We start from the raw sequence: 57,671 nt of genomic DNA, 5'->3' as shown, positions 1-57,671 counted from the left end.
TGACCTGGCCCGGCGCTTCGGCGTCAAGGCCGCGTCGACCGAGGCGCCGATCACCTCGCTGTCCGGCGGCAACCAGCAGAAGGTGCTGCTCGCCCGCGCGCTGGCCGCCAGGCCGAAGGTGCTGATCCTCGACGAGCCGACCCGCGGCGTCGATGTCGGCACCAAGGCCGAGATCTACGCGACGCTGCGCGAACTCGCCCACGGCGAGGGCCTCGCCGTCTGGTTCATCTCCTCCGAACTGGAGGAGGTCGTCGAACTCGCCGACCGCGTCGTCGTCATCCGGCAGGGCCGGGTGACCCGCGACGCCCCGAACAACTCCGGACCCAACCCCATCGTCGCCGCGGCGATGGGTGCTACCGAAGGATAAAGATGTCAGCCACCACCGTTGCGAAGCAGCCGGGGCGGTCCTGGAAGGACGGCGCGCTGTCGATCGTCAAGCGCCAGGAGACCGGCCTGCTCGGCGTCATCATCGTGCTCGGCCTGCTGGTGAGCCTGGCCAACGAGAACTTCCTGACCCGGGACAACCTCTACAACGTCCTGCAGACGGTCGTGGTCATCGGCATCATCGCCATCGGGCAGACCTTCATTCTCATCGGCAAGGAGATCGACCTCTCCGTCGGCTCCGTGCTCGCCCTGTCGGCGGTCTCCGCCGGAGCGGCGTTCGGCAGCGGGGTGAACCCGTGGCTGGCGATGCTCATCGGCATCGGCGTCGGTGCCCTGTCCGGTCTCGCCGTCGGCACCGTCGTCGTCCTCGGCCGGGTCAGCTCGTTCATCGTGACCCTCGGCATGCTCTCCATCGCCCGTGGCCTCACCCAACTCCTCACCGGCGGCCTGCCGCAGGCGATGCCGCGCGAGCTGTCCTTCATCGGCCAGGGCCGGGTGTTCGGCGGCATCCCGGTCAGCGTGATCATCTTCCTGGTCCTGGTGATCCTCGGTCAGCTCCTGCTCACCCGTACCGTCTTCGGCCTGCGGGTCACCGCGGTCGGTGACAACGACACCGCCGCCCGCACCGGCGGCATCCCGGTCGGCCGGACCCGCATCCTCACCTTCATGCTGATCGGCACCCTCGCCGGTGTCGCCGGCATCGTCTTCGCCACCCAGGTCGGCGTCGCCGAGGCGCAGGCCGGCATGGGGTACGAGCTGGACGTCATCGCCGCCGCCGTCATCGGTGGCGCCAGCCTCTCCGGCGGCCGTGGCTCGATCATCGGCGCCTTCCTCGGCGCCTGCCTGCTCGGCGTGCTGCGCAACGCGTTCATCCTGCTCGCCCTGTCGCCGTTCCTGCAGCAGCTGTCGATCGGTCTGGTCATCGTCCTCGCCGCCCTGTTCGACCAGTGGCGCCAGGGCAACCTCCGGCACCTGCACCCCAAGGCACTGACCCGCCGCTTCGCCGGCCGCAAGGCCTGATCCCCGCGTTTCGAAAGGACACGAGCACCATGAAGCCGCAACCATTCCGCGTCCACGACCAGCGGGTCGTGCGGGCCTTCGTCGAGGCCCGGCGCAACCACACCGCCGACGAGTCCCGGCTGAAGTTCGGCTGGAGCAACTGGGGCTTCGGCGCCGAAGACCTCGCCGTGTCCGCGGCCCGCCTGGCGAAGAACGGCGTGCGGTACATCGAACTGCACGGCAACCTCTACTCCGAGGACCTCGGTTACAAGCCCGACGAGACCCTGCGGATCCTCGGCGACCACGGCCTCACCGTCTCCGGCATCTGCGGCATGGTGACCCCGAACCAGGAGTTCGCCCACAACCTGCCGCACGTGCGGGCCCGGGCCATCGAGTACTTCCGTCGCCAGGCCAAGTTCGCCCAGGCGGTCGGCGGCTCGTACCTGCTCTTCGGCGCCGCCTCGGTCGGCCGGCCCACCGCCTTCGACTCGTACGAGGTGGAGCGGTCGGCGCAGACGATGAAGCTGGTCGCCGACGACTTCGCCGCCGCCGGCATCCGCGGTGCCGTCGAGCCGATCCGGCCCGAGGAGACCAGCATCGTGCACACCTTCGAGCAGGCGCTGCGGCTGCTCGACCTCGTCGACCACCCGGCGATCTCGCACCTCAACGGCGACCTCTACCACATGCTCAGCGGCGAGCTGCACATCGGCGCCACGATCCTCGACCACGGCCACCGCATGCTCAACCTGCACATGGCGGACTCGAACCGCCGCGCGCTCGGCCACGGCCTGCTCGACCTCGACGTGACCATCATGGCCCTCTATGCCATCGGCTACCAGCGCGGCGACAACTACTGCTCCGCCGAGCCGCTCGGTGCCGGCGGCAACCCGTACGCTGCGATGAACCTGCCGCCGCAGACCGACAAGCTCGACGAACTCGTCCGCGTCTCGGCGGAGACGTTCCGCGAGCGCGAGGAAGAGGTACTCGGTGCCAGCGACGAGGAACTTTTCGCCCTCTACCAGATCGACTCCGAGTAGCGCGGTGTCCGGCTTCACGCTGCACGTCGTCTGCCCCAACCCGGCACTCGACCGGCTCCAGGTGGTCGACCGGTTCCACCCGTACGAGGTCAACCGGGTCACGACCGTACGCAGCCTTCCCGGCGGCAAGGGCATGATCGTCTGTCGGGGGGCGCGGCGGCTCGACGCCACGGTCAGCGCGCACGGCTTCGTCGGCGGGTTCACCGGCCAGGTGATCCGGCGCGGCTGCGCCGACCTGGGCGTACTCGACCGGCACATCGAGGTCGAGGGCGACACCCGGGTGACCCCGGTCGTCATCGAGGAGAGCACCGGACGCTCGACGGTGCTCAACGAACGCGGCCCCGACATCGCACCCGGCGAGCCGGAGAAGCTGCTCGCCGGCCTGGCCGCCGACGTCGTACCCGGCGACGTGGTCGTGTCGACGGGCAGCCTGCCACCGGGCTGCCCGCCGGACCTGCACGCCCGGATCGCCCGGCTCGCCCTGGCCGCCGGCGCGACCGTGATCGTCGACGCGCACGGCGAGCCGCTCGCCCGGGTCATCGACGACGTCCGGTCGGCGCCGCCGGCCGGCCGGCTCGTCGTCAAACCCAACGTCCACGAACTGGCCGGCGTGCTCGGCCGTGACCTGCCCGACCTCGCCACCGCCACCGCCGCCATGCGTGACCTGCACGCCGAGACCGGGGCGACGTTCGTCGTCACCCTCGGCACCGACGGCGCACTGTGGATCGACGGGGCCGAGCGGCTGGCGGTCGACACGCCGAAGGTCGAGACCCGCAACGCCACCGGCTCCGGCGACTCGTTCCTCGCCGGTCTCGCGGTCGCGCTCGGGCGTGGCGCGAGCCCGGCCGCCGCGCTCGTGCTCGCGTCGGCGATGGGCGCCGCGAACGCCGCCTCGCTCACCCCGGACGTCGACCCGGACCTGGTCACGAAGCTCCGCGACCAGGTGACCGTCACCACCACCCCGGTGACACCGGTGACACCGTGACCCAGTTCCTCGGGGTCGACATCGGCACCACCCGGACGAAGGTCGGCTGCTACGACACGGCGGCCGGCCGCCTCGTCGCGCTGCGGCACGCCCCGACCGTCGTCGAGGACGACGCGTGGGGTGGCCGGCGCGACGCCGGCCGGCTCGCCGCCTCGGTCGAGGACCTGCTCGCAGGGTTGCTCGCCGACCCGGCCGTACGCGTCGGCGAACTCGCCGGCGTCGGTGTCGGCTCGGTCGGCGAGGAGGTCGTCCTGCTGGCCGCCGACGGCACCGTCACCGCCCCGGTCCTGGCCTGGTACGCCACCCACGGCCGGGAGGCGAAGGCGGAACTGACCGGCACCGTTTGGTCTGATGTGGACGAGACGTTCTCCGTCTTCAAGCTCCGCTGGCTGGCCCGGCACCTGCCGGACGCGTTCGCCGCCGCCCGCGGCTTCACCTGCCTCGCCGACTTCGTCGCCCGCGATCTGCTCGCCGACCGGGCCGCCCCGGTCTTCCTCAACGTCTCGCACGCTTCGCGGACCGGGCTGCTCGACGTACGCCGGGGGGTGCTGCGCGACGACGCGCTGCCCGACCTCGGCCTGACCACCCTCGCCCTGCCGGAACTGGTCGGCAGCGCCACCGTCGTCGGCCGGACGACCGGCGCGGGCGTGCTGCCGGCCGGCGTACCCGTCGTCACCGGCGGCCACGACCACATGTGCGGCGCGTTCGGTGCCGGCGTACGCAATCCCGGCGACGTCTACGTCTCCGCCGGCACCTCCGAGGCGCAGCTGCTGCTGCTGGACGAACTGCCGGACACCCTCGAACCCGGCATCGACGAGGGCGTCTTCGTCGCCGGCGGGCTGCGGTTCGTGCACCGGGCCACCCCGTCCGGCCGCTACTACCAGGCGTGGCACAACATGCTCTACGCCGGTGTGGACGACGCGGTCATGTGGGACGAGATCGCCGCGGTGGTCCACGACGTCGAACCGGCCGTGATCGACGCCGACCGGCGGCTGATCCGGCTCGCCGACCTGCCGATGGACGCCACCCGCGCCCACGCGATGGCCAGCCTGCTCAAAGGGCTCGCCGTCGAGGCGGAGGCGACCACGGTCCGGCTCGGTCACCTCGGCCGCACCGAGATCGCCGACGTGACCATCGCCGGGGTCGCCGCCGGCTCGCCGGTGTGGCGCCGGATGCGCCAGGAGGCGACGAACCGCCGGTTGCGGTTCGTCGTCGAACCCGAGGCGACGGTGCTCGGGGTCGCCGTACTCGCCCAGCTCGGTGTGACCGGGACGGCGGACGTACCCGCGCACCTCAGCCAGGATTGATCGTCTGCTGCTCAGACATTCGACACGCCGTGCCGTGACTGTCTGAGCAGCAGACGATCATCGGGAGCCGCGTCGAGTGCTCAGCCGCGTGGGGAGTGGTCAACCCGCGTCCCGGCGCCGGAACGTGACGCCCGTGAGCAGCAGGAGTGCCACGCACCAGCCGAGCAGCACGAGGATCCCCGTACCGGGTGACAACGCCCCGGGCGGAAGCGACCCGAGGTGGAACGCCTGCTTCCCGGCGATGTCGGGCAGGAACCTGGCGGCCCCGCCGAAGCGGGCCAGGTACGGCGACACGAGCAGGACGAGGGTGAGCGTCGTCGCCACCGTCGCGACCGCGTTTCGCAGCAGGAACGCGGTCGCGTAGGCGAGCAGGCCGATCAGCACGAGGTAGCCGACGGCCCCCGCGTGCGCCCGGACGACCTCGCCGCCGTCCCTGGCCGGTGCCCCGTCGAGGCGCACCACGAGGTACGCGGCCCCGTACGACGTCGCGACGCCGAGCAGTGCGGTGCCGAGTGCCGCACCGAGCCAGGCGACCGTCTTCCCGATCAGGAACAGCATCCGGTCCGGGACGCTGGCGAGGCTGGTGGCGATCTGCCCGTCGGCGTACTCGCTGCTGACGGCGAGGATGCCGAGCAGGACCAGCCCGATCTGGACAAGTCCGACGGATTGCAGCGCGGCAGCGGCGACATCCACCGCGCCCGCCGCACCCGTTTCCGCCGCACCCGCTTCCGTCATGCCGGACCGGCCGAGGGCCGCGTTCGTGACCGCCGCCGACAGCAGGGCCGAGGCGCCGACGGTGCCCGCCACCGTCCACCGGACGGCCGGCAGGGTGCCGAGTTTGCCGAGTTCCGCGCCCGCGACACGACCGAGCGCCCGCAACCCCATCAGGCGTCCCGGCGGACGAAGACGGTGCCGGCGACGGCGAGCAGCGCGACGGCCCACGCCGCCATGACGAGGCCGCCGGTGACCGGGTCGAGCATGTCCGGCGCATGGTATTCGCGGGCGAACATCTGGGCACCGGCCACGTCCGGCAGGAACCGCGCGGCGGGAACCGACCGGGCGAGCAGGTAGGTGACCGACACGAGGGAGGCGTTGGCGACGATCACGACCAGGGGAACGATCCCGCTCCTGGTGAGCAGCGTGATCCCGAACGCGAGCCAGGCGGTGAGGAGCCAGTACAGGCCGGCGCCGACGGCCCGGGCCGGGTGGTCGCCGTACGGCTGGGCGTGGTCGCCGAGCAGGAACCCGCTGACCGCCAGGGTGAGCGGGACGGCGACCGCCGCCAGCACGACGACGAGAGCGGTGAGAACGGCGAGCTTGGCGGCCAGCACCCGCAGCCGGTGCGGCATCGCCGTGAGGGTGGTGCTGACCTGGCGGCCGCCGCCGGCCTTGACCCGGTTGGCGGTGTATTCGCTGCTGACGATGACGACGCCGAGGATCGCCGCCCCGACGACCCCCAGGCCCAGCTCACCGAACCCGCTGTCGACAGTCGACGGATCGGCGAGGGTGGCGGCCCGGCCGCTGTCGAGCGCGCTACGCAGCGAGAACGCCGAGAGCGCGGCGATACCGACCGGTACCACGACGGCCAGGGCCGCGCCGACGACGACGCCGGGCAGGCCGAGCGCCTTCCTGAGTTCCGCGCCGAGAGTGCCGACCACCGTCAGCCTCCCTGGCCGGACCGGTGCGCCGCACCGGCGTCGGTGAGCGCGAAGAAGGCGTCCTCCAGGCTGGCGTGCCCGGCGGTCACCGTCTCCAGTGGACCCCGCGTCACGATCCGCCCGGCGCTGATGACGACGAGGTCGTCGGCGGTGTCGGCCATCTCGCCCATGAGGTGACTGGAGAGCAGTACGGTGCGGCCATCGGCCGCGTACCGCCGCAGGAAGGTCCGGACCCACCGGATGCCGTCGGGGTCGAGTCCGTTCACCGGTTCGTCCAGCACCAGCACCTCGGGCTCGCCGAGCAGGGCGGTGGCCAGGCCGAGCCGCTGCCCCATGCCGAGGGAGAAGAGCCCCACCGGCCGGCGGGCCGCCTCCGCCAGGCCGGCCGTCTCGAGCACCTCGTCGACCCGGCGTTTCGGGATGCCGTTGCTGCGGGCGACCCACGACAGGTGCGCCCGGGCCGTACGGGACCGGTGCGCCCCGCTGCCGTCCAGCATCGACCCGACCGTACGCAGCGGGTTTCTGAGCCGGCGGTATTCGACGCCGTCGAACAGGGCCCGGCCGGCGTCGGCGCGGTCGAGGCCGAGCAGGATGCGTAGCGTCGACGACTTGCCGGCCCCGTTCGGGCCGAGGAACCCGGTGACCCTTCCGGGCTCGGCGGTGAAACTCACGTCGCGGATCGCGTACTTCCCGCGATGTCGCTTGGTCAGGTTGTCGACCTGGATTCTCATCGAACGGCTCCCGGAACGCTGTGGACCGCCAGCGTCACAGGAGCGGCCGCGTCCGGTGTCCCCCGAAAGTTGACACCTACGGACGGAGCAGGCCCGCCTCCACCGCCAGCACGGCGAGCTGGGTGCGATCCCGCACGCCGAGCTTCGCCAGCATCCGGCTGACGTACGTCTTCACCGTCTCCGGGCTCAGGAACAACTCGCGGGCGATCTCGGCGTTCGAGAGCCCGCGCGCCACCAGGCCGGCGACCTCGATCTCCCGCTCGGAGAGCACGACGCCGGGCGGCATCAGCCGGCGCGCCGTGGCCGGGGCCGGGCGGGTGGCGAACACCCGGATCAGCCGGCTGGTCACCTCGGGCGCCAGCATGGAGTGGCCGGCGTGCACGACCCGGACGCCGCGCAGGATCTCCTCCGGCGGAGCGTTCTTCAACAGGAACCCGGACACCCCGATCCGCAGCGCCTCGTACACGTACTCGTCGGTGTCGAACGTCGTCAGCACCAGCACCCGGGTGGCAGCGGTCCCGTCGAGGATGGCGCGGGCCGCCGCCAGCCCGTCGGTGCCGGGCATCTGGATGTCCATCAGCACCACGTCGGGGCGCAGGTCGCGGGCCAGCCGTACGGCGTCGGAACCGGTCGGCGCGTCGGCGACCAGCCGCAGGCCGGGGTCGCTGCGCACCAGCGTGCACAGCGCGGCCCGGATCCGCGGTACGTCCTCGGCGACGAGGACCCGTACCGGTTCGTCGTCAGCCATCCGGCTCCTCCCTCGGCAGACTGACCCGCACCTGGAAACCACCGTCGGGATGGTTGCCCAGGGCGACGGTGCCACCGGCCAGGGCCGCGCGTTCCCGGAGGCCGGCGAGGCCGTTGCCGTCGGTGCTGCCGGCCGGTCGGCCCGGCCCGGTGTCGCGGACCGTGACGACCGTGGCGCCGGCATCGGCGCGTACCTCGACCCGGCAGGCCGCGCCGGGGGCGTGCCGGACGCTGTTGGTGACCGCCTCCTGCACGATCCGGTACACGGCCAGCTCGGCGTCCGCGTCCAGGCCGGGCGTTCCGGCGACCGTGACGGTGGTCGGTGACCCGGCCCGCGTCGCCCGCTCGGCGAGGCCGGGCAGGTCGGTCAGCCCCGGGGTCGGTGTCCGGTCGATCTCCTCGTCGTCGCGCAGCGTGCGCAGCAGGCTTTGGATCTGCCCCAGCGCCTGCCGGGCCGACGACTCGATGGACGCCAGCGTGCGACGCATCTCCTCCGGGGGCGTCGAGGCGACGTGCCGGGCCACTCCCGCCTCGATGCCGATCGTGCCCAGCGTGTGCGCGACGACGTCGTGCACCTCGCGGGCGACCCGCAGCCGGTGTTCCGCCGCCCGCCGGTCCGCCTGTGCCCGGGCCGCCTCCGCCGCCGCCCGCGCCTGGCGGCCGACCAGGCTGCCCACGATCCACGACCCGGCCAGCAGGGCGACAGCCGCCGTCACGTAACGCACCGTCTCGAGCGCGGCGGTGGTGGCGGGCGCGCCCACCACCGTCGCGCCGGCCACGACCGCCACGAACAGTGCCGCCGGAAACCACGGCGAGCGCGAACCCCACCGCACGGCCGCCGGATACAGCGCCCACGCGGCGGCCACGAACGGATCGCCCGTCACACCGAGCACGGCGGCGAGCCCGGTCGCGGCGAAGACCGCGACGGGGCTGGCGAGCGGCAGCCGCCACCGGGCCGCCGTACCGGCGACGACCACGGCCGCCAGCCCGACCCCGGCCCACCGTGCCGCCGGCCCGGCCGAAGCCAGCGCAGGCAGCCACAGCACGACGACGACGGCCAGCGCGAGCCCGATGTCACCGAACGGGCGCAGCACCCGCCCGCGCCGGCCGCCGTTCACCCCGCGAGCAGTTCCAGGATCGACCCGCCGTACTTGGCCAGCTTGTTCTCCCCGACCCCGCTGACCCGGCCGAGTTCGGCCAGCGACGTCGGCGCGTCGGCCGCGATCTGGCGCAACGTCGCGTCGTGGAAGACGACGTACGCCGGCACCCCCTGCTCCTTCGCGGTCGCGGCCCGCCAGGACCGCAACCGTTCGAACAACTTCGTCGCCTCGGGGTCCAGGTCCTGTGCCGGGCTCCGGTCGGCCTTCTGCTTCGGGGTACGGCCGGCCGCCGGCCGCTCCGGTTCCCGGCGCATCATCACCGTCCGCCGCCTGCCGAGCACCTCGGCGCTGGCGTCGGTCAGCACCAGCGTCCCGTAGTCGCCCTCGACGGCGAGCAGCCCCTGCGCCAGCAGTTGCCGGACCACGCCCCGCCACTGCGGCTCGCTCAACTCGGTGCCGATGCCGAAGACCGTCAGCGAGTCGTGGCCGTGCTGGACGACCTTCTCGGTCTGCCGGCCGAGCAGGATGTCGATCGACTGGCCGGCGCCGAACTTCTGGTTGCGTTCCCGCTTCAGCCGCAGCACCGTCGACAGCAGCTTCTGCGCCGCGATCGTGCCGTCCCACGACTCCGGCGGCTCCAGGCAGGTGTCGCAGTTTCCGCACTTCTCCGCCTGGGCCTGGCCGAAGTAGGCGAGCAGTTGCCCGCGCCGGCACTCGACCGTCTCGCACAGCGCCAGCATCGCGTCGAGATGCGCGGCCAGGTTGCGGCGGTGCGCCTGATCGCCCTCCGACCCGTCGATCAGCTTCCGCTGCTGCACCACGTCCTGGAGCCCGTACGCCAGCCACGCCGTCGACGGCAACCCGTCCCGGCCGGCCCGCCCCGTCTCCTGGTAGTAGCCCTCGACCGACTTCGGCAGGTCCAGGTGGGCGACGAACCGTACGTCGGGCTTGTCGATCCCCATCCCGAACGCGATCGTCGCCACCATGATCAGGCCGTCCTCGCGCAGGAACCGCTTCTGGTTCTCGGCGCGGGTCGCCGCCTCCAACCCCGCGTGGTACGGCAACGCGGCGATCCCGTTCTGCACCAGGAACTCGGCCGTCTTCTCCACCGACGCCCGCGACAGGCAGTAGACGATCCCGGCATCCCCGGCGTGCTCGTTGCGCAGCAGGTCGAGCAGTTGCCGGCGCGGCTCCCGCTTCGACACGATCCGGTACTGGATGTTCGGCCGGTCGAAGCTGGCGACGAAGTGCCGGGCGTCCTTCAGATCGAGCCGGGTCGCGATCTCGTCGTGCGTCGCCGTCGTCGCGGTCGCGGTCAGCGCGATCCGGGGTACGTCCGGCCACCGCTCGTGCAGCATCGACAGTGCCAGATAGTCGGGGCGGAAGTCGTGCCCCCACTGCGCCACACAGTGCGCCTCGTCGATCGCGAACAGCGCGATCTTCCCGCTCTCGAGCAGCCGGACCGTGCCGGGGGAGCCGAGCGCCTCCGGCGCCAGGTACAGCAGGTCGATCTCGCCGGCCCGGAACTCCGCCTCGACCATCCGCCGGGTGTCGAAGTCCAGCGTCGAGTTGAGGAAACCGGCGCGTACGCCGACCGCGTGCAACGCGTCGACCTGGTCCTGCATCAGCGCGATCAGCGGCGAGACGACGACCGCGACACCGTCACGGATCAGCGCCGGGATCTGGTAGCAGAGTGACTTGCCGCCACCGGTCGGCATCAACACCAGCGCGTCACCGCCACCGACCACCTGGTCGATGATCTCCCGCTGGTTGCCCCGGAACTCGTCGTAGCCGAACACCCTGCGGAGGATCTCCAACGGGTTCTTGCCGTGCGTTTCGACGGGGGAAGCCATCCGCGCAGTCTACGAGTCACCGCTCTCCGCCGGGTGCGGCGTCGTACCCGACGGGCCGACGAGGCGGGAGGGCACCGTCGTCGGCGCTGCCCTCCCTTCCCGGTTCAGTCGTCGGTGACCGTTATTTCCAGTGGCCCGCCCGGAAGCGGCTGGCCGTTCACCCCGTACGACGAGCGCAGCCCGCTCGCGTCGTGGAGGGTGAAGCCGTACGAGTAGGTGCCGGCCGCGATTCCGTAGGGCAGGTGGGCGTACAGGCGCAAGGTTCCGTCCGGTGCAGTCCCGGCACCACCGCCGTAGTTGGCAACCAAGCTGCCGGCACTGTCGTAGAAGTTGAGGTCATATCCGGTGAGCGGGGCGACCGGGGCGGTCACCTGCATGGTGAGGGTCGGCGTGGTGTGGGCCGCCTGACTCCGGGAGACGGTCGTGGGAGTGAGGACCACCGCACTTGCCGTCGGTGGAGTGGTGTTCGGCAAGCGGTTGATGATCAGTAAGGGGTCGGTGCCCCATTGGTAACCGTAGACGGCGGCGTTGCCGGCGCCACCCACCACCAGCACACCGTTCACGATGCATTCCTGTGCATGTCGGCGGACGATGACGCCGACCGAGACCGCGCCATCAGGATCGATGGTCGGGCCGCTGCCGTCCAGTTGGCACCAGGGCATCTCGAAGTCGACCCGAACCGTGCTGATGCCGTTCTGGGCCCCTTCGACGTCCAGGCGGATCCGTGTGGTCGCGTCCTGGCTCCAGTTGTCGACCGGGTTCGGGGTGGCCGAGAAGTCGCTCACGCTCACCACCTCGTTGGAGGTGAGCGTGACCGGGGCCGTGCCCGGCGGGACAATTGTCGTCTCGTTGCCGACGTTGTCGAACAGCGTCAGATCGGCGATCTGCCAGACACCGGAGACCGTGCCGGCTGGTACGTCGACCAGGATTGGGCAGTCCGTGATGTCACCGCCGAAACTCGGAGGTCGACAATCCTGCTCCCACGATGACGACTTCGCTTCGAAGTCCCCGGTGAGGATCTGCCCGTCGGGGCCGACCACCCGGAGGGTTCCCTTCCAGAATCCGGCCTGAGAGTCCTGTAGCCGGGCGTCGTACCCGAGGCCAGCGGGCGGGGAGCCGACGTACACATAGGAGAGCTTGCTTTGAGATTCGATCGAAGCGATCGTCGGAGGGGTCGAGTCGACCAACGTGCGGGCCTTCAGCCACGGTCGGTGCCCAGCCAGTTGCGCGCCCTCCAGGGTCAGCGTCGCGCCCTTGTCGTCCGAGGCGTTGAAGCCGGCGACCACCCACAGCGCCGATGTGGTCTTGCCGTAGCGCGGGACCACGAAGTCGTATTCGTACGTCGATTCCTGGGCGTCACCCGATACGTGGCGGACGCCTTCCCAACTGCTGTAGAGCCAGAAGTTGATGTCCCGCGTCGTCCCGACGTACGTGCCGGGCGTGCTGCCCGCCATCCGCAACCGGACCGAGCCCGACAGGTATTCGGCTTCGGGATTCGTGTTGCGGACCGTCCAGGTGAGGGTGACGGCGACGCTCTGTTCGCGGACGTCGACCCGCTTCGACGCGAAGCTGAGGGACTTGAGGGTCAGCCCGGACGGCTGGGCGGTGGCCGGTGGTGCGGCCACGGTGGAGGCGGCGACGCACGTGGCCATGATCAGAGCCACGCGCGTCAGCCACCGCGAGAGGGGGGTTGGTCGCATGCGAGGTGTATAGCAGCGGCTACCGACAGTCTCGATGGCATTTATTCGCGACCGGATATCCGCTCTGCCGAGGGCGTCGCTTCCGGGTACGCTTCGGCCATGTCCAGCACCGGTCTGTGCGTCCCGTCGGCTCTGCGCGAGCGACGGGCGGCTCGCCTGCGAGCCCTGCCAGACCGCCTGCACTGACCTTTTCCGTGTCCGGCGGATCGATCCGCCGGATGCATCTCACCGTCGACCGGTCCGCCCCGTCGGGCCCGTGGCCGCACCGTGGCCGGGCCGAGATTGGCGTACCGATGAATCTCGAAAAGCTGCTCGCCGACCGGCTGGCACCGGCGTTTGCGGCGGTGACCGCCGCCGGCGGCGAGGCCGGCTCCGGTGAGCCGGTCGGCCCGGCCGTACGGCGGTCGCAGCACGCGGACTTCCAGTCCGACGCCGCCCTGTCGCTGGCCCGCCGGCTGCACCGGGCACCACGGGACGTGGCCGCCGAGGTGGTGCGCCGGGCCGACCTCTCCGGCCTGTGCGCGTCCGTCGAGGTGTCCGGGCCCGGCTTCGTCAACCTGACCGTCGCCGACGGCGCGCTCGGTTCGCTGCTGTCCGAGATGGCCGCCGACGACCGGCTGGGTGTCCCGGCCAGCAGCACGCCGCAGACCGTGGTCGTCGACTATTCGGGGCCGAACGTCGCCAAGGAGATGCACGTCGGCCACCTGCGGTCGACGGTCATCGGCGACGCCGCCGTACGGCTCTCGCAGTGGCTCGGGCACACCGTCCTCCGGGCGAACCACCTGGGTGACTGGGGCACGCCGTTCGGGATGCTGATCGAGCACCTGCTCGACCTGGGGGAGGCGACGGCGGCGCACGAGCTGTCGGTCGGTGACCTCGACTCGTTCTACCGGGCGGCGCGGGTGAAGTTCGACGCCGACGACGCGTTCCGGGAACGGGCCCGGCGCCGGGTGGTGGCGTTGCAGGGCGGCGACGAGCTGACGTCGCGGTTGTGGCGGCTGCTGGTCGCCGAGTCGGAGCGGTACTTCCTGTCCGTCTACGGCCGGCTCGACGTCACCCTGACCGCCGCCGACTTCCAGGGGGAGAGCCGCTACAACGACCGGCTCGCCCCGGTGGTCGCCGAACTGGACCGGGCCGGACTGCTGCGCGACAGCGGCGACGCCGCCTGCGTGTTCCCGGCCGGCTTCACCGGCCGGGACGGCGAGCCGTTGCCGGTCATCGTCCGCAAGCGGGACGGCGGGTACGGGTACGGCACCACCGATCTCGCGGCGATCCGGCACCGGGTAGTGGACCTGGGCGCGACCCGGCTGCTCTACGTCGTCGGGACACCGCAGCGGCAGCACTTCGAGATGGTGTTCGCGGTCGCCCGGGAGGCGGGCTGGCTGCGGCCGCCGGTCACCGCCGAACACGTCGGCTTCGGTTCGGTTCTCGGGCCGGACGGCCGGATGCTGCGCAGCCGGGCCGGCGGCACGGTGAAGCTCGTCGACCTGCTCGACGAGGCCGTCCAACGGGCCGCCGAACTGGCCCGGCGGAAGAACCCCGACCTGGACGGGGCGGCCGTCGCCGAGGTGGCACGGGCGGTCGGGATCGGGGCGGTGAAGTACGCCGACCTGTCCACCGACCGGATCAAGGACTACGTCTTCGACTGGCAGCGGATGCTGTCGCTGGACGGCAACACCGCCCCCTATCTCCAGTACGCCCACGCCCGGATCCGGTCCATCTTCCGGCGGGCCGGGACCGGCGTACCGGCCGGCGCCCCCGTCGTCATCGGTGATCCGGCGGAACGGGCCCTGGCGCTGGAACTGCTCGGCTTCGAGCCGGTCGTCACCGAGGTCGGGCAGAGCCTGGAGTTCCACCGGCTAGCCGGCTACCTGCACACGGTGGCGGCGACCTTCAGCGGCTTCTACGAGCGGTGCCCGGTCCTGCGCGCCGACGGCCCGGTCCGCGACAGCCGGCTCGTGTTGTGCGACCTCACCGCCCGGGTGCTGCGTCAGGGGCTGTACCTGCTCGGGATCGGCACGCCGGACCGGATGTGAGGCCCGGGCGGGCGTCCCCGGACCGAAGCGGAGACGCCCGCCCCGGCCAACCTGTCTCCGGATCGTCGCGCAGTGTTACCCCGTGCGATAATCGACCGCCATGCGAGGTCTACCCGAGCGGGCAATGCAGTGACCACTGTCGATGGCGATCGTCCGGCCGGCCGGCGGCGCCGGGTCACCAGCGCCGACGTCGCCCGCGCCGCCGGGGTGTCCAGGGCGACGGTCAGCTACGTGCTCAACGACGTATCGAACCGCAACATCTCCCAGGCGACCAGAGAACTGGTCCGGTCGACAGCGAAACGGCTCGGGCACATGCCGTACGCGCCGGCGCGGGCCCTGCGGTCGGGTCGCACCAACCTCGTCCTCGCCCTGGTGCCCGGCTTCGGGATCGGCTTCCTGTTCGACAAGGCACTCGACGCGCTGAACACCGCCCTGGCCGCCCGCGGATACGCCCTGCTGGTGCACCACCACGCCGAGGCGCTGCGGTCGATCACCGACCTGTGGGGGCTGGTGTCGCCGGCCCTGGTCGTCACCACCGGTGGCCTCAGCGCCGACGAGCGGGCCGCCGTCGAATACGCCGAGGCCCGGCTCGTCGACGTCGACGGCATCGTCTCCTTCCCACGGATCGGCCGGATGCAGGCCGAATACCTGCTGTCGAAGGGCCACCGCCGGCTCGGGTTCGCCATGCCCGGCGACCCGCACCTCCAGGTCTTCGCCGACAGCCGGCTCAGCGGCGTACGCCAGGTGTGTGCCGAAGCGGGGCTGCCGGAACCGGTCGTCGAGGTGGTCGACTTCGAGCGCGCCGGCGTACGGCCCGCCGTCGCGTCGTGGCGGGACCGGCCCGAGCCGGTCACCGCCGTCTGCGCCCACAACGACGACGTCGCGCTGGTGCTGATGGCCGGGCTGGAGACGATGGGGTTGCGGGCCGGCGTCGACCTGGACGTGATCGGGGTGGACAACGTGCCGATCGCCGCGATCGGGGTGACCACCGTCGCCATCGACATCGACGCGCTGGCCGGGGTGGTGGTCGACTCGGTGCTGGCCGAACTGGACGACCGGCCGGCGCCGGACCGCGACGGCGAGTTCCTGCACCTGGTCGTACGCCGTTCGGCCTAGTTGGTTCAGAGCGATCTTGAAGGTCTTCCGGGGCTGTTCGATGCCTCCATGACCTCCTCGCCGGCGATGGCCGGTCCCTCGCGGTCGATCCAGGTCTGCCGGCTCTCGCCGCTGATCAGCGAGACGAAGGCGCGGGCGGCCCGGTCGGCGGCGGCGCGGCCGACGGACTGCTCGTCCCAGCGCGACCGGACGAAGTCGGCGTGGCAGTGCCATTCGTGGCTGCGGTCGGTCTTGGTGCGCTCGCCGGTCTGGAAGTTGAACCGGTCGGGCAGGTTGCCGGGCACGCCGTCCCACACGTTGATCGCGTTGACGTAGCGGCGGCGCGGGTCGGTCGGGTCGAGCCAGACCCGGTAGACCCGGCCGTGTGACTTGACCATGTCGGCCCGGCTGACCGACATGTCGATCGCGGCGGCGGCCTTCAGGTTCACCACCGCCGGCGGCCGGCCGAGCGGGTCCGGGGTGCTGTAGTCGGGATAGTTGCCGTGCAGCCGCAGGTCCTCGATCGACACGTGCGGGCCGCCGCGGGCAAGGTGCGCGGCGTCGGGAACGATTCCGGACAGCACCGCCGACGGGTAGCCGGCCTCGTCCTCCCATTTCTGGGCGGCGTACCGCAGTTGCCGGGTGGTCTCGGTGGTCATCGTCCGGTCACCCGCCCGGCCGCCGGGCGCCGCCGTCGAACGGCGCCTCCGTTTCGACCCAGGGTGCGGCGAGTACGTCGTATCGGCCCTCCTCGGCCGCCCGGTGCCGGCCGCGCGGCCCGGTGGTCAGCACCGGCATCCCGTCCGGGGCCCGGACCTCGAAGCCGGCGTCCGCCCGGTAGTCGTAGATCCAGCACTGCCCGGCCGGCCGGTCGACGAGGAGGAACCCCGCCGGGCGCCGGCTGATGGCGTGCTGGCCGTCGAGCGGTCCGCCGTGGCAGATGGCTTCGTACACCGACCGAGTATCCGTCCGGACGCGTGATCAATGTCGGGCATGTAAAAGATCGATCCCGGGGGATCGGTGGCTCCGGTACGGGCCCGGGGGCGCGTACGCTTTGCGGGCGACGAGCGACCGTCCGGTCGTCGGGGAGAGTGGTCATGAGCGGGCGGGGCCGGTTGGCCCGGGCCGGCGCATGGCGACTGCGAGCGAAGCGAGTGGGTGTCATGGGCAAGGGTGTACGGGTGCAGGAGCTGCCGGGCATCGGCAAGCGTTACGACTTCGACCTGGGTGGCAGCACCGACCGGGTCTCGGTGGTGACCCGCCGGGACGGGGTGCGTGACCTCTACGTCTTCACCGCCAAGTCGGACGAGCCGGTCGCGGTGATCGAGCTGACCGAGGAACAGGCCCGCAAGGTCGGGGCCGTGCTCGCCGGCACATTCTTCGACTGAGGCTGCGGGACCCACACGTGCACGCTGACCTGATCGGCTTCGGCGCCCTGGTTCTGATCGCGGGCCTGCTGGCCCGCGCCGGCCGGCGGTTCGGGCTGCCGACCGTACCGTTCTTCATGCTGGCCGGGATGCTGCTCGGCCCCGGCACGCCCGGCCCGGTGCTGATCCCGCACCCGGAGGACCTGTCGCTGCTGGCGTCGCTGGGCCTGGTGCTGCTGCTGTTCCATCTCGGGGTCGAGTTCCCGGTCGAGCAGGTGCTCGGCAGCGGGAAGCGGCTGTTCATCGCGGCCGGCTGCTACATCGGCCTGAACGTCGGCGCCGGCCTGGTCCTGGGGTTCGCGCTGGGCTGGGGCACCTCGGAGGCGTTCGTGATCGCCGGGGCGCTCGGCATCTCGTCGTCGGCGATCGCCACCAAGCTGCTCATCGAGTTGCGCCGGCTGACCAACGCCGAGACGCCGGTGATCCTCGGCATCATCGTGATCGAGGACCTGTTCCTCGCCTTCTACCTGGCCCTGCTGTCGCCGATCCTGTCCGGCGCCGGTTCGCCGGGGCAGTTGGCGCTGCGGATCGGCATCAGCTTCGGCTACCTGGCGCTGCTGTTCGCCCTGGCCCGGTTCGGGGCCCGCGTGATCGGCAAGATCATCGACAGCCACGAGGACGAGCTGCTGGCGATCCTGATGGTCGGCCTGGTGGTCCTCGTCGCCGGGTTGTCGGCCGAGGTCGGCGTCTCCGACGCGATCGGCGCGCTGATGATCGGCCTGGTGGTGGCCCGTACGTCGGTCCGGGAGCGGGTCGAGCGGCTGGTCCTGCCGCTGCGCGACGTCTTCGCCGCGGTGTTCTTCGTGGCGTTCGGCCTGAGCATCGACATCGGTGCGATCGGCACGGTCGCGGTGCCGGTGCTGATCGCGGTGCTGGTGACGATCGTGGTCAACGTGATCGCCGGCATGATCGCCGGGAGCCTCTTCGGCTTCAACCAGCGCGGGGCCGCCAACGTCGGCCTGACCGTTCTGGGCCGTGGCGAGTTCTCGCTGATCCTGGCCACGATGGCGCTCGCCGCCGGCCTCGACGCGCGGATCGGCCCGTTCGTCGCCCTCTACGTACTCGTGCTCGCCGTCCTCAGCCCGCTGCTCGCGTCGCAGTCGCGCTACCTGGCCCGGGTGATGCCGGACCGGCTGATCAAGTCCAACTGGCGCTACGTCCGCGAGGAGACGACGAGCACCGCCTGCACCCACCTCGACCGGATCCAGATCACCGAGAGCGACGCCGACGAGTGCCCGCAGTGCGCCGAGACCGGCGACGACTGGGTGCAGTTGCGGATGTGTCTGACCTGCGGCGCGGTCGGCTGTTGCAGCGACTCGGTCAACAACCACGCCGAGGCGCACTTCCGGGAGACCGGGCATCCGCTGATGCGGTCGCTGGAGCCGGGCGAGAACTGGCAGTACTGCTTCATCGACCAGTCCCTGGTCCGCGAACCGATGGGGGCCGCCCGGTCCACGGAGTGAACCGTCCGGCGCCGGCCGGGTGAAGATGTCTCGTCCGCAAGGGGTGAACCCCGCCGAGGTGGGTAACCGCCGACCGCACGGGAGGCCGTCACGGCTCCCGCAGTTGGCAGCCATCGATTCGTCTCCGCGGGGGTGGGACGGATGCGCGAGGACCGCGAAGTCACCGGGGATCTTCCCCTGCTGGCGTCGAAGCTGGCCGTGCCGCCGGCACCGGCGGTGTCGGTACGGCGTACGCGGCTTCTCGGGCTGCTCGACTCCGGTGCCGCCGGTCCGGTCACGATCGTGACCGGACCGGCGGGCTGGGGCAAGACGACCCTGCTCGCCGCCTGGGCGCGCGAGCGGCCCGACGGCCCGCCGGGCTGGCTGTCCGTCGACGCCGGCGACGGCGCCGACCGCTTCTGGGCGTACGTCCGCGCCGCACTCGACACCACCGCCGGGTCCGACACCACCGCCGGCTCCGACGGGCCGCTACGACTGGCCGACGCGCTCGCCCGGCGGCCGGAGCCCGTCACCCTGATCGTCGACGACTTCCACCTGCTCGACGACGCCGACGTGCTGGCCGGCGTCGACCTGCTGCTGCGGCACGCGGGGCAGCGGCTGCGGCTGGTCGTCGGCACCCGGCGGGAGCCGGCCCTGCCGCTGCACCGGTTCCGGCTCGCCGACGAGCTGACCGAGATCCGGGCCGCCGACCTGACCTTCGGCCCGGACGAGGCCGCCGAACTGCTCGCCGGGCACGGGGTCGCGCTGCCGGCCGGACTCGTCGACGACCTGCACGACCGCACCGAGGGCTGGCCGGCCGGGTTGCGGTTGGCGGCGGACGCGCTGAAGGGCCACCCCGAGCCGGCGGGCCTGGTCGACGGGTTCACCGGCGACCATCCGGTCATCGCCGGCTACCTGGCCGAGGAGGTTCTCGCCGGGCTGCCCGCCGACCTGCGCGACGTGCTGCGGCGGGGCTGCGTCGCCGACCGGCTCACCGGCGAACTGGTCGAGACGCTGACCGGCCGCCCGGACGGCGAACGGCTGCTCGGCGAACTGGAACGGCACACCGGGCTGGTCCGCGCGGCCGGCGGCCGGCCGCCGGCCTGGCGGTGCCACCGGATGCTCGGCGAACTGCTGCGTGCCGAGCTGCACCGGCACGATCCGGGTGCGACCGCCGACCTGCACCGCCGCGCCGCGGCGTGGCATGCCGGGCAGGCCCGGCCCGCCGAGGCGCTGCGGCACGCACTCGCCGCCCGCGACTGGGCCGGCGCCACCGGCGTCCTGGCCGGGCACTGGCCGGAGCTGCTCCCGTACGTCCCGGCCGGGCCGGCCACCGACCCGGCTCCGCCGCCGCCGGACGACGCGGTCCGGGCCGGGCCGGAGCTGGCGCTCGCCTACGCGCTGGACCGGCTCGGCGACGACCCGGCGACGGCCGAGAGCTGGTTGCGGCTCGGCGACGAACTCGCGCGGCGGCTGACCGGCGGGCGGCGGGACCGGTTCGTGGTGCTGGCCGCCGCCGTCCACCTGGTGTTCGCGCAACTCGGCGGTGACGACGGCACGGTGCGGTCGGCCGCCAGCCGGCTGCTCGCCCTGGTCGAACCGAACGGCGACGGGCGGGAGCGGGCGGCGGCTCAGGCGGCGCTCGGGGCCGCCCGGCTGACCGCCGGTGACCTCGACGGCGCACAGGTCGTACTGGTCGACGGGCTCGCCGACGCGGAGGCGGCCGGGCCGGACCGGGCCGTGCTGTCCTGCGGCAGCCGGCTGGCGCTGATCCGCGCGCTCCGCGGCGAGCTGGACGCCGCGCAACGGATCGCCCGGCAGGTGCTCGCCCTGCCCCGGTGCCAGGACCCGGTCCGCCCGCCCGACTGCGCGTACGCCCACCTGGCCCTGGCCGTCGTCGCGGCGGAGCGGGGCCGGCCCGACGAGGCCGAGGCGGAGATCACCGCCGCCGGGCGGGCCGAGGAGCCCCAGCTCGCCGCGCTGGTCGACGTCGTCACCGCCGAGCTGCGCCAGGACCGGGGCGACCTGACCGGTGGCTACCAGGCGTTGCGTGCCGGTCGTTCGGCGCTGTCCGGCCGGCCGACCGCCCGGTTCGTCGCGCTCTGGTTCGCCGTCGCGGAGGCGGAGCTGCGTACGGCGCACGGCGACGTGGACACCGCCCGGACGGTGCTGCGACCGCTGGTCGACCGATTCCGGCCCGGTCGGGGACCGAACGGCTCCGCCCCGGCGGACGGGGCGACGGCGCTGCCGGCACCGGTCGCGGTGGCGCTGTCCCGTACCCACCTGCGCGGCGGCGACCCGCGGACCGCCGCGCGGCTGCTGCCCACCTGGGAGGACGGCCGGCCCGGAGACCGGCTCGCGGTACGGCTCGACGCCGGCCTGCTGGACGCGCTGACCGCCAGCCGGCTCGGCGACCGGCGGCGGGCGACCCGGGCCCTGGAGCGGGTGCTCGCGCTCGCCGAGCCGGAAGGGTTCCGGCGGGTGTTCGTCCGGTACGGCCCGCCACTGCGCGACCTGCTGGCCGCGCACCTCGACTCGGGAACCGCGTACTGGCCGCTGGTCAACGAGCTGATCGACGCGACCGGCGCGGCGGCCGGGCCGGTGCCGGGCGCGCCGCCACCGGCGCCGCCGACGGGGGAGGAGTTGACCGAGCGGGAACTGACCGTGCTGCGCTACCTCCAGAGCATCCTGTCCAATGTGGAAATAGCTGCCGAGATGTCGCTTTCGGTCAACACGGTGAAGACGCACGTGCGCAACATCTACCGGAAGCTGGACGCCACGAGGCGCCGCGAGGCGGTCCGCCGGGCCCGCGAACTGCGCCTGCTCTGATCGTTGTATCCACTGTGGACCGGAGCCGGCGGCCGGCGCCGCCCGCTCAGTGGTGGGCGGCGCCGTCGACCGCGGTCAGCAGGTCGGACAGGGCGTACGTCCCCTCGTGCCGCATCCCGTTGACGAAGATGCTCGGCGTGCCGTCCACCCCGCTGCGCACCCCGCTGACGAAGTCGCGCCGGATCCGGTCGAGGTGCACGTGGTCGTTGACCTCGGCGGCGACCTCCTCGACCGGGAGGCCGACGTGCTGCGTACCCAGCGCCAGGTGCACCGGGTCGAGTTGGTCCTGGTGGGTGAAGAGCCAGTCGTGCATGGCCCAGAACTGCCCCCGTACGCCGGCCGCCTCGGCGGTCTCCGCGGCGATCTCGGCGTACGGGTGCACGTTGGCGAGCGGGAAGTGCCGGAACACCAGCCGTACGGTGCCCGGCCGCTGCCGTCGCAGCTCCCGCAGGTTCGGGTACGCCGCCGCGCAGTGCGGGCACTGGAAGTCGCCGTACACGACCACGGTGGCCGGCGCGTCCATCGGCCCCTGGGTGTGATCCTCGTCGGTCACCGCGGCGCGCAGCCGGCTGACGGTCACCTGCAGCGGTGTGATCCCGGCCGCGGTCACAGGCTGACCTTGATCCGGTTGTCGACCGACGAGACGCCCGGTGCCGACCAGGCGACCCGCTCGGCCTCCTCGCGTTCGAGCCAGGAGCGCACACTCCCGTTGAGCACCACCCGGTCGCCCTGTACGGCGATGGTCAGCCGGTCGACGTCGGTCTCGACGCTGCGGACCAGGGCCTCGCCGATCAGTTGCCGCAGGTCGTCGGGGGAGATCCCGGCCCGGGGCCGTACGGTCATGCCGTTGGTGACGCCGCGTACGCCGGCGAGGCGGCGTACCGTCCGTTCGGCGGCCCGGCGCTGGTATTCCCACTCGACTTCGCCCCGCACCATCACCCAACCCGCGGAGACGGTCACGTCGATGTTGTCGACCGGCACGAACGCGTCCCATTCCAGGGCCCGGGTCGCGGCGTCGGCGATGTCCGAGTCGGTGCGTTCGGCCGCGGGGGACAACTGCACCTCGATGTCGTTGGCGACCGCCCGGACCCCGCGTACGCGGTGGGCGGTGCGTTCCGCCGACCACTTCCGCGCGTAGTTGTCGACCTTTCCGCTCAGGGTCACGACCCCGTTGCGGGCGATGACCCCGATCTCGTTGGGCTGCACCCGGGCGTCCCATTTCAGCTCGTCCAGAACGTCGCGCTGGAGTTCCTCGTCGGTGCGCGTCATCCCTGCCGTCGCCATGGTCACCTTCCCCTCCGGTCGGCCTGCCCTACCAGGATCGATGTTGCGCCGTGGGCGGGTGAGGCGGCGTCGTCCGGGGCGGGTGATACCGGTTCCATAACACCGGGGGTATGACCCCAACGTTATGTAGCCACAGATCTCGATCAATGGTTAATCTGCGTTCAGTCCTTTCGGGTGATGAGGCAATCATCCGTCCGGACGTTGACCGCTACCTATTGGCTGCTCAAGTTCAGCCACGTCGGTATGGCAGTTGATTCGTGCCCGGGGCCTTCCCGCCGATTTCCCCCATTAACCGCTGGTAGCGGGGCGTCCGGGATCCCCCACACGAAGGAGACGAGAATGCGCCGTACCCTCGCCACCGCCGTCGCGCTCACCGTCGCGACGGGGGGCCTGACCACCGTGCTCGCCATCGGCGGGCCGGCCTCGGCGGCCCCGACCCCCGCGGCCGACGTACCGGCCGGAATGCTCGCCGCGATGGAACGCGACCTCGGGCTCACCGAGTCGCAGGCCCGCCAGCGCATCGCCGACGAGGCGGTCGCCGCGAAGACCGAGCAGCAACTGCGCAAGCAACTCGGTGCCGGCTTCGCCGGTGCCTGGGTGGACAACTCCGCCCTGGTCGTCGCCGTCACCAGCGAGCGCGACGCGGCGGCCGTACGCGCCACCGGCGCCACCGCGAAGGTCGTCGACCGCAGCGCCGCCGACCTCGACTCGACCAAGTCCAAGTTGGACGCCAAGTCGGGTGCCGCCGGTGCCGCCATCAGCGGCTGGCATGTCGACGCGAAGTCCAACCGGGTCGTCCTGCTCGCCGACCCGGGCGCGGCCACCGCCGCCGCCGAGTTCATCAAGGCCGCCGGGGTCGACGCCGCGACCGTCGACGTCGTCACGGTGGACGAGTCCCCGCGTCCGCTGTACGACGTGGTCGGTGGCGACGCCTACTACATGGGCGGCCGCTGCTCCGTCGGGTTCTCGGTCGTCGGCGGCTTCGTGACCGCCGGCCACTGCGGCACGGTGGGAACCCCGACCCAGGGCCACAACAACGTCACCCAGGGCACCTTCCAGGGCTCGTCGTTCCCCGGCGACGACATGGGTTGGGTGGCCACCAACTCGAGCTGGAACCCGGCCCCGCTGGTCAACAACTACGCCAGCGGCACGGTCACGGTGACCGGTTCCGCCGAGGCGTCCGAGGGCTCCGCGATCTGCCGCTCCGGCTCCACCACCGGATGGCACTGCGGCACCCTCCAGGTCAAGAACTCCACCGTCAACTACCCGCAGGGCACCGTCTACGGCCTGACCCGTACCAACGTCTGCGCCGAGCCCGGCGACTCCGGCGGCTCCTGGCTGACCGGCACCGAGGCCCAGGGCGTCACCTCCGGTGGCTCCGGCAACTGCAGCTTCGGCGGCACCACCTACTACCAGCCGGTGAACCCGATCCTCAGCACCTACGGCCTGAGCCTGGTCACCGGGTAACCCCCCGGTCCCGTTTCCCAGCCTGCCGGTGCCGGCGCCCCTCCTCCCCGGGGCGCCGGCACCGGCACGTCCGGCTTCGATCGGCGTCGATCGTAGGACGGGGTCGACAGCGGCCGGCGCCATAGTGGAGGATCTGTCACCACCCGGACGCCTCCCGCGCCCCGCCCCCGGCAAGGACGTCGCTATGACCGAGCGTAGTGAGGGAATCGGCCTGCTCAGGGCCCAGTCATGCGATCGCCGAGCGGAGCGAGGTGGCGCATGACCGTAGAAGGTAAATCGGTCCTGCCCCGCCTCGCCGCAGCGCTGCGGAGGGTGGCCGGCCACGAATGGACCATCGCCGCCGCCGGCAGCCTGCTGCTCGCCGCGCTGTTCACGTGGCCGACGCTGCGGGACATCACCGGCACCATCCCGCAGGACACCGGCGACCCCACCCTGCAAGCCTGGCAGATCGCCTGGGGCGGGCACGCGCTGAAGACCGACCCGACCAGCCTGTGGCACTCCAACACCTTCTATCCCGAGCTGTTCACCTACGCCTACTCCGACACCCTGCTCGGATACGCGCCGCTCGGCATGATCGGCGAGGGGCCGGTGGCCGCCGTCGCCCGCTACAACATCCTGTACGTCCTGGTGCACGCGCTCGCGTTCTTCGGGACGTACGCGCTGGGCCGCCAGCTCGGCGCGACCCGGATCGGCGCCGCGGTGGCCGGCGTCGCGTTCGCGTACGCGCCGTGGAAGCTCGCCCAGGCCGGACACCTGCACGTGCTGTCCACCGGCGGGATCACCCTCGCCCTGGCGATGCTGGCCCGCGGCCACGGCTGGTCGCTGCGGCACGGCTACCGGCCCGAGTCGCGCCGCCCCGGCTGGGCGGTCGCCGGCTGGCTGGTGGCGGCCTGGCAGATGTCCCTCGGCTTCGGCGTCGGCCTGCCGTTCGGCTACCTCCTGGCCGCCGCCGTGCTGGTGGCCGCGGCCGGCTACGGCTGGGCCTGGTGGCGCCGTGGGCGGCCGGTCTTCGGCCGCCGGCTGCTGATCGCCGACCTGACCGGCGGCACGGTCTTCGCCGCCGTCACCGTGTTCATGGCACTGCCCTACCTCAAGGTGGTCGAGCTGCACCCGGACAGCCGGCGGACGGTCGCGCACATCGACCAGTTCTCGCCGCCGCTGCGCGGCTTCTTCACCGCGCCGGGGGAGTCGTGGCTCTGGGGCGAGCGGCACGCGGCCGCCCGGGAGACGCTGTCGTTCGCCGGGGAGATGACGCTGCTGCCCGGGGTCACCCTGATCGGCCTCGCCGTCACCGGCCTGTTCTTCTCCGTGTGGCGGCTGCGGCACCGGATCGCGCTCGGGGTCGGGGTGCTGGTCAGCGCGATCCTGGCCACCGGAAGCTCGTTCCTCGGCGACGGCGATCCCGGCTACGTCACGTTGATGAACCTGCTGCCGGGCTGGGACGCGATGCGTACGCCCGGCCGGCTGGTGCTGTGGACCACCCTGCTGCTCGGCCTCCTCGCGGCCGGCGCGGTGAGCATGGCCGGCACCGCATCGTCCGATGTGGAGGAGGACGTCGACGGCAGGGACCGGCCGGCCGGCGGGGAAGCACCGCTGCCCGCCGTGACCGCCGCTCCGGCCGGCGTCAAGGACGCGGCCGAGGCGGTCACCGCCGGGGACGGGCCGGCCACGACCGTGCCGGCCGCCGCCCGGGCCGACCACGACACGGTGGTCGCCGGCGTCCCCCGGCTGCGACCGGCGGCACCGCCGGCCGCCGACGTGCCGGTGATCGAGGCCGGGCCGGGCCGCGGGATACCCGCGCCACGCCGGGCGGACACCCTCGCCCGGGCGGCTTCCGGCGGGCCGGCGGACCACCCGGTCGTCCCGACGCCGGCCGCGCGCCGGCGGCGCGACCGGATGGCTATGGCCCTCGCCCTGGTCCCGCTCGCCCTCGTGCTGCTGGAAGGGGTCAACCGCACCCCGCATCCGCCGGCCCCGCCCGCCCCGCTCGCCCTGCGCGATGTCGCCGAACCGCTGCTGATCCTGCCGCCCGAGGGCATCGCCGAACTGCACTACATGCTCTGGTCGACCGACGGCTTCCCGCGCATCGCCAACGGCCTCGCCGCCCACGTGCCGCAGACCCAGGCGCAGACCCGGACGATGACCGTCTCCTTCCCCGACGCCACCAGCATCGACTACCTGCGGGGACTGGGCGTGCGTACGGTCGTCGTGCTGCCCGGCTACCTGCCCGGCACCGGCTGGCAGGACATGCTCGACCGGCCGATCGACGGGCTTCCGGTCACCCGGGAGGAGGTCGACGGCGCGGTGCTCTTCCGGCTCGGGGACAGGTGACGCACCGGTCACCAAAACGTCATCCGACCGTTGCCGTCCAGTGCCGGCGCGCGGCCTCGCCGCCGGGTGCCGGCGTGATGGTATTGGCGCCGTGAGTGCCCGGGTGGACAGGCATGTGGCGATGTTCTTCGCCGGGATCGTGGCGGTGGGAATCGGTCCGGCGGTGTGGCTGGGCGGCACCCTGCTGCGCGGCGGACCCGCGCCCGTGCCGCCGCCGGCCGTCGCCCCGTCGGCGACCGCCGGGCCGAGCCCGCGGGTGATCCCTTCGCCCACGCCGGCCGAGCTGCCCGGCCGGCCGGTCGACCCCGGTCCCGGCACCGGCTACGGCACGCCGGCGCCGACCGGCAGCCTGGTGACCATCCCGGCGGCGACCGTGCCACCCCGGCCGCCGACCACCGGGCCGCCGTCACCGTCGCCGTCGACCCCGTCGCCGACCACCCCACCGGCCACCATCGCACCGGTCACGCCGACCACCGAACCGGCCACGGAGACCGGCGCCTGAGCGGTCGCCCACGGCAGGCGCAGATGTTTGACAGCGTCGATATCTGTGTGTGAATGTTTGGGTGAGGCCGGTGCGGGAGCCACCAACCGGTGCGGGAGCCCAGGGCAGCTCCGCCACCTCCGCGTCCCTGCCTGCCGCAGGGCGCGCGTTCCCGTCTCCGGCACGCCGCAGGGCGCGTTCGCACTCTCCGTACCCCCGCGCCCCCACACCTCTCGACGTGCCGGTGGGAGAACCGTCTGCTCAGCGCACCCATGAGAGGTAGCCCTACATGCGCAGAAGTCTTGCCGGTGTGCTCGCGGCCGTGCTGGCCGCCGGCACGGTGGCGGTGGCGGCGCACGTCGTCGTCAGCACCGCGTCACCCGCACTGGCCGCCGCCTCGGAGCCGTACTCCTGGAAGAACGTCCGGATCGACGGCGGCGGCTACGTACCCGGGATCGTGTTCAATCCGACCGAGAAGAACCTGATCTACGCCCGCACCGACATCGGCGGCGCCTACCGCTGGGACCAGGCCGGCCAGTCCTGGACTCCGCTGCTCGACCACATCGGCTGGGACCGGTGGGGCTGGAACGGTGTCGTCAGCCTCGCCACCGACCCGGTGCAGACCAACCGGGTGTACGTCGCCGCCGGCATGTACACCAACAGTTGGGACCCGAACAACGGGGCGATCCTGCGGTCGACCGACAAGGGCGCGACCTGGCAGGCGACCGAGCTGCCGTTCAAGCTCGGCGGCAACATGCCCGGCCGGGGCATGGGCGAGCGGCTCGCCGTCGACCCCAACCGCAACAGCATCCTCTACCTGGGCGCGCCGAACGGCAACGGCCTGTGGCGCAGCACCGACCACGGCGCCACCTGGGCCAAGGTCGCGAGCTTCCCCAACCCGGGCAACTACGCCCAGGACCCGAACGACCCGAACGACTACCTGAACCACCGGCCGGGCGTGGTGTGGGTGACCTTCGACAAGCGCACCGGTACGGCCGGCAACACCACCCAGACCATCTACGTCGGGGTGGCCGACAAGGAGAACACCGTCTACCGCAGCACCGACGGCGGCACCACCTGGTCGCGGCTGGCCGGGCAGCCGACCGGATTCCTGGCCCACAAGGGCGTGCTCGACACCGTCGGTGGCTACCTCTACATCGCCACCAGCGACAACGGCGGCCCGTACGAGGGTGGCAAGGGCGACGTGTGGAAGTACGCCACCGCGACCGGCGCCTGGACGCAGATCAGCCCGGTGCCGTCGAGCAGCACCGACCTCTACTACGGCTACAGCGGCCTGACCATCGACCGGCAGAACCCGAACACGCTGATGGTCGCCACCCAGATCTCCTGGTGGCCGGACGCGATCATCTTCCGCAGCACCGACGGCGGCGCGACCTGGACCCGGGCCTGGGACTTCACCAGCTATCCCAACCGCAGCAAGCGGTACACCATGGACATCTCCTCGGTGCCGTGGCTGAGCTGGGGCGCCAACCCGTCACCCCCGGAGGAGACGCCGAAACTCGGCTGGATGAACGACTCGGTCGAGATCGACCCGCACGACTCCAACCGCTTCATGTACGGCACCGGCGCCACCATCTACGGCTCCACCGACCTGAAGAAGTGGGACACCGGTGGCCAGATCACCATCCGGCCGATGGTCAAGGGCCTGGAGGAGACGAACGTACTCGACCTGATCAGCCCGCCGACCGGCTCGGCACCGCTGATCAGCGCGCTGGGCGACCTCGGCGGCTTCCGGCACACCAACCTCGACGCGGTGCCGCCGATGCTGTTCACCCAGCCCGGCTTCACCAGCGGCACCAGCCTCGACTACGCCGAGACCAACCCGAGCGTGATGGTGCGGGCCGGCAACTTCAACGACGCCGACCGACCCAACGACAGCCACGTGGCGTTCTCCACCGACGGCGGTGCCAACTGGTTCCAGGGCAGCGAGCCGGGCGGGATCAACGAGGGCGGTACGGTCGCCGCGGCGGCCGACGGCAGCCGGTTCGTCTGGGCGCCCAAGGGCGTCGGGGTGCACTACTCGGTCGGCTTCGGCAACTCCTGGACCCAGTCGACCGGCCTGCCCACCGGATCTACAGTGGAGTCCGACCGGGTCAACCCGAACAAGTTCTACGGCTTCAGCGCCGGCAGGTTCTACGTCAGCACCAACGGCGGGGCGAGCTTCACCGCGACCGCCGCCACCGGACTGCCGGGCACCGGCAACGTGAAGTTCAAGGCGGTCGCCGGCCGCGAGGGCGACATCTGGCTCGCCGGTGAGACCGGCCTGTACCGGTCGACGAACTCGGGCACGTCGTTCACCCGTCTGTCCAACGTGGAGGACGCGGTGAACATCGGGTTCGGCCGGGCCGCGCCCGGGCAGACGTACCCGGCGCTGTTCGCCGTCGGCACCATCGACGGCGTGACCGGCGTCTACCGCTCCGACAACACCGGTGCCGCCTGGGTGCGGATCAACGACGACAAGCACCAGTACGGCAACGCGGGCGAGGCGCTGACCGGTGACCCGAGGGTCTACGGCCGGGTCTACCTGGGCACCAACGGCCGGGGCATCCTGGTGGCCGACCGGCTCGGCGGGCCCACGTCGCCGCCGCCGACCACGCCTCCGCCGACCACGCCTCCGCCGACGACGCCTCCGCCCACGACTCCGCCGCCGACCACCACGCCTCCGCCCACGACTCCGCCGCCGACCACGCCGCCGCCGGGCGGTGCCTGCACGGCGACGTACCAGGTGACCAACTCCTGGCCGGGCGGGTTCCAGGGCGAGGTGACCGTACGCAACACCGGCACGTCGCCGCTGAGCGGATGGGTGGTCGGCTGGACGTTCCCGAACGGGCAGACCATCTCCCAGCTCTGGAGTGCCAGCCACACCCAGACCGGTTCCGCTGTCACGGTCCGCAACGCCGCCTGGAACGGCAACCTCGCGGCCGGGGCGTCGACGACGTTCGGCTTCACCGCCAGTTGGACCGGCACCAACGGGGTGCCGGCGCCGATCACCTGCGCCCGGGGCTGACCGGCTGAGCAGCGTACGCGGGGTTCGGCCCGCGTACGCTGCGCCACCCGTGAAGGCGGCCCGGCGCGCCCGCCGCCGGGGTGACCGTCCGGGCGGCCGGGGTGCGGTTCAGGCGACCCCGCGTGATCCGGATCGTCTCCGCGCTCTTCGGATCGACTCTCCGCGATGGCCGGCCTACATTCCGTTGCAGTGTGGTCGCTGACGGTTCGGTGCGGATCGTCCGCCGCCACACCGGGCAGTGGAACGAACATGCCGACCCGTTCGAGCGGGACGGCTTGCCCACGCCACGGCCCTGCCCGCCCCGCCCGACGCTGGGTGGTGCCGGTGCCGCAGAGAGGCGGGGGTGGCATGGAGGGCCAGGCGGAGCTGGAACGTGATCTGACTCGGGCGGCCGACGCGTTGCGGGACGCGCTCACCTTCCTGGTCCGATACGACCAGCTCGTGGCACTGTCGCGCGGCGAGCCGGACGGGACCGGCGGGTCGGTGCTCGCCGACCGGGTCCACGAGGGCCTGGCGGCGGCCAACCGGGCGCTGGCCGGGCTGCGCGCCGGGCGAGGGCCGACCGCGTGCCACCCGGACGCCGACGCCGCGTACCCGTACCGGCTCGACGCGCGGGATCCGGGGACAGCCGCGCGGCCTGGTGACCCGGGGGTGGGCACGCCGTCCGGCGATCCGGCCGGCCCCGGGTCGCCGCCGCCTCGGATCGGTCACGAACCGGGGGAGTGACCGCAGCCCATTCGCAGCGTCGTCGACGGGGGTACGTCGTACTTCGCCCGGTAGGCCGCCGCGAACCGGCCCAGGTGCCCCCAGCCCCAGCGGTGTGCCACGTCCGCCACCGTGGCCTCGCCGGGGCCGGCGCGCCGCAGGTCCTCGTGGGCCTGGGCCAGCCGGACGCTCTGTAGATAGGCCATCGGTGACTGGCCGAGGTGCCTGCGGAACCCCTCCTGGAGGCTGCGGACGCTCGCCCCGGCGATCTCCGCGAGTTCGCCGCAGGTGAACCCGTGGGCGGGGTTGGCGTCGATCGCCTCCATCGCCCGCTTGACCGTACGGGGCCGGCTGGGCGGCGCCGGCTGGTCCAGTTCGTCGCGGTACCGGTGCTCGGTGGCGAGCAGCAATCCCCTGATCATGCCCTGTGTGAACTGTCCGGCGATCAGCGGATGACCGACCACGCTGCCGCCGTTGTGGAACTCGTCGCGGACCAGGATCGCCAGTCGGGCCCAGCTCTGCCCGGCTCCGGTGGCCAGGTCGATGTGGTTGCCCATGTTCAGCGACCCGCGGAGCGGGCGGTCGAGCAGGGCGGCCAGTTGCGCCTCCACGGCCGACCGGTCGATCTTCACCGCGAGCAGCCGGCCGTTGTTGTCCCACGAATGGATGCGGGTGGACCCTTCCGGCCGGTAGACGCAGGCCCGCCGAGGGTGGGCGACGAAGCGTTTGCCGCGGTGCTCGTTGTCGAACCGCCCGGACAGCGGCATGTTGACGTGATAAGCGAGCAGGTCGCCGGCCATGATCGTGGTTTCGGCGCTGTACCGCAGCTCGCCCACGGTGATCGGACCGAGTCGCATGACGTCGACCGAGGCCGCGAAGTCCGCGCCCATGGGGGCGGTGACCCGGACCGGGTAGTAGAACTCGTCGCAGAGCTCGCGGAACCGGTCCAGTCTGGTTGTGGCGAAGGACAACCGGTCACCCCAACCGGTCGCATTCATATCTGTTGCTATTTGCATACTCTGAGTATTGCGTAGGGGGCGGTGCGGTCGATCGGGCCAGCCTTCGGAGAATCGACGGCCTACGAATCGGTGGGCTGTTGCCCGGGTTGCGGCGGGGCGGTCCGCAGGCTGCGGAGCAGTTCGCGCATCGCGGCGAGCGACGCGCGAGCCTCGGCCGCCACCTCGTCGAGCCGGTTGCCCTCGGCGGCGGCCAGCACCCCCTGCGCGTGTTCGAGCACGGCTGCCCGCAGGCCGGCGGAGATCCGTGCCCGCTCGGCCCGCGACGCCGCCACCGCCCGTGCCGTCACCTCGGCGACCGCATCCCGCTCCTGGGCGACGGTGCGGTCCCGCCGGACCCGTACCGTGAAACCCGCCGTCCACGCCGCACCCAGCACCGGAACCAGCAGCATCGCGAGCGTGGCCGCCATGGTCGCGGCCGCCGCCAGCGTCGCCGGAGCACCCCCCAGCCGCCCGTCGGTGGCGGCGGTCGCCACCAGCGCGGTGCCGAAGCCCGCCGCGGCCGCCGGCACCGCCAGGCAGGTCGCCCACCTCGGCCGCCCGTACGCCGCCACCGAGTAGACCGCCGCCAGCTCCGCACCCACGGTCGCCACCAGCAGCCACACCGCGTCACCGGGCAGCCGGGCGTAGAGCGCCGCCGCCGGCCACAACACCGCCGAACCGACCACCGCCAGCAGGACCAGCCAGGGCCGGTCCCGACGCCAGAGCAGCGGTACGGCATGCAGGACCATCAACAGCGCCAGCAGCACCGTCGTCGCCGGCGCCAGCACCGGCGGCCCCTCCCAACCCGCCAGCAGCCCGCCGGCCAGCGGCACGACGGTGGCCAGCGCGACCACGCCGTCCATCGCGCGGGGCCCCCGCCACCAGCCGGCCGGCGCCGACCCGGCCCCGGGTGGCGGCGTGCCGGCGGCGGCGCCGTCGAACGGCAGCACCGCCCGGACCCGCCAGCCGTCGCCCCGGGCACCCGCCTCGCAGGTACCGCCGAGCGTGGCGGCCCGCTCCCGCATCCCGATGATCCCGCGCCCCGAACCCAGCCCACCCGCGCTCGGCCGCATCGTGCCGCCCTCGTCGTCGACGACCAGCACGAGCGCGTCGTCGGCCAGCGTCAGGCAGACCCGTACGGCGCCGCCCGGGGCATGCCGCAGCGTGTTCGTCAACGCCTCCCGGGCGATCCCGTACGCCGCCTCGCCCACCGCCGGCCCGACGTCGACCGGATCGGCCTCCAGGGTCACCGGCTGGCCCAGCCGCCGGAAGCCGTCGGCCAGCTCACCGAGCCGCTCGTCCAAGCCGCCCGGCCCCGCCTCGTCGGTCGTACGCATGACCGCCACCAGCCGGTGCAACGCCGCCAACGTCTCCCGGGCCGTACGCGCCGAGAACTCCAGCGCCTTGGCCGCCAGCTCCGGCCGGCGGTCGGCCAGCCGCTCGGCGGCGGTCACCGTCACCACGATCGACGTCAGATGGTGCGCGCTCACGTCGTGGAGTTCGCGGGCCAGCCGCTCCCGCTCCAGGCCGGCCGCCCGCCGCTGCTCGGCCTCGGCCCAGGCCAGCAGCTCGGCCGCGTCCGCCCGGGCCGCGTACCACCGCCGGCGGCCCCGCCCGAGACCGACGGCGAGCAGATAGAGGGTGAGGCTGAAGAGCAGGCCACCGACGTACCCGCGGCCGGTGTCGTACAGCCCGGCGGTGAGCGCCGCCTCCATGACGACGACGGCGGCGGTCGCAACGAGCGCCACCCGGGCCGACCGCCGGGCGGCGACCGTGTAGAGCGCGACCATCTCGGCGATGGCCAGGCCGACCAGTGCCTCGGGCGAGGTGGCGAGGTAGCCGAGCTTCGCCACCGTCGACACGATGGCCAGCACCGTGACCGGCGCCCGGTGCCGCCAGCCGAGCGCGACGGCGACGAACGCGGTCGCGACCAGGCCGGCCGCGACCGACACCCGGTCCGGCCGGTGGCCGGCGAGCAGGGCCGCACCGGGCCAGACCACCAACTGCGCCGCCACCAGCAGCAGGGGGGTGAGCCAGCTCCGCGAGACCCTCATGACGGGTACGACGATAGAAAAGGCGCGCGACCCGGGGTGGCCGAGTGCGGCTGGTCGTGTCCTCGGTCGCAGTACGCGCCGGTCGGGTCCGGGCTGTCGGGCGGTGCCCGCACCGGGGATGCTTGCGGGGTGACCATGCCCCCGCCTGGAATCGCCTACCACCGGCTGGCCCGCACCGCCCGGCACCGCTGGTGGCGCCCCGTACTCGGCACGCTGCTCGTGCTCGGCGGCCTGCTGGCGCTCAACTGCCTGCTGTTCGCCGTCGCCGAGGCGGTCAGCCTGCTCACCGACGCGCCCCGCGACGCCGACGGCTGGTACGACTTCGGCCCGATCCCCGACACCGCGCTGCTGGTGCTCAGCATCGCCGTCGCACTGCCGGTGGTGTACTTCGCCGCGTGGGCGGTGCAGCGCCGCCGCCCGGGAACGGTGTCGTCGGTCACCGGACGGCTGCGGTGGCGCTGGCTCGGCGTGTGCGTGCTGGTCGCCGTACCGGCGGTCGGTGCCCTGCTGCTCGGCGCCTCGGCCCTGGCCGCGGCGACCGGCGCCGGCGACGACTTCGAGCTGACCCTCGGCGGCTGGGTGGGATGGCCGGTCTTCCTGGCCGGAATGGCGATGGTGCTGCTCCTGGTGCCGTTCCAGGCGGCGGCCGAGGAGTACGTCTTCCGCGGCTGGCTGATCCAGGCGATCGGCGCGTTCCTGCGCAACCCGTGGCCGGCGATCGGGGTGCAGGCGGTGCTCTTCGCCGCCGCCCACGGCTGGGGCACCACGTGGGGGTTCGCGAGCCTGACGGTCATGGGAGTGGTGACCGGCTGGCTGACCGTACGCACCGGCGGCCTGGAGGCCGCGGTCGCGCTGCACGTGGTCAACAACGTGGTCGCGTTCGGGTTCTCGGCCGCGACCGGAACCCTGGAGGCCGACGAGACGCTGGCCGACGCGCCGTGGCAGCTCGCCGTCGTCGACTCGGTGGTCAGTGTCGGGTTCGCGCTGGTGGTGCTGTGGCTCGCCGGCCGGCGCGGGCTCGTGACGCTGGCCTCGCCGGCCCTGCTGGCCGTCCCCGCGCCCGCCGACGCACCGCCCGTTCCGGCCTTCGGGCCCGGATATGCGCCGGCCTTCGGGCCGGGGTATCCGCCGGCGGGCGGAGGGTATGCGCCGGTGTTCGGGCCGGGGTATCCGCCGGCCTCCGGAGCCGGGTATCCGCCGGCCTCCGGAGCCGGGTATCCGCCGGCTGCCGGGGGTGGGTATCCGCCGGTGCCGGGGCAGCCGTACCCCTGGCCGGCCGGGCAGCAGGGTGCCCCGGTTGGGCCGCCGCCACTGCCCGGGCAGCACTATCCGTGGCCGGTGCAGGGCTCGGGCTGGCCGCCGGGGCCGGGCTGGCCACCACCCGGATCAGTTCCGTCCGGTCAGGTGCCGCCCGCCCTGGTGCCGCCCGGACCGGTGCCGCCCGGTCCTGTGCTGTCCGGTCCGGTGTCACCGGATCTGATGCCACCCGGTCCGGTGTCGCCGGCGCCAATGCCACCCGGTCCAGTGCCGCCGGGTCCGGTGCCGTCCGGTCCGGTGCCGCCGGTCGACGGGCCGGCGCCGGGCGCGCCGCGCCGGCCGGCGGAGGCCGGGAACGCCGACGCCGGACCCGATCTGCCGGTGGGTCACTGAGCCGATCTGCCGGTGGGTCACTGAGCCGACAGGATCGCGGGCGGGCTCGGTCGCCGAGCAGGGCCGCCTACCTGGTGGGTACGCCGCCGGCCGGTCGGCCTCTTACTTGGCGGGTACGCCGCCGGGCCGGTCGGCGTCGACGAACTCGATCCGCTCGTCGTGGTCGTCGTCGCGGGAACGGGCGACGGCCGCCCGGGCGGCGGTGCCGACGGCCCAGCCGAGCGCGGCACCGACCACACCAGCGCCGATGATCCAGGCCCACGGCATCGACGAGGTCGTACGCCGGCCGGCGAGGGCGTCGAACGCCGCACCGGCCCGGTGCCATGCCTCGTCGGCCATGGTGGCGACCCGGTCGCCGGCCTCGTCGGCGAAGTGGGCAGTGCCGCGGCCGGCCGAGCGCGCCGTGTCGCCGGCGCTGTCGAGGACCGAGCTGAGGTGCTGCCACGCCTGGTCGGCGATCCGTTCGGGCTTGCTGCGGCGATCCAGAAGGTTGGTTCCGAACATCGTGCTACCTCCTCGGGTGCCGAACGAAGTAGCCACTTCGGACAGAGGCGTCAGTTCGGCGCGGTTTCGTGACTCGGAGGTGCCCGCCCGCGTACGGCGGCAAACCCGCGCCGGGTGGGTCGTCTGGTGGGTGTTTCAGCCGGTACGGGCGGGATGCCCGGAGTGGGAGGTCGGGTCAGCGGATCGAGACGACCGCCGGGCGGGCGGCGAAGTCATCGTCGTCATCGTCATCGTCGTCGTCCCCGGCGGGACCGAAACCACAGGCCAGTACCAGGGCCAGCAGCGCACCCACACCGGCGAGACCGAGCAGCTTCTTCAACATCGTGTCCTCCATCGTCGGTGGACCGTCGGGGCCGATGCTAGTGCGGGCGGGCAACCGACCCACCCGGTCCGACCCGGTACGGACGCCGCCATTCCTTACCCCGTCAACCGGACGTCGTACCCAGGGCAGGTCAGGACGCGCGATCGGGTGGTCGGGGGACGGGCGACCGGCCGCCGGACACCGGGGGAGCGGGGTGTGCCTGGTGGGACAGGTCACCCCGGGCGACACCGCCGGGGTGGTGCCGTGGCCGGCACCTCTAGGGTTCCAAAGTCCGTGGACGGGCACCCGCACGACGGGGCCGGCGGGCTTTCGGCGCGGTGTCCGTGCGGGTCTGACCGGCCCCGCGGACGCCGTTCGCCCCGTCGCCCGGTCAGTGTCAGGTGGCCGGGCCGGCGTAGGAGCAGATCTCGATCAGGTTGCCGTCGGGATCGCGCAGGTAGACCGAGACCATCGGGCCGACGGCGCCGGTGCGCTCGACCGGGCCTTCCTCGACCGGCACCCGGCAGGCGGCGAGGTGGGCCAGGACGTCGGCGAGCGGTCCGCGACTGACCAGGCACAGGTCCGCTGAGCCCGGAGTCGGGCGGTGGGCGGCCGGTGTCGCCTCCCGGCCGGCCTGATGCAGGTTGATCTTCTGGTTGCCGAACTCGAGTGCCCGCCGGCCGGAACCGGAGATGACCGGGCGCAGGCCGAGGACCCGGCGGTAGAAGCCGACCGTACGGTCGATGTCCGCGACGGTCAGGACGAGGTGGTCGACCCGCTCGATCTCGATCATCGGCTGTTCCTCCCCCTCTTGCGCATCCTCCCTTTTCCGCATCCTCCCCTCTTGCGCATCCTCGCCGCCCGGCGTGCCGGCCGCTGGCGGATTGTCCGACCGGGGGTTGGGCGGGGGGACCGACCTGGCCGCCGCCCGGGCGGGTCGATCGGCCGACCGGTTAATGTGGGGTGCGCAAGGGCCGGTTTGAGAGAACCAATCACGGGGAAATATGTCGCCGCCTGTCCTGGTATGGGCAGATTCTGCGCCGGGGTAGTTCCGGGGAAACCCAGGGACCCCGGGGGTAGCGGCTGCAACGGGGGAGGAATACTCTCGGTCGCGGCCTGCGTACTGACGAGGCACCCGGTTGCGGGTGAGTGGAGGTGATCGCGTGAGCCTGTCGATCGTCACGTCGACGCTGCCCGGTGGAGTGGTGGAGATCGCTCCAAACGGGGAGATCGATGTCGACTCGGCGTACGAGGTCCGGGAAGCCGTCGCCTCGGTGCTCGCCAAGAGCCGACCGACCCGGATCCAGCTCAACATGCGCGAGGTCAAGTTCATCGACTCGGTCGGCATCAGCGCCATGGTGGCCGGCTTCCAGACCGCCGAGGTCAGCGGCGTCAAACTCGTGGTGACCGAGCCCAGCCGCTTCGTGCACCGGCAGCTCTGGGTCACCGGCCTGCTCGGGCTCTTCGGCGCCCCCGAGCCCTACTTCGCCGGCGCGGCCCAGACCCAGCTACCGACCGGCTGACCCGCCGCGATCCGCATCTGATCCGCCCCGCGATTCCTACAAGATCCGCCGGGCGGTTCCGGCCCGATTCGCCGGGCGGTTCCCTACCTGATCCGCCGGGGTGATTCCTTACCCGAATCCGCCCCCGGCGGATCGGTGCGCCCGGCGCGGCCCGGCGCCCTTGTCCCGCCCGGCGCGGTGCGAAATAGTCCCTCCGTGACATGGCTACGGATGGGCACCGCTCTCGTCCGACGCTATGTCCTGCTCGGCCCGATCGGCCGCGGTGGTGTGTCAATGGTCTACCAGGCCGTCGACGCGCACTCGGCGGAGAACCGGGCGGTCAAGGTGCTCGCCCCCGCGATGGCCGACAGTCCGCGCGCCCGTGGCAACGTACGGCGGGAGGCGATGATCACCGATCGCCTGCGCCACCCCAGCGTCCCCCGCGTCTACGACTACGGCGACGCGCCGCTGCCCGACGGCACCCTCCTGCCCTACGTGGTGCTGGAACTCCTCAGCGGCATCCCGCTCGCCGTCCGGCTGGCCGGCGGACCGCTGCCCTGGCGGGAAGCGGTACGGATCGCGGCGACCGTGGCCGACGTGCTCGCCGTCGCGCACCGCCGCGGCGTCGTCCACGGCGACGTACGGCCGGACAACGTCATGGTGACCCGGGCCGGGATAAAGATCATCGACTTCGGGCTGGCCACCTCGCTCGACACCCCGGTGCCTTCCGGACCCGGCGTCGCCCGCCCGGCCGACGACGTCTACGCCCTTGGCGTGCTGCTCTACGAGATGGTGACCGGCCGTTCGCCGTACCCGGGGGTGCGCCCCGGCGGGATGCCAGCCGCCGTACGGCTGCCGGCGCTCGCCCCCACGCCGGTACTCGCCGTACCCGGGCTGCCGTCCGCGATCGCGGACCTGTGTCGCGCGTGCATGGCGAAGCGGGCCACCGATCGCCCGGACAGCGCCGCCGTCGCCCTGGCCCTGTGCTCCATACCGGACGGTGGTCGGGCGCCCGCCCCGGCCGGCCGTTGGCACGTGCCACTGGCCGGCGTCTGACCGCCACCGGTTCTCCCGGCCTGCGGTCATCTGCCGCTCCTGCGTCATCTGCCGCCCCGGCATCATCCGCCGCCCGCGCCAACCGACCGGCGTGCGTCATCCGTTGGTCCGCGACAGCCGCCGGCCGCGTCAGCCGGTGGCGGCCCGCCGGCTGGCCAGGATCGCGAGGACCTCGCGGCGTACGGCGTCGGTGTCCTGCCGCAGCCGCCGGTGGGAGAACCGCACCACGAGGATGCCCACGGTGGCGAGCAGCGCGTCGCGGCGCAGGTCGATCTCACGCTGCCGGGGATCGCCGTGGCTCGCGGCCCCGTCGAGTTCGATGTCGAGCAACTCTCGTTCGGCGTACACGTCGAGATAGACGGTGCGTCCACCGAGCCGGATCGGCGCCTGCCGCCGGAACCGTGGCATCCCCGGCCCGGTGAAGACATGGTCGTGCCCCCAGATCTCCAGCGCGCTGCGGCAGCCGGCGGCCAGCCGGTCGAGCAGCGTACGGAGTTCGGCGCGGCCGGCGAGCTTCGGAACCCCGGCCAGCACGTCGGCGATCCGGCCCGGGGTCGTGCGCCGGTCGTTGACCGCGCGGATCACCGGTGCCGCCCGATCGACCGCCGGCAGCAGCGGCCAGGCGTCGACCAGCGTCTGCTCGAGCCGGGTGACCGGCACGCCTCGCCGGTTCAGCGCCACCAGGTTCCGGCGTTGGTGGACCACCACATGGGGGCGGCTGCGGATGCCGGCTCCCGCCGGAACACTGAGGTGCATTGCCTCGCCGGTCGCCTGTTGCCGAAGCCCCCACACGTCGAGTGCCGTCGTGTGACTGAACGCTCCTCGGCCGGCAAGGTAGGCGGCCGCCACGCGGCGGGCCAGATCACGGTCGAGGTGTGCCAGCAGACCCTTTTTGTTCCGGACCGGGCCGGGCAGGAGCGCCGCGTCCAGGTAGACGCCCGGGAGTACCGGGCGCAGGTGACCGGCCCGGCAGGCGCCGTCCACGCTCCAGACCGGAACGACCTGGCTGGCTTGGGCGCGGCTGACCAGGCCACCACACCGGTCCACGAAGAGTCGGAGTTCAGGATGCACGCGATCGACGGTGCCACGACCGAGGGAGCCGGAGACAGCGGAATCATGCGCCTGTGGACAAGGGGCTGGCCAGCCTGTGGACGACGGCGCCGAATGCGCTCGATCATCAGTCGTCGAACTGTTCGACACGCCGCCAGGGTGCCGGGAAACGACTGACGATCACGGCGCGGAGCGGCGCGCGGATCACGGCGCGCGGAGCGGCGCGCTGATCACGGCGTGCTGAGCGGTGCGCTGGGCGGTGGTGTGGAGCGGGCCGGCGTCGGGCGGGTGGCCCGGAGGCGGCGGAGCATCCGGGCGTCCTCGAAGCCGACCGCGTGGGCCGCCGCCTCGGCCGTCGCGCCGTGCCCGATCAGGTGCTCGGCCCGTTCCAGCCGGAGCAGGTGCTGGTAGCGCAGCGGGGTCAACCCGGTCGCGGCCGTGAACCGCCTGGTCAGGGTGCGTTCGCTGACCTTGCAACTCGCGGCCAGGGCGGCCAGTGGCAGCCGTTGCGTGAACCGCGCGTCGATCAGGTCCTGTGCCCGGTGCACCACGTCGCTGAGATGCCCGCGGTGCCGCAGCATCGTGCTGGCCTGCTGCTCGTCGCCGTTGCGGCGGGCGTAGACCACCATCGACCGGGCGACCCGGGCGGCGGCTGCCGGACCGTGCCGGACGGCGACGAGGTGGAGTGCCAGGTCGATTCCGCTGGCGATGCCGGCCGAGGTCACCACCCGGTCGTCGACGACGTACAGCACGTCGCGGACGACCCTGGCCCGGGGATGGCACCGGGCCAGCTCGTCCTGGAGGTCGTGGTGGGTGGTGCAGCGTCGCCCGTCGAGCAGACCGGCCCGGCCGAGCAGGGCGGCGCCGGCACAGACACTCGCCACGGTGCCGCCGGCCGCGTGGTGATCGGTCAGCCGCCGGATCGTCGCCGGGCCGACGTGTCCGTGGCGGTGCAGGGTGGGCGCCCGCCAGCCGGGTACGACGACGAGGTCCGTCGGGTCCAGGTCGGGCCAGACCGTGCCGGCCCGCACCGGCAACCCCTGTGCGGTGGGTACGTCCTCCTGCTCCGCGACGTAGCTCAGCCGGTAGTCGTAGCCGAGCTGGGCGGCGGTGGAGAAGACCTGGGCCGGACCGGCGAGGTCGAGCAGGTGCAGCCGGGGCAGCAGCAGGAAGACGACCCGGGACACGATCCGGTCAGCCGCCCGTCGGTGCGCCGGTCAGTTCGGCGACGGTGCGGATGGTGGCGAACCGGCCGGCGAGCGCGTACTCCGTACGCGCGACGATGTCCTGCGGGTGCAGGGTGCGTGGGTCGGCGAGCAGTTCGGCGACCGACAGGTCGGCCGGCGCGTCCCGGTGCGGGATCGGGTTGGTCGCGGTCGCGTCGGTGACGAAGGTGACGTCGAAGCCGAGGTCGGAGCCGACCCGCGCGGTCGTCTCGCAGCACTGCTCGGTACGGATGCCGGCGATCGTCAGGGCGCGGACGCCCCGGGTGGTGAGCAGCTGCTGGAGCCCGGTGGTGGTGAACGCGTTGTGCGAGGTCTTGGTGATCAGTGGTTCGCCGTCGCGGGGGACCAGGCCGTCCATCAGCCGGACGTGGCCGCTGGCCGGATCGAAGACGGTGCCGCTGCCCGGCTCGCTGTGCAGGACCCAGACGACCAGGTCGCCGGCGGCGCGGGTGGCGGCCACCAGGCGGTCGACCTGCTCGACGATCGCCGGGTTCGAGATCGTCGACCACAGCGGCCGGCGGCGGAAGGACTCCTGTACGTCGATCACGACGAGTGCGTTTCCCATGCGCTGAGCCTCGCCCCCGATCGACCTGCCCGGAAGACACCATCATGCCTCGCACCGGACGGATCCGGTCAGCCGGCACGACGACGGCGGGAGGCCCTGGCCAGGGCCTCCCGCCGTACTTCAGGTGCGGGTCAGGACAGCGCGAACGGCACGGTCACCGTGGACTGCCGGCCCTGGGCGGCCGTCGCGTCGACGCGTACGGTGGTCGGCGCACCGCCGATCGCGTTCCACAACTCCAGCCGTACGCAGCCGTTGTTCATCGCGGCGAACGATCCCGACGACGAGCGCAGCCCGGCCGCCTGGGTGTACGTCTCGGTGCCGGCGACCGGGTCGGTGGCGAAGTAGTGGTAGGTCTCCACGCGGCTGTAGTTGCCGGTGCCGGTGAAGTCGTACGACACCCGGGCCTGGATCCCGGCGCCGACCGCGGTCCCCGCGTCGACGTGCAGCGCGAACTGCGTCGACCCGCTGTGCGAACCACGAAGCCCGCAGATGCGGTGGGTGACCTGGTTGTTCGGGGTGCCGTCCCAGTTGCCGTTGGCGGCCGGCAGCGTGACCGTGGTGGCCCCGCCGCCCGCGCTGGTCGACAGCGCCCCGGCGGAGCGTACGAACAGCTTGTTGGAGCCGACCGGCGGCGGGGTCGTCGGGGGCGGCGTGGTGGGGGGCGGGGTCGTCGGCGGGGGAGTGGTCGGCGGGTTGGTCGGGTTGACGCCGCCGTTGGCGTTGCCGCCGCTCCAGGTGAACGCCCCGGTGGTCGCGGTCTTGCCGGCGGCGACGGTCAGGGTGCGGCCGTCGGAGAAGGTGACCGTGATCGGGTTGCGGGTGATGTTCGACGCCACGTAGGTGCGGGCACCGTTCTTGGTGAACACCGCGTACAGCGGGTGGTTGGCGGTGACCGTGGTGTCGACGTTGCCGAGTGCGGCGAGGTTGCGGATCCAGTGGAACGTGTGGGCCCGGCTCTCGCCCTCCTCGACCGGATAGTTCGGGTTGGCCCGGAAGCTGGACAGGGCGGCGTCGCCGTTGCCGAGGGCCCGGAACGACCACAGGATGTCCTGCCAGACGGTCGGCTGTCCGCCGTTGTTGCGTACCAGCTCGTCCCAGTTGGTGCCGATGTACGCCGGGCGGTAGCCCATGTAGAGCGAGCCGCCGGTGATCGGCAGCATGTTGATGCCCTGGATCATCTCCGGCTCGGCGCTGAACCAGGTGGCGTACGCGCCGCCGTCGCCCCACACCATGCCGACGGTGGAGTGGCCGAACGCGGCCGGGAAGTTCTGGTTGGCCGAGTCGAACCAGTACTCCTGGATCGCCTGCGCCTGGGTGGTGTAGATGTGCAGGCCGGCGTCGCGGATGGCGTTGTTGCCGGTGGCGACGCCCCACTGGATCAGGGCGTTGGCGAAGTTCATGCCCTCCGACGACGACTCCTGGTTGTTGCCGGCGAAGAACGCCCCGTGGCCGGAGGCCCAGTCGTGGCCGGCGTAGATGTCGAAGTCACGCATGAACGGGAACATCGAGTCGTTGCGGTCGGGGTTGTTGGCGTCGCGGATCAGCAGGTTGACCATGCCGCCGTACTGGCCCTGGCTGGCCCAGTTCGGGTCGAACTTGGCCAGGGTCGCCGCGGCGGCGATGTAGTAGCCGTAGTGGAAGTGGTGGTCGTTGAGTTCGGTGTCCGAGCCGTACGAGCCGGGGAAGCCGACCAGCGTGCCCCACGCCTGGTTGTAGGCGAAGAGCCGCTGCGTCTTGCCGGTGGAGGCGGTGAACCAGTCGTTGAGCCGGGTCCGGATCGCCGACAGCAGGTGGTCGCGCTGGGCGGTCCGGCCGAGTTGGTCGGCGATCTCGACGCCGCGGGCGGCGCGGCCGAGGGCCTTGCCGGTCCAGTAGGTGTCGTTGCCGAAGCCGGCGAACGGGTCGCCGGACGCGAGCTGGTCGAGGTAGCCGCCGAGGGTGGCCAGGTCGGCGCCGCTGCTGGTGGCGACGGCGGGCAGTTCCGGCAGCACGCCGTGGTACTTGATCGCGGTGGTGAACGACGACGCGCCGACCATGTTGCGCATCGGGCCGCGCGGCGAGACGTACGTCTGGGCGATCGTCGAGCCGCCCGACAGGTTCTTCCACTGGTGCGGGTACAGCGAGATCACCGTGCCGCCGCCGGAGCCCTCCCGGGCGGTGGTGGTGAACGTGTACGTCGCGTTCACGGTGCTGGTCGCCTGGTTGAAGTTCCACGCGACGCGGGTGCCGGTGACGTGCCGGTGCGCGTACGTCGCGTACGTGTTGGCGAGGTTGGTGCGGTCGGTCGCCGACGTCGACGGGGTGGTCGGCAGCAGGGCGACCGAGAAGTAGCCGCGACCGGCGAGGTTGGACCGGATCGTGGTGCCGCTGACCGTCCAGGTCGAGCCGGTCGGGCCGTACGCGACGTAGTCGTGGCCGCGCATCGAGAAGCCGACCCGGTTGCCGCTGTTGGACCAGACGGTCGGGGTGCCGGGGAAGCTGAGCTGCGCGTCGCCGCCGGTGACCTGGGCGTAGACGAACGGCAGGCCGTGGCCGATGGTCGCCTTGAGCGTGCGGGCACCGTCCGACCAGTACGGCGTGACGGTCCAGTCGGTCCAGCCGTCGACCTTGGTGTCGGGGGAGTTCAGGCCGGCGACGCCGAGGGTGAACTCGCGCGTGTACGGGTAGTGGTACTCGCCGACGCCGGTGGCGCTGCCGGAGATCGCCGCCTCGGTGGTGTAGGAGACGCCGAGCCCGCCGGATTCCGGCTGGAACGACATCGGGTGGGCGTGCAGCGGCCCGGAGTGCTGGCAGCTACCGATCTGCTGCTTGAACAGCAGCGACGACCACCAGTCGTTGGTGGGTACGGCACCGGCGGGAGCGTTGGCGGTGACGTACTGGCGCGGGTTGTTGGAGATGTTGCCGCAGGCGACCGGGGCGGGAGCACCGGCCGGGCGGCTGGTGGCGTAGCTGCCGGCGCCGATCGTGGCGGCGTCGGCGCTGCGCAGCATGGTGAACGACAGGCCGGTGGCGGCCAGCGTGACGGTGAGGGCGGCGGCGATGCCGCGCCATCGGGCGGCGGGACGGCCGGCCCGGGCACGCACGCCGCGGCGGTGGCCGCCGCCGGGCGTGTCGTGACGGACGGTCGGGCTCATGGTGCCTCCGGAGGTGGGACGCAACGGGGATCGAATTTCGAACGCATTAACTGACCGTTGCATGGAGGTGACCAGAGGGCAGGGTCGTCTGTCAATGTCCGGGGGTCATGTTTAACGGATTTCTAAGCCGGACTTGGGGCTCGGTTGACAGCATCGGCCGGAGCGGATATAACTCTGCTCAGAGAGCGCTCTCTCAAACCCTCCGAGCGCTACTGACCAGAGGACTCCGGGTGGTCGACGGGGTTCATGAAGGTTTGTGTAAGAGCGCTCTCTGCAACGGTGGTCGTACGTCGCGTCACGCCCTGGAAAGGAAAGCCGGCGGCCCGGGTCGAGCTTTGTCCGGGGGATCGCTAATTGTTAACGCATCGCCATTGCCCGCGAACTGAAAAGCCGCCGGTCAGGCCGGCGGGCCGAACGCCGTCGCGACGCGTACGGCGACGTCGCGGATCCCGGTGAACCGTCGGGCCTGCGCCATCCGGCCCATCAGCCGGGCGGTCCGGGCCAGCCGCTGCGTCGGCCGGCGCCGTTCCCGGTCGTACGCCGCCAGGGCGGCCCGCACGTCGTCGGTCCCGGCCAGCCGGTCGGCGATCGTCACCCCGTCGATGAGCGCCTCGCAGGCCCCGCGCCCGAGGTCCGGGGTCATCGCATGGGCGGCGTCGCCGATCAGCGCCACCGTGCCGTCGACGTACGTCCGCAGTGGACGGTCGAGGTCGTAGAGGTCGTGGCGGAGCATCTCGTCCGGTGAGACGGTGTCGAGGACCCGCCGTACCCCCTCGTGCCACCCGGCGAACGTGGTCCGCAGCGCCGCCAGGTCCCCCTCCGGAAAGCGGGTGGCCTCCGGGGTGAGCAGCGTCGCGTACCAGTTGGTCCGGCCGTCCTCGCGCGGCGTGGTGCCGAACCGCCGGCCCGGCCCCCACGTCTCGGTCAGCGCCTCGACCGTCCCGTCGACCGTGCCGCGCCAGGCGGTCGCGCCCACGTAGCGCGGGCGGCTCGCGAGCCCGAACAGCGTGGTACGCGTCTGGCTGAAGATGCCGTCGGCGACCACGACCACGTCGTGGGCGGCCCGCAGCGTCGCCAGGTCCCGTGGCCCGTTCCCGTTCGTCACCGTGGTGCCCAGTTCGACGGTTCCGGCCGGCAGTGCGTCGGCGAGCAGGCCGACCAGAACCGGGCGGGAGATCAGGTGGACCGTGTCGCCGCTGCGCCGGATCATGGCGGCCGTGTCGATGTGGCCGATCATGCTGCCGTCCGGCCGCCGCAGCGACCCGCCGCGCTGTGGGGCGCCGATCTCGCGTACCCGGGCCCCGAGCCCCAGGGCGTCCAGCGCGCGCAGGGCTTGCGGCCACATGCCGAGCGCGGTGCCGGCCGGGTCCCGGTGCGGCGAGCGCTCGAAGACCCGTACGACCCACCCGGCGCGGTGCAGCCGGATCGCCGTGGCGAGGCCGCCGATGCCGCCGCCGATGATCGCTGCCGACCGTGTCGTGCCACCCCGCTCGCTCATGTCGCCACCGTACTACGGATGTAGTTGCTGGCACTACGGGTGTAGTTGTTAGGGTGAGCACATGCCGAGCAGGCAGGACCAACTACTGGATGCCGCGATCGAGGTGCTGGGCACCGGCGGCCCACGCAACCTCACCCACCGGGCCGTCGATGCCCGGGCCGGACTGCCCGCCGGCTCCGCCTCCAACCACTTCCGCACCCGCGAGGCGCTGCTCTCCGGCATCGTCACCCGGCTGGTCGAACTCGACCGGGTCGACTGGCAGGGGCTCGCCGCCACGGTCCGCCCACGCGACGCCGAGGAACTGGCCGGCGCCCTCGCCGACTTCGTCCGGTATGCCACCGGGCCCGGCCGGCACCGCACCCTCGCCCGCTACGCGCTCGGCCTCGAGGCCGCCGTACGCCCGGCGCTCCAGACCGAGCTGCGGCGCGGCCAGGAGGTGATCGTCGGATGGGGCGTGGTGTGGCTGCGCGACCTCGGCTCGACCGACCCGGCGCGGGACACCCGACTGGTCATGGACCACCTGGACGGCACCATGCTGCACCAGCTGTCGATGCCGGTCGCCGACTTCGACCCCCGCCCCGGCATCCGGGCCGTGCTCGCCGGCGTACTCGGTCGTTGACGACGATGGCCGGTGCCGGGACCGGCGCTGACGACGATGGCCGGTGCCGGGATCGGCGCCGACGACGATGGCCGGGCGCCCCTCGGGCGGCCCGGCCATCGGTCGCTTCGGCTAGTACACCGACAGGTGTACGTGGTTGGTGTGGTCGCTGGACGGGTCGCCGCCGCCCCGGTAGGCCTTCCAGCCGCTGCCGGGCAACCAGATCTGCTTGAACCAGATCACGTAGAGCACGCCGAGCCGGCTGGCGTTGTTGACGTAGTACGCGGCCAGGTTGTTGCCGTACGTGCGGTCGCCGCCGGTCGCCACGCCCCCGAACCCGCCCTTCTGGGCGGCGAAGTCGCAGGCCCGGCCCTTCGGGTGTTCACCGGAGCCACCGCTGCGGTAGCAGGAGACGTACCGGGTGAAGCCGGCCGCCTTGGCCTGGTTGAGCGCGTGCAGCGTGCGCGGGGTGATGCAGCCCGAGGTGGTCGGGTCGTTGATCGTGCACCCCTCGCTGGGCCACGAGCCGTTGGCGTTGCGCGGTGCCGGCTTCGCCGACGCCGACCCGGAACCCGACCCGGAGCCCGAGCCCTGCACCCCGGAGCTGGACTGGCCGCTGCCGGCCTCGGCCAGTGCCCGTTCGGCCTGCTTCTTGCGCTGGTCCATGGTGGCGAGCTGCTTCTTCTGCTCGCGGATCTCGTTGTCGACCGCGGCCCGGGCCCGGGTCTCCTGCTCCTGCGTCTCCTGGAGCAGGCGCAGCTGTCGGTCCTCGCTGGCGGCGAGGTTGCCCAGCGCCGTGGTCCGGTCGAGGAAGCCCTCCGGTGAGCTGGTGTTGAGCAGGGCGGCGATCGGCCCGATCCGGCCGGTGCGGTAGGCCCGCGAGGCCAGTTCGCCGACCGCCTGGCCGCGTACGGTCAGCTCCTCGCCGATGGTCTTCAGCCGGGCGTCGAGTTCCCGCTGGCGCTTGGTGGAGTTGTCGAGCGCCGCCTTGGCGTCGACGTATCCCTTGGTCGCGGCGTCGAGCTGGTCGCGCAGCTTCTTGGTGCCGCCCTCGTCGTCGGTGTCGCCCGGCGCGAGTGCCTGCCGGGCCGGGACGCTGCCGACCGGCGCGGCGGTCGCCGGTGCCGCGCCGAACGCGACGGCGACGGCCAGCAGCGCGGCCAGGAGTCCTTTTTCTCTCAACCTCACGAACAGTCCTTCCGTCAGCCGCCGACCGGGTTAGCTGACGGGTTCGGGACGGAAGATCCCTACCGCTGTCGCGGATGCACCCCGAGTAACGATGGTTCCCCGGCTCGCCAAGGCGATTAGGCGACGGCCGCCGCAGGCACCGAGGGGCGCCGCCCGGCGGAGGCCGCGGCCGAGCCTACCGGTAGCCGTCCGGCGGGCGGGGGACAGCAAGTGCGGTGATCCACTGATATTTCAGGACAAAGCTGGCCGACAGTATCGGGCAGGTCACGAAACTTAAGTCGCAGCTAAGGTCACCAGTGCGCCGGGCCGCAATCGCCCTTCGACGCAGCGGGTTCGACCTGCAACGTGGCGTGTTCGATGTGGAAGTCGTCGTGCAGCGCCTCCCGCGCGGCGGCCAGCACCGCGCCGACCTCGGCGGCCGGGTCGACCGTCAGGTGCGCCGAGGCGACATCCATGCCCGAGGTCAGTGTCCACACGTGCAGGTCGTGCACATCCGACACCCCGGGTACGGCCGCCAGCCGGGCCTGCACCGCCGGCACGTCGAGGTGCTCCGGGGCGGCCTGGACCAGGATCCGCACCGCCGCCCGGGCCAGCTTCCAGGTGCGCGGCAGGATGAACATGCCCACCGCGACCGCCACCACCGGGTCGACCCAGTACCAGTCGGTCAGCGTGATCAGCCCGGCGGCCACGATGACCCCGACCGAGCCGAACAGGTCGCCGAGCACCTCCAGGTAGGCCCCGCGCACGTTGATGCTCTCCTGCGCGCCCGCGCGCAGCAGCATGAACGCGACGATGTTGGCGATCAGGCCGAGTACGGCGACCAGCATCATCGGCCCGGCCAGCACGTGCGGCGGATCGTCGAACCGGCGTACCGCCTCGATCAGGACGTAGATCGCGACCCCGAAGAGCAGTACGGCGTTGGCCAGCGCGGCGAGCACCTCGAGCCGGTAGAGGCCGAAGGTCCGCTGCGGGTCGCCGGCCGCCCGGCGGGCCGCCGTGATCGCGGCGAGGGCCATCCCGATCCCGAGTACGTCGGTGAACATGTGCCCGGCGTCGGAGAGCAGCGCCAGCGAGCCCGTGATCAGGGCGGCGACCGCCTCGACCACCATGAAGACGGCGATCAGGAAGAAGGCGGCCCACAGCCGTCCCCGGTGCTTCTCGCCGGCCCGCTTCGCCTGCGCGCCGTGGTCGTGCCCGTGTCCCACGCGCTCCGCCCTCCGTCCGGTGGCCACCCCGGCGGCGGCCCGATCCAATGTATGTTCACATCGCTATGTATGCAAACATTGCATTGGTAACCACTTCCGGTAACCGTCACGGGCGCCGGATGCCCCCTCGTGGGTGGTTACGCCCGGTGAGCGTTGCCCGGGCCGGTGGTGAACCGAGCTGGAACTCCTCGGCCGGCCGGCCGGTCCCGAAGCGGGCGAGTTGTTGGGCAATTCCAACGGGGAGGAAAGCGGCGGCTAATTGGCATACGGGCTCCAAAAAATGGGTGTGTTCAGAGGGCTTATGCTGTCGCGTCGTGGGCCGGATGGCCTGTATGGCAAATGAATGATCGTCGCCACTCCGTGTTGGAGGTCCCGTCGCATGCCGCCGCCCGTTGGGGACGACCTGTGGTACGGGCCGGATGATCAATGGCCACGGCATGACCATCCGTCATTCCGGAATGCGTTCCGGGTGGCCCGGAAGGCCGGCTGGCACTTCCGGGGCACCCTTGGTCACGGGTTTGGTCGTGCCTATTGTGGTCGGGTCGATCGCGGTGGCGAGGTCTGCAAAGTCATCGTCAACAGCACGCCGAAAGACCCTGAGAGTCGGGTCAAGGATCTCCTCCGGGCGGTGCGGGACTGCCCGCATCGCTACGCGGGCCAGACGTCGCAGTTGGGCCTGGCGGGAAGGCTGCTCGACGATGCCGACCGGCTGCTCGACGCCGCCGAGCGTATGGTCGCCGCCGATCTCGCCGCGCGCCGCGCTGGTGACCGGTTACGGCGTGCCGAGGAACTGGTGCAGTTGGCCGAAGAGAATGCCGACGAGTTCGACCGGCTTCTCCGGGAGGCTGCCGACTTCGAAGCCGAGGCGCGCGAGCTGACGCAGGCCGGGTGGTCCGAAGGTGCCGAAATCATCGGCCCGGCTGCCGACGTGCGTGCTTATCTGGTCGGCGCGGAAGATCGGGCCCGGCATGCCGGTCAGATGGTCGGTGCGGCGCCGTGCCCGACGGATCCGCGGATCGGTGAACTGGCGGCGCGTTGTCGGTTGACCAAGAATCGCATCTCGGCTGTCCGGCTTCGGTTGCGGTGCGACGACTGGTAGTATGTTGGCGGATGCCAACAGGTCGGGTGGCATTCGATTCAAAGCCGGCCCCGGGAGGCTCGTCGTGTTTCGCATCGCACTTCGGGTGATCGGCGTGGATCTCGACGACGACGTGACTCTCAATGTCGTCAGCTCACGACTCGACGATCTGAGCTGGATGGAGATCGACGGCCGCACCCTGGCGGTGCTGCACACCGACGGCGATCCGGTCGGGGCGACCGTGCAGGCGGCCCGGCAGATCCGGGCGGCCCTTCCAAGCGCTTGCGTCCTCGATGTCGACCAGGACCTGGTGGGCATCTCCGACATCGCCCGCCGGGTCGGGGTGACCCGCGAGGCGGTCCGGCTCTGGGTCGACGGCAAGCGGGGGCCGGGGGCCTTTCCGGCACCGGTCGGGTCGGCCGGCAGCGGCGAGCGGGGATCGATGCGGCTCTGGCAGTGGGCGTCGATCAATGACTGGCTCCGCCGGTACGGCCTCCACGACGACGAGGACGCGCTTTCGGCGGCACAGTTCGCGGAGGTCAACGCCGCGCTCTTTCGCGTGACGGGACCGCTGTCGCGCCGAGCCGCATGACCTGAACCCGAGCCCCGCACTCCGGCGAGTCGTTCGGCGCCCGTTGCACCCCTTCAGCCGTGGTCGGCCATCGCGGTGACGATCGGGGCGCGGGCCGCCCGCCGGGCCGGGAGCAGCGCCGCCAGCACCCCCGCACCGGCCGCCAACGCCACGAACAGCCCGAGCTGACCCACCGGCACGACCGGCAGGCCGTGGCCGTACGCGCTGATCAGTCCGGTCGCCGCCGCCCAGCCGACGGTCACCCCGAGCAACACCCCGGCCAGCGCCCCGACCGCGGCGACCAGTGCCGCCTCGGTCAGCAGGACCGCCCGTAGCTGCCGGCGGGACATGCCCAGCGCCCGCATCGTCGCCGACTCGCGGGCCCGTTCGAACACCGACAGCGACAGCGTGTTGCCGATGCCGAACAGGGCGATCAGCACCGACATGCCGAGCAGGGCGGCGAAGATCCCCAGCAGTTCGTCGAGGGACGCGGTCAGCCGGTCGGTCTGGTCGGCCTGGCTGCTCACCTGCACCACCGGGTGGTCGCGCAGCACCGCGTCGATCGCCTGCCGCCCGACCGCCGTCGTGACCCCGGGAGCCAGGTCGACCAGCAGTTCGTCGGGCTGACTGGGGCCGTACACGGAATCGAACTGCTCGGCCGCGACGAGCGCGGCGCCCTCGGTCGGCGCGTCGTCGTAGACCGCGACCACGGTGAGCGTGCCGAGGGTGCCGAGCGGTACCGGGTCGCCGACGGCGAGTGCCCGCGCGTCGGCGAGCCGCCGGCTGACCGCGACGGTGCCCGGCCGCAGGCCGGCGATGTCGCCGTCGACGACCTCCGGCACGATCGGGCCGCGGAGTTGCTCCGCCGGTACGCTCCACACCCGCAGCCGGTCGTCGAGAAGCTCGTGCCGCAGGCGTACCTCGGCGACGGTGGCGAACTCAGGCCGGGCGGCGAGGACACCGGCGAGTTCCGGCGGCAGCGGTCCGCGTCGGGCGTCGGGTGCCCCGTCGACCCGGGCGTTGCGGAGCACGAACTCGACCGGGAAGTTCTCCTCCAGCTCCCGGCCGGTCTGCTCGCGGGCGGTGGCGAGCAGCACGCTGAACATCGACATCAGCGCGACGCCGATCATCAGCGCCATCGTGGTCGCCGCCGCCCGGCGCGGGTTGCGCCGGGCGCCCGCCACGGCCAGCCCCGGCACCGAGCCGAAGATCCGGGCCGGTAGCCAGCCGACCGCCCGGACCGCGGCCGGCACCAGCAGGGGGGCGGCGACCACGGTGCCAAGGAAGATCAGCATCCCGCCGCCGAGCACCAGCGGCAGGCCGGCGAACGCCATCGTCAGGCCGGCCGCCCCGGCCAGCAGACCGGTGCCGGCCAGCGCCGCCGCGACCACGACCCGCACCGTACGGCCCCGGCCGGCGGGGTTCTCGGCGAGCGCGCTGTCGCGCAGCGCCGTCAGCGGGCTGACCCGGCCGGCGCCGAGGGCGGGTACGAGCGCGGACGCCACCGCCACGAACGTGCCGAAGCCCAGTGCCACCGCGACCGTCGGCCAGCGCACCACCGGGGCGTGCAGCGGGATGTCGGTGGCGACGAGTTCCCGGCCCCAGATCAGGCCGTACCCGACGAGCAGGCTCGCGACCAGCCCGCCGACCGACGCCACCACCCCGAGCAGCAGCGCCTCCAGCAGCACCGAACCGGTCACCTGCCGGCGGGTCGCGCCGACGCAGCGCAGCAGGGCGAGTTCGCGGGTGCGCTGGGCGGCCAGGATCGCGAACGTGTTGTAGATGACGAAACCGGACACGGTCAGCGACACCAGGCCGAAGCCGACCAGCACCGCGAGGAAGCCGTCGACGTACTTGGCGGCGTCGCGGGCCAGCCGGTCCCGCAACCGGTCGCCGGTGATCACGTCGTAGCGGGGATCGACGGCGGCGGCGATCCGGTCGCGCAGCACCGCCGGGTCGGTGCCGGGCCGCGCGGTCACCACCACCTGCGAATACCGCTCCGTCGTGGTGAGCCCGGTCAGGTCGGCGGCGGTCAGGGCCAGCACCGACGAGCCGCCGTAGAGCCGGTTCACGCCGAGGTCGAGGGCGCCGACCACGGTCAGCGGGTGCGGTTCCCCGGCCCGGTCGACGACAGTGATCACGTCGCCGACGGCGTACCGGGCCCGGTCGAGGGTGCCCTGCTCGACCGCGACCTCGCCGGCCGCCGCCGGCAGCCGGCCGGCGTTCACGTCGTAGGGGGCGAGCGCGTCGACGGTCGGCAGCGACAGGGCGTAGCCGATGTGCGAGCTGTTCATCAGCAGCCGGCCGTCCCGGTCGAGCATGCCGAGCCAGGCGGTGGTCCGGCCGTCGACAGCGGCGACCCCCTCGACCGCCCGGACCCGATCCACCGTGCCGGTCTCGATCATCTCGGTGGGGCGCGGCTCGACGACGACGTCGACGTTGCGGGCCGACCGGGCCAGGTCGTCGTAGAAGGCGGCGCGGGCCGTGTCGCCGTAGACGAGGGTGCCGGCGAGGAAGCTGACCCCGACGACCACGGCAGCGGCGGTCAGGAGCAGCCGTACGGCGTGCGCCCGCAGGCCGGCCAGCGCCAGCCGCAGCAGCGGCCGGTTCAACGGGAGGTGGCGGGTGGGAGGGCGCTCTGCACGCGGTCAGTCTCCCGCCGGCGCCGGGCGCGCGACCATCCGCCCTCCTGTCAAGATCCGGACAGCCGCTGGGGGTCGTTGATCACGTGGATCTTGGTTAGCCGTTGGGTGGCTCTGGACAGGGCCACGTACAGGGTTCTCGCGCCGGCTTCGGCCGTGATCTCGTCGGGGGCCAGCAGGAGTACGCCGTCGTACTCCATGCCCTTGGACTGGAGGCTGGTCACGACCTGGAGGCGGGGGGTGGTGGTCAGCAGCTCCGCCAGCCAGGTCGTCACCTGGGGGTGGCGGGGGGCCGGGGTGATCACGCCCACGGTGCCCTCGACCTCGGTCAGCAGCCGGGTCGTCGCGTCGTGGACGGCCGTCCGCAGTTCGGCGTCCGCCACGGTCAGGGTGACCGGGGGTACGCCGGTCGACCGGACCGCCTTCGGCAGCGGCAGGTCCGGCAGCACCGCGCGGATCACGGCGGCGGCCTCGGCGAAGATCTCCGCCGGGTTGCGGTAGTTCGTGGACAGCGTGAACTCGTGCCGCCGCCGGCTGCCGAGCGCCCGGTCGCGGGCCCGGGCCAGTTCGGCCGGGTCGCCGGTCCACGCGGTCTGCGCCGGGTCGCCGACGACCGTCCACGACGCCAGTCGGCCGCGCCGGCCGAGCATCCGCCACTGCATCGGTGACACGTCCTGTGCCTCGTCGACGACCAGGTGGGCGTAGTCGCGGTAGTCGTCGGGGCGTTCGACGGCCGCGGCGCGGGCGGCCCGTTGCCGGTCGGCGTACGTCGTCACCTCGCGCACCCCGTCGCGCACGTGGTACGGGTCCTGGCCGCGGCGCTTCGGCTTCGGCGGCCGACCCATCAACTCGTCGAGTTCGTCGAGCAGCGCCACGTCGGCGATGGTCGGCCCGTCGGTGGCCAGCGTCCGGTAGGAGTCGGCGAGCAGCCGGATCTCGGCGTTGGACAGGATGCCGGTCGCGTACCTGCGCAGCCGGGCCGGGTCGGCGAACCAGGCCAGCACGTGCCGGGGCAGCAGCCGGGGCCACCAGGCGCGCAGGAACGAGCGGAACTCCTCCCGTTCGGCGAGGTCGTCCTCGAACTCGATCCGGGTGATCAGCTTTCCGGCGCGGGCCTGCGGCCACAGCGCGTCGAAGAGGCCGTCGATGCCGGCCCGGCGGACCTCGTTGCGGCGGGCGCCGCGGGGCAGGGCCCGGTCCCAGATCCGGTCGAGCCGGGCGGCGTCGAGGTGCAGCAGTTCGCCCCGGTAGAGCAGCCGCAGTTCGGTCGGCCGGTCGGGTACGCCGTCGCGGACCGCGCGTTCGAGCACCCGCCGCATCCGCAGCGAGCCCTTGACCGCGGCGACCGGCGTCGGGTCGGCCCGGGTGGCCGTCACGCCGACCACCAGCGAGCCGAGGGAGCGCAGCGTGGCCGCGTCCTCCCCGAGCGACGGCAGCACCGAGCCGATGTAGTCGACGAAGACCGCCGACGGGCCGACGACCAGGATGCCGCCGCCGGCGTACCGGCCGCGGTCGGAGTAGAGCAGGTAGGCGGCCCGGTGCAGGGCGACCGCGGTCTTGCCGGTGCCCGGCCCGCCGGAGACGACGGTGACCCCGGAGCCGGGGGAGCGGATCGCCTCGTCCTGCTCGCGCTGGATGGTGGCGACGATGTCGCGCATGCCGGTGCCCTTGGCCCGGGCCAGCGTCGCCAGCAGCGCCCCGTCGCCGACGACCCGCATGTCCGGCGGGGCGGCCTGCGGGTCGAGCAGGTCGTCCTCGACCCCGGTGACCCGCTCGCCGCTGGACTGGATCATGCGCCGCCGTACCACGCCGCGGGGGTCGGCGGCGGTCGCCTGGTAGAACGCCGCCGCCGCCGGCGCCCGCCAGTCGATCAGCAGCGGCTCGCCGTTCTCGCCCCGGATGCCGAGCCGGCCGACGTGCAGCACGGTGCCGGCCCGCAGGTCGAGCCGGCCGAAGACCAGGCCCTCGTGTTCGGCGTCGAGCACGTGCCGGCGCCGGGCGGCGTGGAAGACCATCGCATCGCGTTCGACGAGGGCGCCGAAGTTGCCCACCCCGGCCAGCCGGTAGCCCTCCTTCTCGGCCCGGGCGGCCGAGGCGCGTAGCTGGGTCAGCCGCGCGTAGACGCGGTCGACGTGCCGCTGCTCGGTGGCGATCTCCTGCTGGACGGTGCTGACGTCGGTCAACGTGTGGGCTCCCGGGCGACGGTCGGTGGCGGCCCGACCAGGGTACGGGGCAGCGACCCGGCTTGCGGCATCCCCGTACCCCACCACCCAATTCCGCCGATCTTGCACTTATCGCCCGACAGAACCGAGCAAAAGGGGGAGACAAGTGCAAGATCGCGGAGAGTGTCGCGGCGGATCAGGCGGTGAGGGCGAGGTGGGGCTCCAGGGCGCGGGCGGTCACCGCGCGCAGGGCGGTGTTGACCTCGTCGGGGCGCTCCAGCATCAGCATGTGGCCGGCGCCGGGGCAGACCGTCAGTTCGGTGGTCGGCAGCGCGTCGGCGATCGACTCGGCACACGCCGGCGGGGTGAGCCGGTCGCGGTCCCCGACCAGGGCCGCCGCCGGCACGTCGCCGAGCGTGGCGAGGGTGTCCAGCCGGTGCTGGGCGCCGATCGAGGGGCGCAGCCCGCCGATGGCGCACATCCGGGCCCGGGACACCGCGGAACCCGCGAGCCGTACGTCGTCGGAGGCGCACTCGGTGCCGAAGAGCAGCCAGCGCAGCGACGGGCGCAGAACCCGCATCAGCAGGGACGGCGGCCGGCACGAGCCGCACCGGGCGAGCACCCCGGCGCCGGCCGTCTCGGCGATCCGGACCAGGCGGGCGAGTGGCGCCGGTAGCCCGTACTCGGTGTGGGTGTGTCCCTCGGCGGTGGTGGAGACGAAGAGCAGCCCGGCGACCCGGTCGGCGAACGCCCCGGGATGCCGGTGGGCGTACTCCATGATCGTCATTCCGCCCATCGAGTGGCCGGCGAGCACCACCGGTCCGCTCGGCACGGCCTGTTCCAGCACCCGCGCCAGGTCGTCGCCGAATTGCGCCAGGGTGGCCGACGGCAGGGGAGCCGAGCCGGAGCGCCCGTGCCCGCGCGCGTCGTACGTCACCACCCGGATCCGGTCCCCGTACGCCTCGTGCAGCGCGGCCCGCTGCCGGCGCCAGATGCGTCCGTCGAGGGTCCAGCCGTGCAGCAGTACGACCGTCAGCGGGGCGTCCGGCGGCCCGGTCGACTCGACGTGGGCGGGTACGCCGGCGGAGAACTCGGCCGGAACGACGGTGACCACCGGTTCGGCGACCGGACTGGACATGGGCGGACACCTCCCCGTTCGATCGACGGCCACCCCCTTACCAGTGGGTAACCATGGTGCCCGGGACGGGGTGGACTTGTCGTTGTTTCGGGATCTTCGTCACTTTCGCTGGGCTCCCCGCCGGGGTCCCTGATGCTTACCCGGCATCCCAATTGGTGAACCGTTCCGGTGACAATGGTCGCAATCCGGTTCCCGACCGGCCGGTAGCGAATCAAGCTGACTGGGTGTCGTCGCCCATGAGCACCGAGAACGCTCCCGCCCCACGCCGCACCGCCGGGCCGATGGAGGCGCTGAGCGACCTGCTGGCCGGAAACCGGCGCTTCGTCGGTGGCCGGCCCCGCCACGGCCACCACGTGTCGGCCGCCGCCGCGGCCGCGTCCGGTGAGCAACAGCCGTCCGCCGTCGTCATCGGCTGCATCGACTCGCGGGTGCCGTTGGAGGCGATCTTCGACCAGACCTTCGGCTCGATCTGCGTGGTGCGGTCCGGGGCGCACGTGCTCGACCTCGCCGTACGCGGCTCGGTCGAGTTCGCGCTCGGCCAGCTCCGGGTGCCGCTGGTCGTCGTACTCGGGCACCAGCGCTGCGGCGCCGTCGGGCTGACCATCGAGGCGTTGCGGGCCGGGCAGCGGCCGGACGGCGCGCTGGCCTACCTGTTCGACGAGATCGCCCCGGCCGTCCTCGACGTCGGGCTGGACGCCGAGGACCTGCAGACCAAGGCCGTACGCCGGCACGTCGAGCGCACCGTCGAGCGGCTGGGCACGTTCGCCGTACCGGGGCAGGTCGACGTCGTCGGCGCCGTCTACGACCTGGACAGCGGCAAGGTCGCGCTGCTCGACTGACTGTGAGCATGGCGGGGTCGGTTCATCAGTGGTGAGCTGATGCTGGCGGTAGTGGGCGTGACCCTTCGCCTGACTGGCTTCGTGCC

49 protein-coding genes and 1 riboswitch (1 of these 50 running past the window's edge) are annotated in these 57,671 nt (G+C 72.6%); of the genes, 23 read left to right on the top strand and 26 right to left on the bottom strand.

The genetic code is table 11. The features are described from left to right. The 5 genes in view from AB0I42_RS21660 to AB0I42_RS21640 are tightly spaced (at most 29 nt apart) and all read left to right on the top strand, a layout consistent with a single transcriptional unit that may run on beyond the window. Window positions 1-367: the 3' end of a sugar ABC transporter ATP-binding protein gene (locus tag AB0I42_RS21660; RefSeq protein WP_357539358.1), read on the top strand. Its footprint begins 1,178 nt before the window's first position; only the last 367 of its 1,545 coding nucleotides appear in the window; its start codon lies beyond the left edge, outside the window; its stop codon occupies window positions 365-367. Window positions 368-369: 2 nt separating this feature from the next. Then, window positions 370-1,404 carry an ABC transporter permease gene (locus tag AB0I42_RS21655; protein ID WP_357539357.1) on the top strand — a complete coding sequence of 345 codons (1,035 nt, stop codon included), beginning with the start codon at window positions 370-372 and terminating at the stop codon, window positions 1,402-1,404. A 29-nt stretch (window positions 1,405-1,433) separates the two neighbouring features. Then, window positions 1,434-2,420 carry a sugar phosphate isomerase/epimerase family protein gene (locus AB0I42_RS21650; RefSeq protein ID WP_357539356.1) on the top strand — a complete coding sequence of 329 codons (987 nt, stop codon included), beginning with the start codon at window positions 1,434-1,436 and terminating at the stop codon, window positions 2,418-2,420. A 4-nt stretch (window positions 2,421-2,424) separates the two neighbouring features. Next, entirely contained in the window at window positions 2,425-3,405 is a 981-nt protein-coding gene (locus tag AB0I42_RS21645) for a hexose kinase (protein WP_357539355.1), read from the top strand. Further along, entirely contained in the window at window positions 3,402-4,712 is a 1,311-nt protein-coding gene (locus tag AB0I42_RS21640) for an FGGY family carbohydrate kinase (RefSeq protein ID WP_357539354.1), read from the top strand. The genes AB0I42_RS21645 and AB0I42_RS21640 overlap by 4 nt, the downstream gene beginning before the upstream one ends. Window positions 4,713-4,811: 99 nt before the next feature. On the opposite strand, the gene AB0I42_RS21635 is transcribed toward AB0I42_RS21640, so the two are convergent. The 7 genes from AB0I42_RS21635 to AB0I42_RS21605 form a co-directional block, all read right to left on the bottom strand. After that, complete coding sequence (locus AB0I42_RS21635) at window positions 4,812-5,597, bottom strand: hypothetical protein (protein ID WP_357539353.1); 786 nt, start codon at window positions 5,595-5,597, stop codon at window positions 4,812-4,814. Then, complete coding sequence (locus tag AB0I42_RS21630) at window positions 5,597-6,370, bottom strand: hypothetical protein (RefSeq protein WP_357539352.1); 774 nt, start codon at window positions 6,368-6,370, stop codon at window positions 5,597-5,599. Before AB0I42_RS21630 ends, AB0I42_RS21635 begins: the two co-directional genes overlap by 1 nt. 2 nt (window positions 6,371-6,372) lie before the next feature. After that, window positions 6,373-7,101 carry an ATP-binding cassette domain-containing protein gene (locus tag AB0I42_RS21625; RefSeq protein WP_357539351.1) on the bottom strand — a complete coding sequence of 243 codons (729 nt, stop codon included), beginning with the start codon at window positions 7,099-7,101 and terminating at the stop codon, window positions 6,373-6,375. A 76-nt stretch (window positions 7,102-7,177) separates the two neighbouring features. Beyond that, window positions 7,178-7,849 carry a response regulator transcription factor gene (locus tag AB0I42_RS21620; protein ID WP_357539350.1) on the bottom strand — a complete coding sequence of 224 codons (672 nt, stop codon included), beginning with the start codon at window positions 7,847-7,849 and terminating at the stop codon, window positions 7,178-7,180. After that, on the bottom strand, window positions 7,842-8,966 hold the full coding sequence (locus tag AB0I42_RS21615; RefSeq protein WP_357539349.1) for a sensor histidine kinase: 1,125 nt from the start codon (window positions 8,964-8,966) through the stop codon (window positions 7,842-7,844). The genes AB0I42_RS21620 and AB0I42_RS21615 overlap by 8 nt, the downstream gene beginning before the upstream one ends. Further along, window positions 8,963-10,801, bottom strand: coding sequence for a DNA helicase RecQ (gene recQ, locus AB0I42_RS21610; RefSeq protein ID WP_357539348.1), 1,839 nt, complete (start codon window positions 10,799-10,801; stop codon window positions 8,963-8,965). Before recQ ends, AB0I42_RS21615 begins: the two co-directional genes overlap by 4 nt. 104 nt (window positions 10,802-10,905) lie before the next feature. Then, entirely contained in the window at window positions 10,906-12,684 is a 1,779-nt protein-coding gene (locus AB0I42_RS21605; protein ID WP_357539347.1) for a hypothetical protein, read from the bottom strand. 110 nt (window positions 12,685-12,794) lie between these two features. On the opposite strand from AB0I42_RS21605, the gene argS reads away from it, so the two are divergent. Together argS and AB0I42_RS21595 are read left to right on the top strand one after the other, a co-directional pair. Then, a complete protein-coding gene (gene argS / locus AB0I42_RS21600) occupies window positions 12,795-14,537 on the top strand; it encodes an arginine--tRNA ligase (RefSeq protein ID WP_357539346.1) in 1,743 nt (580 codons plus the stop codon). 129 nt (window positions 14,538-14,666) lie between these two features. Further along, window positions 14,667-15,653 (top strand): LacI family DNA-binding transcriptional regulator, encoded by a 987-nt coding sequence (locus AB0I42_RS21595; RefSeq protein ID WP_357539345.1) that lies wholly within the window; start codon window positions 14,667-14,669, stop codon window positions 15,651-15,653. A 5-nt stretch (window positions 15,654-15,658) separates the two neighbouring features. On the opposite strand, the gene AB0I42_RS21590 is transcribed toward AB0I42_RS21595, so the two are convergent. Beyond that, a complete protein-coding gene (locus AB0I42_RS21590; protein WP_357539344.1) occupies window positions 15,659-16,291 on the bottom strand; it encodes a hypothetical protein in 633 nt (210 codons plus the stop codon). Window positions 16,292-16,298: 7 nt separating this feature from the next. Next, on the bottom strand, window positions 16,299-16,586 hold the full coding sequence (locus AB0I42_RS21585; protein ID WP_357539343.1) for a hypothetical protein: 288 nt from the start codon (window positions 16,584-16,586) through the stop codon (window positions 16,299-16,301). Window positions 16,587-16,795: 209 nt separating this feature from the next. On the opposite strand from AB0I42_RS21585, the gene AB0I42_RS21580 reads away from it, so the two are divergent. The 3 genes from AB0I42_RS21580 to AB0I42_RS21570 all read left to right on the top strand — a co-directional run bounded on the left by AB0I42_RS21580 (window position 16,796) and on the right by AB0I42_RS21570 (window position 21,330). Continuing rightward, window positions 16,796-17,020 carry a potassium transporter TrkA gene (locus AB0I42_RS21580; protein WP_357539342.1) on the top strand — a complete coding sequence of 75 codons (225 nt, stop codon included), beginning with the start codon at window positions 16,796-16,798 and terminating at the stop codon, window positions 17,018-17,020. Window positions 17,021-17,037: 17 nt separating this feature from the next. Next, entirely contained in the window at window positions 17,038-18,522 is a 1,485-nt protein-coding gene (locus tag AB0I42_RS21575) for a cation:proton antiporter (RefSeq protein WP_357539341.1), read from the top strand. A 141-nt stretch (window positions 18,523-18,663) separates the two neighbouring features. Next, window positions 18,664-21,330 carry a LuxR C-terminal-related transcriptional regulator gene (locus AB0I42_RS21570; protein WP_357539340.1) on the top strand — a complete coding sequence of 889 codons (2,667 nt, stop codon included), beginning with the start codon at window positions 18,664-18,666 and terminating at the stop codon, window positions 21,328-21,330. Window positions 21,331-21,376: 46 nt separating this feature from the next. Here AB0I42_RS21570 and AB0I42_RS21565 read toward each other — a convergent pair whose 3' ends face one another. Together AB0I42_RS21565 and AB0I42_RS21560 are read right to left on the bottom strand one after the other, a co-directional pair. Then, window positions 21,377-21,940, bottom strand: a complete 564-nt coding sequence (locus AB0I42_RS21565; protein WP_357539339.1) for a thioredoxin domain-containing protein — start codon at window positions 21,938-21,940, stop codon at window positions 21,377-21,379. Continuing rightward, entirely contained in the window at window positions 21,937-22,614 is a 678-nt protein-coding gene (locus AB0I42_RS21560; protein WP_357539445.1) for a BON domain-containing protein, read from the bottom strand. The genes AB0I42_RS21565 and AB0I42_RS21560 overlap by 4 nt, the downstream gene beginning before the upstream one ends. Window positions 22,615-22,953: 339 nt before the next feature. Between AB0I42_RS21560 and AB0I42_RS21555 the strand changes: the two genes are divergently transcribed. The 5 genes from AB0I42_RS21555 to AB0I42_RS21535 all read left to right on the top strand — a co-directional run bounded on the left by AB0I42_RS21555 (window position 22,954) and on the right by AB0I42_RS21535 (window position 30,647). After that, window positions 22,954-24,081 (top strand): S1 family peptidase, encoded by a 1,128-nt coding sequence (locus AB0I42_RS21555; protein ID WP_357539338.1) that lies wholly within the window; start codon window positions 22,954-22,956, stop codon window positions 24,079-24,081. A 258-nt stretch (window positions 24,082-24,339) separates the two neighbouring features. Beyond that, window positions 24,340-26,412: a hypothetical protein gene (locus AB0I42_RS21550; protein WP_357539337.1), complete on the top strand. Its 2,073-nt coding sequence runs from the start codon at window positions 24,340-24,342 to the stop codon at window positions 26,410-26,412. A 103-nt stretch (window positions 26,413-26,515) separates the two neighbouring features. Then, window positions 26,516-26,914 (top strand): hypothetical protein, encoded by a 399-nt coding sequence (locus tag AB0I42_RS21545; RefSeq protein WP_357539336.1) that lies wholly within the window; start codon window positions 26,516-26,518, stop codon window positions 26,912-26,914. Between the two features lie 268 nt (window positions 26,915-27,182). Then, a complete protein-coding gene (locus AB0I42_RS21540) occupies window positions 27,183-29,921 on the top strand; it encodes a cellulose binding domain-containing protein (RefSeq protein WP_357539335.1) in 2,739 nt (912 codons plus the stop codon). A gap of 348 nt (window positions 29,922-30,269) precedes the next feature. Continuing rightward, window positions 30,270-30,647, top strand: coding sequence for a hypothetical protein (locus tag AB0I42_RS21535; protein WP_357539334.1), 378 nt, complete (start codon window positions 30,270-30,272; stop codon window positions 30,645-30,647). Here AB0I42_RS21535 and AB0I42_RS21530 read toward each other — a convergent pair. Then, window positions 30,629-31,597 (bottom strand): AraC family transcriptional regulator, encoded by a 969-nt coding sequence (locus tag AB0I42_RS21530; RefSeq protein WP_357539333.1) that lies wholly within the window; start codon window positions 31,595-31,597, stop codon window positions 30,629-30,631. The genes AB0I42_RS21535 and AB0I42_RS21530 overlap by 19 nt on opposite strands. Before the next feature lie 107 nt (window positions 31,598-31,704). After that, complete coding sequence (locus AB0I42_RS21525; protein WP_357539332.1) at window positions 31,705-33,678, bottom strand: histidine kinase; 1,974 nt, start codon at window positions 33,676-33,678, stop codon at window positions 31,705-31,707. Between the two features lie 135 nt (window positions 33,679-33,813). Between AB0I42_RS21525 and AB0I42_RS21520 the strand changes: the two genes are divergently transcribed. Then, on the top strand, window positions 33,814-35,328 hold the full coding sequence (locus tag AB0I42_RS21520; RefSeq protein WP_357539443.1) for a type II CAAX endopeptidase family protein: 1,515 nt from the start codon (window positions 33,814-33,816) through the stop codon (window positions 35,326-35,328). 102 nt (window positions 35,329-35,430) lie between these two features. Here the strand turns inward: AB0I42_RS21520 and AB0I42_RS21515 are convergent, their stop codons facing one another. The 3 genes from AB0I42_RS21515 to AB0I42_RS21505 all read right to left on the bottom strand — a co-directional run bounded on the left by AB0I42_RS21515 (window position 35,431) and on the right by AB0I42_RS21505 (window position 36,926). Next, window positions 35,431-35,832, bottom strand: a complete 402-nt coding sequence (locus AB0I42_RS21515; RefSeq protein WP_357539331.1) for a hypothetical protein — start codon at window positions 35,830-35,832, stop codon at window positions 35,431-35,433. Window positions 35,833-36,007: 175 nt separating this feature from the next. Continuing rightward, window positions 36,008-36,154, bottom strand: a complete 147-nt coding sequence (locus AB0I42_RS21510; RefSeq protein WP_357539330.1) for a hypothetical protein — start codon at window positions 36,152-36,154, stop codon at window positions 36,008-36,010. Between the two features lie 376 nt (window positions 36,155-36,530). Next, window positions 36,531-36,926 carry a VOC family protein gene (locus AB0I42_RS21505; RefSeq protein WP_357539329.1) on the bottom strand — a complete coding sequence of 132 codons (396 nt, stop codon included), beginning with the start codon at window positions 36,924-36,926 and terminating at the stop codon, window positions 36,531-36,533. A 370-nt stretch (window positions 36,927-37,296) separates the two neighbouring features. Between AB0I42_RS21505 and AB0I42_RS21500 the strand changes: the two genes are divergently transcribed. Together AB0I42_RS21500 and AB0I42_RS21495 are read left to right on the top strand one after the other, a co-directional pair. Beyond that, entirely contained in the window at window positions 37,297-37,656 is a 360-nt protein-coding gene (locus AB0I42_RS21500; RefSeq protein WP_357539328.1) for an STAS domain-containing protein, read from the top strand. A gap of 195 nt (window positions 37,657-37,851) precedes the next feature. After that, window positions 37,852-38,691: a serine/threonine-protein kinase gene (locus tag AB0I42_RS21495; protein WP_357539327.1), complete on the top strand. Its 840-nt coding sequence runs from the start codon at window positions 37,852-37,854 to the stop codon at window positions 38,689-38,691. 129 nt (window positions 38,692-38,820) lie between these two features. Here AB0I42_RS21495 and AB0I42_RS21490 read toward each other — a convergent pair whose 3' ends face one another. Continuing rightward, the gene (locus AB0I42_RS21490) at window positions 38,821-39,762 is read right to left on the bottom strand and encodes a DUF559 domain-containing protein (RefSeq protein ID WP_357539326.1); all 942 of its coding nucleotides are present in this window, start codon (window positions 39,760-39,762) and stop codon (window positions 38,821-38,823) included. A 53-nt stretch (window positions 39,763-39,815) separates the two neighbouring features. On the opposite strand from AB0I42_RS21490, the gene AB0I42_RS21485 reads away from it, so the two are divergent. Next, window positions 39,816-39,971 carry a hypothetical protein gene (locus AB0I42_RS21485; RefSeq protein WP_357539325.1) on the top strand — a complete coding sequence of 52 codons (156 nt, stop codon included), beginning with the start codon at window positions 39,816-39,818 and terminating at the stop codon, window positions 39,969-39,971. On the opposite strand, the gene AB0I42_RS21480 is transcribed toward AB0I42_RS21485, so the two are convergent. From AB0I42_RS21480 to AB0I42_RS21465, 4 genes are all read right to left on the bottom strand, one after another. After that, complete coding sequence (locus AB0I42_RS21480) at window positions 39,972-40,928, bottom strand: DJ-1/PfpI family protein (RefSeq protein WP_357539324.1); 957 nt, start codon at window positions 40,926-40,928, stop codon at window positions 39,972-39,974. It abuts the gene before it with no gap. 7 nt (window positions 40,929-40,935) lie between these two features. Then, window positions 40,936-41,532 (bottom strand): isochorismatase family protein, encoded by a 597-nt coding sequence (locus AB0I42_RS21475; protein ID WP_357539323.1) that lies wholly within the window; start codon window positions 41,530-41,532, stop codon window positions 40,936-40,938. A gap of 131 nt (window positions 41,533-41,663) precedes the next feature. Continuing rightward, on the bottom strand, window positions 41,664-44,666 hold the full coding sequence (locus AB0I42_RS21470) for a glycosyl hydrolase (protein ID WP_357539322.1): 3,003 nt from the start codon (window positions 44,664-44,666) through the stop codon (window positions 41,664-41,666). Window positions 44,667-45,063: 397 nt separating this feature from the next. Next, window positions 45,064-46,164 (bottom strand): FAD-dependent monooxygenase, encoded by a 1,101-nt coding sequence (locus AB0I42_RS21465; RefSeq protein ID WP_357539321.1) that lies wholly within the window; start codon window positions 46,162-46,164, stop codon window positions 45,064-45,066. Window positions 46,165-46,225: 61 nt separating this feature from the next. Here AB0I42_RS21465 and AB0I42_RS21460 point away from each other — a divergent pair, with 61 nt between their 5' ends. Next, on the top strand, window positions 46,226-46,783 hold the full coding sequence (locus AB0I42_RS21460; RefSeq protein WP_357539320.1) for a TetR family transcriptional regulator: 558 nt from the start codon (window positions 46,226-46,228) through the stop codon (window positions 46,781-46,783). A 111-nt stretch (window positions 46,784-46,894) separates the two neighbouring features. Here the strand turns inward: AB0I42_RS21460 and AB0I42_RS21455 are convergent, their stop codons facing one another. Next, complete coding sequence (locus AB0I42_RS21455; protein WP_357539319.1) at window positions 46,895-47,950, bottom strand: hypothetical protein; 1,056 nt, start codon at window positions 47,948-47,950, stop codon at window positions 46,895-46,897. 3 nt (window positions 47,951-47,953) lie between these two features. Further along, a riboswitch (cyclic di-AMP (ydaO/yuaA leader) is annotated at window positions 47,954-48,083 on the bottom strand. Between the two features lie 157 nt (window positions 48,084-48,240). Continuing rightward, window positions 48,241-49,155 (bottom strand): cation diffusion facilitator family transporter, encoded by a 915-nt coding sequence (locus tag AB0I42_RS21450; RefSeq protein WP_357539318.1) that lies wholly within the window; start codon window positions 49,153-49,155, stop codon window positions 48,241-48,243. A 379-nt stretch (window positions 49,156-49,534) separates the two neighbouring features. Here AB0I42_RS21450 and AB0I42_RS21445 point away from each other — a divergent pair, with 379 nt between their 5' ends. Then, entirely contained in the window at window positions 49,535-50,254 is a 720-nt protein-coding gene (locus AB0I42_RS21445) for a hypothetical protein (protein WP_357539317.1), read from the top strand. Between the two features lies 1 nt (window position 50,255). Further along, window positions 50,256-50,825, top strand: coding sequence for a hypothetical protein (locus AB0I42_RS21440; RefSeq protein ID WP_357539316.1), 570 nt, complete (start codon window positions 50,256-50,258; stop codon window positions 50,823-50,825). A 53-nt stretch (window positions 50,826-50,878) separates the two neighbouring features. On the opposite strand, the gene AB0I42_RS21435 is transcribed toward AB0I42_RS21440, so the two are convergent. The 3 genes from AB0I42_RS21435 to AB0I42_RS21425 form a co-directional block, all read right to left on the bottom strand. Continuing rightward, on the bottom strand, window positions 50,879-53,416 hold the full coding sequence (locus AB0I42_RS21435) for an ABC transporter permease (protein WP_357539315.1): 2,538 nt from the start codon (window positions 53,414-53,416) through the stop codon (window positions 50,879-50,881). Window positions 53,417-53,496: 80 nt separating this feature from the next. Next, window positions 53,497-55,629, bottom strand: a complete 2,133-nt coding sequence (locus tag AB0I42_RS21430; protein WP_357539314.1) for an AAA family ATPase — start codon at window positions 55,627-55,629, stop codon at window positions 53,497-53,499. A 175-nt stretch (window positions 55,630-55,804) separates the two neighbouring features. Further along, window positions 55,805-56,746 carry an alpha/beta hydrolase gene (locus tag AB0I42_RS21425; RefSeq protein ID WP_357539313.1) on the bottom strand — a complete coding sequence of 314 codons (942 nt, stop codon included), beginning with the start codon at window positions 56,744-56,746 and terminating at the stop codon, window positions 55,805-55,807. Window positions 56,747-56,982: 236 nt separating this feature from the next. On the opposite strand from AB0I42_RS21425, the gene AB0I42_RS21420 reads away from it, so the two are divergent. Then, window positions 56,983-57,585 (top strand): carbonic anhydrase, encoded by a 603-nt coding sequence (locus tag AB0I42_RS21420; RefSeq protein WP_357539312.1) that lies wholly within the window; start codon window positions 56,983-56,985, stop codon window positions 57,583-57,585. Window positions 57,586-57,671: the final 86 nt, after the last annotated feature.

The sequence above is a fragment of the Polymorphospora sp. NPDC050346 genome, from assembly GCF_040655695.1.
Taxonomy (GTDB): domain Bacteria; phylum Actinomycetota; class Actinomycetes; order Mycobacteriales; family Micromonosporaceae; genus Polymorphospora; species Polymorphospora lycopeni.
Note: the sequence above shows the minus strand (reverse complement) of the source record. Positions and strands in the feature narration are given on the sequence as shown.

Bases quoted from the DNA above. Each gene is read 5' to 3' on its own strand.
- AB0I42_RS21655 (WP_357539357.1), top strand. From the start codon at position 370: ATGTCAGCCACCACCGTTGCGAAGCAGCCGGGGCGGTCCTGGAAGGAC.
- AB0I42_RS21650 (WP_357539356.1), top strand. From the start codon at position 1,434: ATGAAGCCGCAACCATTCCGCGTCCACGACCAGCGGGTCGTGCGGGCC.
- AB0I42_RS21635 (WP_357539353.1), bottom strand. From the start codon at position 5,597: ATGGGGTTGCGGGCGCTCGGTCGTGTCGCGGGCGCGGAACTCGGCAAA.
- AB0I42_RS21625 (WP_357539351.1), bottom strand. From the start codon at position 7,101: ATGAGAATCCAGGTCGACAACCTGACCAAGCGACATCGCGGGAAGTAC.
- AB0I42_RS21620 (WP_357539350.1), bottom strand. From the start codon at position 7,849: ATGGCTGACGACGAACCGGTACGGGTCCTCGTCGCCGAGGACGTACCG.
- recQ (WP_357539348.1), bottom strand. From the start codon at position 10,801: ATGGCTTCCCCCGTCGAAACGCACGGCAAGAACCCGTTGGAGATCCTC.
- argS (WP_357539346.1), top strand. From the start codon at position 12,795: ATGAATCTCGAAAAGCTGCTCGCCGACCGGCTGGCACCGGCGTTTGCG.
- AB0I42_RS21590 (WP_357539344.1), bottom strand. From the start codon at position 16,291: ATGACCACCGAGACCACCCGGCAACTGCGGTACGCCGCCCAGAAATGG.
- AB0I42_RS21580 (WP_357539342.1), top strand. From the start codon at position 16,796: ATGGGCAAGGGTGTACGGGTGCAGGAGCTGCCGGGCATCGGCAAGCGT.
- AB0I42_RS21570 (WP_357539340.1), top strand. From the start codon at position 18,664: ATGCGCGAGGACCGCGAAGTCACCGGGGATCTTCCCCTGCTGGCGTCG.
- AB0I42_RS21560 (WP_357539445.1), bottom strand. From the start codon at position 22,614: ATGGCGACGGCAGGGATGACGCGCACCGACGAGGAACTCCAGCGCGAC.
- AB0I42_RS21555 (WP_357539338.1), top strand. From the start codon at position 22,954: ATGCGCCGTACCCTCGCCACCGCCGTCGCGCTCACCGTCGCGACGGGG.
- AB0I42_RS21550 (WP_357539337.1), top strand. From the start codon at position 24,340: ATGACCGTAGAAGGTAAATCGGTCCTGCCCCGCCTCGCCGCAGCGCTG.
- AB0I42_RS21540 (WP_357539335.1), top strand. From the start codon at position 27,183: ATGCGCAGAAGTCTTGCCGGTGTGCTCGCGGCCGTGCTGGCCGCCGGC.
- AB0I42_RS21535 (WP_357539334.1), top strand. From the start codon at position 30,270: ATGGAGGGCCAGGCGGAGCTGGAACGTGATCTGACTCGGGCGGCCGAC.
- AB0I42_RS21525 (WP_357539332.1), bottom strand. From the start codon at position 33,678: ATGAGGGTCTCGCGGAGCTGGCTCACCCCCCTGCTGCTGGTGGCGGCG.
- AB0I42_RS21520 (WP_357539443.1), top strand. From the start codon at position 33,814: ATGCCCCCGCCTGGAATCGCCTACCACCGGCTGGCCCGCACCGCCCGG.
- AB0I42_RS21515 (WP_357539331.1), bottom strand. From the start codon at position 35,832: ATGTTCGGAACCAACCTTCTGGATCGCCGCAGCAAGCCCGAACGGATC.
- AB0I42_RS21510 (WP_357539330.1), bottom strand. From the start codon at position 36,154: ATGTTGAAGAAGCTGCTCGGTCTCGCCGGTGTGGGTGCGCTGCTGGCC.
- AB0I42_RS21505 (WP_357539329.1), bottom strand. From the start codon at position 36,926: ATGATCGAGATCGAGCGGGTCGACCACCTCGTCCTGACCGTCGCGGAC.
- AB0I42_RS21475 (WP_357539323.1), bottom strand. From the start codon at position 41,532: ATGGGAAACGCACTCGTCGTGATCGACGTACAGGAGTCCTTCCGCCGC.
- AB0I42_RS21470 (WP_357539322.1), bottom strand. From the start codon at position 44,666: ATGAGCCCGACCGTCCGTCACGACACGCCCGGCGGCGGCCACCGCCGC.
- AB0I42_RS21465 (WP_357539321.1), bottom strand. From the start codon at position 46,164: ATGAGCGAGCGGGGTGGCACGACACGGTCGGCAGCGATCATCGGCGGC.
- AB0I42_RS21460 (WP_357539320.1), top strand. From the start codon at position 46,226: ATGCCGAGCAGGCAGGACCAACTACTGGATGCCGCGATCGAGGTGCTG.
- AB0I42_RS21445 (WP_357539317.1), top strand. From the start codon at position 49,535: ATGCCGCCGCCCGTTGGGGACGACCTGTGGTACGGGCCGGATGATCAA.
- AB0I42_RS21440 (WP_357539316.1), top strand. From the start codon at position 50,256: ATGTTGGCGGATGCCAACAGGTCGGGTGGCATTCGATTCAAAGCCGGC.
- AB0I42_RS21425 (WP_357539313.1), bottom strand. From the start codon at position 56,746: ATGTCCAGTCCGGTCGCCGAACCGGTGGTCACCGTCGTTCCGGCCGAG.
- AB0I42_RS21420 (WP_357539312.1), top strand. From the start codon at position 56,983: ATGAGCACCGAGAACGCTCCCGCCCCACGCCGCACCGCCGGGCCGATG.